49 protein-coding genes, 1 tRNA gene and 1 pseudogene (1 of these 51 running past the window's edge) are annotated in these 57158 nt (G+C 72.0%); 29 read left to right on the top strand and 22 right to left on the bottom strand.

What is annotated here, in order from left to right:
* Window positions 1–690: the 5' end (the start) of a caspase family protein gene (locus tag ACZ6C1_RS17850; protein WP_469242037.1), read on the bottom strand. The gene continues 1257 nt to the left of window position 1, outside the view; only the first 690 of its 1947 coding nucleotides appear in the window; it begins with the start codon at window positions 688–690; its stop codon lies beyond the left edge, outside the window.
* Window positions 691–864: 174 nt separating this feature from the next.
* On the opposite strand from ACZ6C1_RS17850, the gene ACZ6C1_RS17845 reads away from it, so the two are divergent.
* The 5 genes from ACZ6C1_RS17845 (at window position 865) to ACZ6C1_RS17825 (ending at window position 5751) form a co-directional block, all read left to right on the top strand.
* Complete coding sequence (locus ACZ6C1_RS17845; protein ID WP_469242035.1) at window positions 865–1392, top strand: hypothetical protein; 528 nt, start codon at window positions 865–867, stop codon at window positions 1390–1392.
* 51 nt (window positions 1393–1443) lie between these two features.
* Complete coding sequence (locus ACZ6C1_RS17840) at window positions 1444–3213, top strand: hypothetical protein (RefSeq protein ID WP_469242033.1); 1770 nt, start codon at window positions 1444–1446, stop codon at window positions 3211–3213.
* Window positions 3214–3215: 2 nt separating this feature from the next.
* Entirely contained in the window at window positions 3216–3512 is a 297-nt protein-coding gene (locus ACZ6C1_RS17835; protein ID WP_469242308.1) for a hypothetical protein, read from the top strand.
* Window positions 3509–4099, top strand: a complete 591-nt coding sequence (locus ACZ6C1_RS17830) for a hypothetical protein (RefSeq protein ID WP_469242031.1) — start codon at window positions 3509–3511, stop codon at window positions 4097–4099. Before ACZ6C1_RS17835 ends, ACZ6C1_RS17830 begins: the two co-directional genes overlap by 4 nt.
* An 86-nt stretch (window positions 4100–4185) precedes the next feature.
* Window positions 4186–5751, top strand: a complete 1566-nt coding sequence (locus ACZ6C1_RS17825; protein WP_469242307.1) for an AAA family ATPase — start codon at window positions 4186–4188, stop codon at window positions 5749–5751.
* Between the two features lie 79 nt (window positions 5752–5830).
* Here ACZ6C1_RS17825 and ACZ6C1_RS17820 read toward each other — a convergent pair whose 3' ends face one another.
* Both ACZ6C1_RS17820 and ACZ6C1_RS17815 read right to left on the bottom strand, forming a co-directional pair.
* Complete coding sequence (locus tag ACZ6C1_RS17820) at window positions 5831–6214, bottom strand: hypothetical protein (protein WP_469242029.1); 384 nt, start codon at window positions 6212–6214, stop codon at window positions 5831–5833.
* A 109-nt stretch (window positions 6215–6323) separates the two neighbouring features.
* A complete protein-coding gene (locus ACZ6C1_RS17815; protein WP_469242027.1) occupies window positions 6324–7592 on the bottom strand; it encodes an FAD-dependent monooxygenase in 1269 nt (422 codons plus the stop codon).
* A 143-nt stretch (window positions 7593–7735) separates the two neighbouring features.
* Between ACZ6C1_RS17815 and ACZ6C1_RS17810 the strand changes: the two genes are divergently transcribed.
* Complete coding sequence (locus ACZ6C1_RS17810) at window positions 7736–7891, top strand: DUF6131 family protein (protein ID WP_469242025.1); 156 nt, start codon at window positions 7736–7738, stop codon at window positions 7889–7891.
* Between the two features lie 519 nt (window positions 7892–8410).
* Here the strand turns inward: ACZ6C1_RS17810 and ACZ6C1_RS17805 are convergent.
* From ACZ6C1_RS17805 to ACZ6C1_RS17795, 3 genes are all read right to left on the bottom strand, one after another.
* Window positions 8411–8950, bottom strand: a complete 540-nt coding sequence (locus ACZ6C1_RS17805; RefSeq protein ID WP_469242023.1) for a DoxX family protein — start codon at window positions 8948–8950, stop codon at window positions 8411–8413.
* Between the two features lie 116 nt (window positions 8951–9066).
* A complete protein-coding gene (locus tag ACZ6C1_RS17800) occupies window positions 9067–9552 on the bottom strand; it encodes a hypothetical protein (RefSeq protein ID WP_469242022.1) in 486 nt (161 codons plus the stop codon).
* Window positions 9549–10991, bottom strand: coding sequence for a WGR domain-containing protein (locus ACZ6C1_RS17795; protein ID WP_469242020.1), 1443 nt, complete (start codon window positions 10989–10991; stop codon window positions 9549–9551). The genes ACZ6C1_RS17800 and ACZ6C1_RS17795 overlap by 4 nt, the downstream gene beginning before the upstream one ends.
* A gap of 237 nt (window positions 10992–11228) precedes the next feature.
* On the opposite strand from ACZ6C1_RS17795, the gene ACZ6C1_RS17790 reads away from it, so the two are divergent.
* Together ACZ6C1_RS17790 and ACZ6C1_RS17785 are read left to right on the top strand one after the other, a co-directional pair.
* Window positions 11229–11771 carry a class I SAM-dependent DNA methyltransferase gene (locus ACZ6C1_RS17790; protein ID WP_469242018.1) on the top strand — a complete coding sequence of 181 codons (543 nt, stop codon included), beginning with the start codon at window positions 11229–11231 and terminating at the stop codon, window positions 11769–11771.
* Between the two features lie 144 nt (window positions 11772–11915).
* Window positions 11916–12674, top strand: coding sequence for a peptidoglycan recognition protein family protein (locus tag ACZ6C1_RS17785; protein WP_469242016.1), 759 nt, complete (start codon window positions 11916–11918; stop codon window positions 12672–12674).
* A 2-nt stretch (window positions 12675–12676) separates the two neighbouring features.
* Here the strand turns inward: ACZ6C1_RS17785 and ACZ6C1_RS17780 are convergent, their stop codons facing one another.
* The gene (locus tag ACZ6C1_RS17780; RefSeq protein ID WP_469242015.1) at window positions 12677–13399 is read right to left on the bottom strand and encodes a CAP domain-containing protein; all 723 of its coding nucleotides are present in this window, start codon (window positions 13397–13399) and stop codon (window positions 12677–12679) included.
* A 303-nt stretch (window positions 13400–13702) separates the two neighbouring features.
* Here ACZ6C1_RS17780 and ACZ6C1_RS17775 point away from each other — a divergent pair, with 303 nt between their 5' ends.
* The 4 genes from ACZ6C1_RS17775 to ACZ6C1_RS17760 are packed head-to-tail and all read left to right on the top strand — an operon-like array spanning window position 13703 to window position 22764.
* A complete protein-coding gene (locus tag ACZ6C1_RS17775) occupies window positions 13703–13960 on the top strand; it encodes a phosphopantetheine-binding protein (RefSeq protein ID WP_469242013.1) in 258 nt (85 codons plus the stop codon).
* The gene (locus tag ACZ6C1_RS17770) at window positions 13957–15906 is read left to right on the top strand and encodes an AMP-binding protein (RefSeq protein WP_469242011.1); all 1950 of its coding nucleotides are present in this window, start codon (window positions 13957–13959) and stop codon (window positions 15904–15906) included. The genes ACZ6C1_RS17775 and ACZ6C1_RS17770 overlap by 4 nt, the downstream gene beginning before the upstream one ends.
* Window positions 15903–20507 carry a non-ribosomal peptide synthetase gene (locus ACZ6C1_RS17765; protein WP_469242009.1) on the top strand — a complete coding sequence of 1535 codons (4605 nt, stop codon included), beginning with the start codon at window positions 15903–15905 and terminating at the stop codon, window positions 20505–20507. Before ACZ6C1_RS17770 ends, ACZ6C1_RS17765 begins: the two co-directional genes overlap by 4 nt.
* 37 nt (window positions 20508–20544) lie before the next feature.
* Window positions 20545–22764, top strand: a complete 2220-nt coding sequence (locus ACZ6C1_RS17760) for an NADP-dependent isocitrate dehydrogenase (protein ID WP_469242007.1) — start codon at window positions 20545–20547, stop codon at window positions 22762–22764.
* Window positions 22765–23042: 278 nt separating this feature from the next.
* On the opposite strand, the gene ACZ6C1_RS17755 is transcribed toward ACZ6C1_RS17760, so the two are convergent.
* Window positions 23043–23744: a bleomycin resistance protein gene (locus tag ACZ6C1_RS17755; protein ID WP_469242005.1), complete on the bottom strand. Its 702-nt coding sequence runs from the start codon at window positions 23742–23744 to the stop codon at window positions 23043–23045.
* Between the two features lie 165 nt (window positions 23745–23909).
* Between ACZ6C1_RS17755 and ACZ6C1_RS17750 the strand changes: the two genes are divergently transcribed.
* From ACZ6C1_RS17750 to ACZ6C1_RS17735, 4 genes are all read left to right on the top strand, one after another.
* Window positions 23910–24584 (top strand): HEAT repeat domain-containing protein, encoded by a 675-nt coding sequence (locus tag ACZ6C1_RS17750; protein WP_469242003.1) that lies wholly within the window; start codon window positions 23910–23912, stop codon window positions 24582–24584.
* Between the two features lie 3 nt (window positions 24585–24587).
* Window positions 24588–25592 carry a MerR family transcriptional regulator gene (locus ACZ6C1_RS17745; protein WP_469242001.1) on the top strand — a complete coding sequence of 335 codons (1005 nt, stop codon included), beginning with the start codon at window positions 24588–24590 and terminating at the stop codon, window positions 25590–25592.
* 445 nt (window positions 25593–26037) lie between these two features.
* Window positions 26038–27204, top strand: coding sequence for a globin domain-containing protein (locus tag ACZ6C1_RS17740; protein ID WP_469241999.1), 1167 nt, complete (start codon window positions 26038–26040; stop codon window positions 27202–27204).
* Window positions 27205–27239: 35 nt separating this feature from the next.
* Window positions 27240–27902, top strand: a complete 663-nt coding sequence (locus ACZ6C1_RS17735) for a pyridoxamine 5'-phosphate oxidase family protein (RefSeq protein ID WP_469241997.1) — start codon at window positions 27240–27242, stop codon at window positions 27900–27902.
* A 295-nt stretch (window positions 27903–28197) separates the two neighbouring features.
* On the opposite strand, the gene ACZ6C1_RS17730 is transcribed toward ACZ6C1_RS17735, so the two are convergent.
* Together ACZ6C1_RS17730 and ACZ6C1_RS17725 are read right to left on the bottom strand one after the other, a co-directional pair.
* The gene (locus ACZ6C1_RS17730) at window positions 28198–28962 is read right to left on the bottom strand and encodes a GNAT family N-acetyltransferase (RefSeq protein WP_469241995.1); all 765 of its coding nucleotides are present in this window, start codon (window positions 28960–28962) and stop codon (window positions 28198–28200) included.
* A gap of 551 nt (window positions 28963–29513) precedes the next feature.
* A complete protein-coding gene (locus ACZ6C1_RS17725) occupies window positions 29514–29906 on the bottom strand; it encodes a nuclear transport factor 2 family protein (RefSeq protein WP_469241993.1) in 393 nt (130 codons plus the stop codon).
* Window positions 29907–30078: 172 nt separating this feature from the next.
* On the opposite strand from ACZ6C1_RS17725, the gene ACZ6C1_RS17720 reads away from it, so the two are divergent.
* Window positions 30079–30321 carry a hypothetical protein gene (locus tag ACZ6C1_RS17720; RefSeq protein WP_469241991.1) on the top strand — a complete coding sequence of 81 codons (243 nt, stop codon included), beginning with the start codon at window positions 30079–30081 and terminating at the stop codon, window positions 30319–30321.
* Between the two features lie 237 nt (window positions 30322–30558).
* Here ACZ6C1_RS17720 and ACZ6C1_RS17715 read toward each other — a convergent pair whose 3' ends face one another.
* Window positions 30559–30966 (bottom strand): RidA family protein, encoded by a 408-nt coding sequence (locus tag ACZ6C1_RS17715; protein WP_469241989.1) that lies wholly within the window; start codon window positions 30964–30966, stop codon window positions 30559–30561.
* A gap of 120 nt (window positions 30967–31086) precedes the next feature.
* Here ACZ6C1_RS17715 and ACZ6C1_RS17710 point away from each other — a divergent pair, with 120 nt between their 5' ends.
* A complete protein-coding gene (locus ACZ6C1_RS17710) occupies window positions 31087–31467 on the top strand; it encodes a winged helix-turn-helix transcriptional regulator (protein ID WP_469241987.1) in 381 nt (126 codons plus the stop codon).
* 227 nt (window positions 31468–31694) lie between these two features.
* Here the strand turns inward: ACZ6C1_RS17710 and ACZ6C1_RS17705 are convergent, their stop codons facing one another.
* The 6 genes from ACZ6C1_RS17705 to ACZ6C1_RS17680 all read right to left on the bottom strand — a co-directional run bounded on the left by ACZ6C1_RS17705 (window position 31695) and on the right by ACZ6C1_RS17680 (window position 39373).
* Window positions 31695–32882, bottom strand: coding sequence for an ABC transporter ATP-binding protein (locus tag ACZ6C1_RS17705; RefSeq protein WP_469241985.1), 1188 nt, complete (start codon window positions 32880–32882; stop codon window positions 31695–31697).
* Between the two features lie 90 nt (window positions 32883–32972).
* Window positions 32973–33806 (bottom strand): carbohydrate ABC transporter permease, encoded by an 834-nt coding sequence (locus ACZ6C1_RS17700; RefSeq protein ID WP_469241982.1) that lies wholly within the window; start codon window positions 33804–33806, stop codon window positions 32973–32975.
* Complete coding sequence (locus ACZ6C1_RS17695) at window positions 33806–34765, bottom strand: carbohydrate ABC transporter permease (RefSeq protein WP_469241980.1); 960 nt, start codon at window positions 34763–34765, stop codon at window positions 33806–33808. The genes ACZ6C1_RS17700 and ACZ6C1_RS17695 overlap by 1 nt, the downstream gene beginning before the upstream one ends.
* A gap of 70 nt (window positions 34766–34835) precedes the next feature.
* A complete protein-coding gene (locus ACZ6C1_RS17690; protein WP_469241978.1) occupies window positions 34836–36056 on the bottom strand; it encodes an ABC transporter substrate-binding protein in 1221 nt (406 codons plus the stop codon).
* Window positions 36057–36579: 523 nt separating this feature from the next.
* Window positions 36580–36653: transfer RNA gene (locus ACZ6C1_RS17685), tRNA-Pro, on the bottom strand.
* Window positions 36654–36706: 53 nt separating this feature from the next.
* The gene (locus ACZ6C1_RS17680; RefSeq protein ID WP_469241976.1) at window positions 36707–39373 is read right to left on the bottom strand and encodes an ATP-binding protein; all 2667 of its coding nucleotides are present in this window, start codon (window positions 39371–39373) and stop codon (window positions 36707–36709) included.
* A gap of 124 nt (window positions 39374–39497) precedes the next feature.
* Between ACZ6C1_RS17680 and ACZ6C1_RS17675 the strand changes: the two genes are divergently transcribed.
* On the top strand, window positions 39498–39977 hold the full coding sequence (locus tag ACZ6C1_RS17675) for a DUF309 domain-containing protein (protein WP_469241974.1): 480 nt from the start codon (window positions 39498–39500) through the stop codon (window positions 39975–39977).
* A 27-nt stretch (window positions 39978–40004) separates the two neighbouring features.
* On the opposite strand, the gene ACZ6C1_RS17670 is transcribed toward ACZ6C1_RS17675, so the two are convergent.
* Together ACZ6C1_RS17670 and ACZ6C1_RS17665 are read right to left on the bottom strand one after the other, a co-directional pair.
* On the bottom strand, window positions 40005–41465 hold the full coding sequence (locus ACZ6C1_RS17670; protein ID WP_469241972.1) for a cytochrome P450: 1461 nt from the start codon (window positions 41463–41465) through the stop codon (window positions 40005–40007).
* An 87-nt stretch (window positions 41466–41552) separates the two neighbouring features.
* On the bottom strand, window positions 41553–42170 hold the full coding sequence (locus ACZ6C1_RS17665) for a TetR/AcrR family transcriptional regulator (RefSeq protein WP_469241970.1): 618 nt from the start codon (window positions 42168–42170) through the stop codon (window positions 41553–41555).
* Window positions 42171–42323: 153 nt separating this feature from the next.
* Here ACZ6C1_RS17665 and ACZ6C1_RS17660 point away from each other — a divergent pair, with 153 nt between their 5' ends.
* Both ACZ6C1_RS17660 and ACZ6C1_RS17655 read left to right on the top strand, forming a co-directional pair.
* Window positions 42324–43082, top strand: coding sequence for a phosphatase PAP2 family protein (locus tag ACZ6C1_RS17660; protein ID WP_469241968.1), 759 nt, complete (start codon window positions 42324–42326; stop codon window positions 43080–43082).
* Window positions 43079–43948 carry a DMT family transporter gene (locus tag ACZ6C1_RS17655; protein ID WP_469241966.1) on the top strand — a complete coding sequence of 290 codons (870 nt, stop codon included), beginning with the start codon at window positions 43079–43081 and terminating at the stop codon, window positions 43946–43948. The genes ACZ6C1_RS17660 and ACZ6C1_RS17655 overlap by 4 nt, the downstream gene beginning before the upstream one ends.
* On the opposite strand, the gene ACZ6C1_RS17650 is transcribed toward ACZ6C1_RS17655, so the two are convergent.
* From ACZ6C1_RS17650 to ACZ6C1_RS17640, 3 genes are read right to left on the bottom strand one after another with little or no spacing between them, the layout of a single operon-like run.
* Entirely contained in the window at window positions 43938–44306 is a 369-nt protein-coding gene (locus tag ACZ6C1_RS17650) for a DUF488 domain-containing protein (protein ID WP_469241964.1), read from the bottom strand. The genes ACZ6C1_RS17655 and ACZ6C1_RS17650 overlap by 11 nt on opposite strands.
* Window positions 44307–44345: 39 nt before the next feature.
* Window positions 44346–45563 carry an NAD(P)/FAD-dependent oxidoreductase gene (locus tag ACZ6C1_RS17645; RefSeq protein ID WP_469241962.1) on the bottom strand — a complete coding sequence of 406 codons (1218 nt, stop codon included), beginning with the start codon at window positions 45561–45563 and terminating at the stop codon, window positions 44346–44348.
* Entirely contained in the window at window positions 45560–45880 is a 321-nt protein-coding gene (locus tag ACZ6C1_RS17640; protein WP_469241960.1) for a bifunctional 3-phenylpropionate/cinnamic acid dioxygenase ferredoxin subunit, read from the bottom strand. The genes ACZ6C1_RS17645 and ACZ6C1_RS17640 overlap by 4 nt, the downstream gene beginning before the upstream one ends.
* Window positions 45881–46134: 254 nt before the next feature.
* Between ACZ6C1_RS17640 and ACZ6C1_RS17635 the strand changes: the two genes are divergently transcribed.
* The 8 genes and pseudogenes from ACZ6C1_RS17635 (at window position 46135) to ACZ6C1_RS17600 (ending at window position 56968) form a co-directional block, all read left to right on the top strand.
* Complete coding sequence (locus tag ACZ6C1_RS17635; RefSeq protein ID WP_469242306.1) at window positions 46135–46878, top strand: IclR family transcriptional regulator; 744 nt, start codon at window positions 46135–46137, stop codon at window positions 46876–46878.
* Window positions 46879–47189: 311 nt separating this feature from the next.
* Window positions 47190–47381: pseudogene (locus ACZ6C1_RS17630) on the top strand (MBL fold metallo-hydrolase); the annotation flags it as partial.
* Between the two features lie 206 nt (window positions 47382–47587).
* The gene (locus tag ACZ6C1_RS17625; protein ID WP_469241958.1) at window positions 47588–50059 is read left to right on the top strand and encodes a GcvT family protein; all 2472 of its coding nucleotides are present in this window, start codon (window positions 47588–47590) and stop codon (window positions 50057–50059) included.
* Window positions 50060–50072: 13 nt separating this feature from the next.
* Entirely contained in the window at window positions 50073–51227 is a 1155-nt protein-coding gene (gene solA, locus ACZ6C1_RS17620; protein WP_469241957.1) for an N-methyl-L-tryptophan oxidase, read from the top strand.
* Between the two features lie 9 nt (window positions 51228–51236).
* The gene (locus ACZ6C1_RS17615) at window positions 51237–52370 is read left to right on the top strand and encodes an aromatic ring-hydroxylating oxygenase subunit alpha (RefSeq protein ID WP_469241955.1); all 1134 of its coding nucleotides are present in this window, start codon (window positions 51237–51239) and stop codon (window positions 52368–52370) included.
* Window positions 52363–53835: an aldehyde dehydrogenase family protein gene (locus ACZ6C1_RS17610; RefSeq protein WP_469241953.1), complete on the top strand. Its 1473-nt coding sequence runs from the start codon at window positions 52363–52365 to the stop codon at window positions 53833–53835. The genes ACZ6C1_RS17615 and ACZ6C1_RS17610 overlap by 8 nt, the downstream gene beginning before the upstream one ends.
* A gap of 32 nt (window positions 53836–53867) precedes the next feature.
* Entirely contained in the window at window positions 53868–55424 is a 1557-nt protein-coding gene (locus ACZ6C1_RS17605) for an APC family permease (protein ID WP_469241951.1), read from the top strand.
* A complete protein-coding gene (locus ACZ6C1_RS17600; protein ID WP_469241949.1) occupies window positions 55421–56968 on the top strand; it encodes a GMC family oxidoreductase in 1548 nt (515 codons plus the stop codon). The genes ACZ6C1_RS17605 and ACZ6C1_RS17600 overlap by 4 nt, the downstream gene beginning before the upstream one ends.
* Window positions 56969–57158: the final 190 nt, after the last annotated feature.

The raw sequence follows: 57158 nt of genomic DNA, 5'->3' as shown, positions 1-57158 counted from the left end.
GCGGTAGGTGGCGTCCGGGCCCGCGTCACGGGCCGCGCCGATCAGGGCGTGGGAGAAGGCGCCGTGGCGGCGGCCGCCGTAATCGCCCTCGTACGACAGCTGGTCGAGGCGGCTCGCGGCCATCAGGACGTGACGCCCGGGCGGCGGTCCGCCGTCGGCCGCGGCGCTCCGGCCGGTGCCGTCGAGTTTCCAGTGCGCGGCGGGGGGTGCGTAACGCGGGGTGAGCCCGGGGTCGCGGGTGGCGCCGCCGGAGAAGCAGCAGTCGAGGACCGCAGCGACATGCGCGCCGCGTGCCGCGACGGCGTCGAGGAGCGCGCCCAGCCGTTTGTCGAGCAGCGGCCCGTCGACGCAGACCAGGGCCTGGTTTCGTCCCGTTGCCTCGATGAGGAGATGGGCCTCCTCCTCCGCCCGGGACTGTGTGCCGTGCCCGGAGAACCAGAACAGGGCGGTGTCGCCGGGCCCGGCCTGTCCGAGGTGGTTCCGGATGCCGTCCTCGACGGCCGCGGCCGTCGCCGCCCCGTTGAGGAGCGTACGGATGCCGTCCTCGCCGCCCGGTGCGCGGCCGCCGCCCAGGCGGTCGCGGATCAGCCGGCTCGCTTCGGCGATGTCGTTGAGGCAGCCGGAGAGCGGAGTGGCGACGGCCGGCGGGTAGTCGTCGATCCCGGCCATGAGTGCGTAGAACGAGCCCATGGCGGAGAGTCTGTCAGCCGGGCGTGCGGCGCCGGATGGCGGGCCGGTCCGGAAACAGGGCGTGTTCTGGGCGTCGTTGGGTTCCGATGGCGACAATCCGCTGTTCCGGAACCATCATTGATGACGCGTCACTAGTCTTTTCGCGTCACACACGAGAACTGTTGGGTCACACCCATGACATTCGGGGGACACATGGGGCACATCGAGCGTCCCCGGCGCGTCGTGCCGTCCGGCGGCACGGAATCGCCCGGCCGGGCACCACGGACGACCCGCCGGCTCACGACGGACGCGACACGCGAACAGAGCACCGCGACCGGCGGGACGGGGATCGGCCCCTTGCGGCGAGGGCTCTACGACCGGCGGTCGGAGCGGCTGCGCCGGGCTGTCGGCCGGCTCGACGCCGGGCTCGACGAGACCGCGTGCCGGCAGCTCGCCGACTGGGCCCGCGAGGAGTACGCCTCGGCCCACGGCGACGTACCGCTCGGATTCGTGGCGCGGTGCTACCTCGGCCCGCCCTTCGTCGACCACCAGCTGAACCTCCTCAATGTCATCGTCCAGCACTTCGCTCCCGCCGACCCGATGCCCGAGCCCTTCTCCAAGGCGCGGATGCTGGCGCGGTCCGGCGGTTACGCCTACATCGAGGTCTACAGCAGCGGGCTGGTCCTCCCCGTGCTCGACGACGGCACCGTCGTACGCCCCTGAAAACCCGTCGCTCCCAGCCCTTGGCAAGCACCGCCCTGAACGGAGATCCGAATGGTCGAGCTGGATTACGCGCTGCACCAGAAGGTGCGTGAGGTCGGCAACCTCGTGGCCCGGCTCAGCGAGCAGGTCGGATCCGTGTCCGGCCAGGTCTCGTCCGTCGAGGCCAAGCAGCAGCAAACCGCCACCGAACTCCAGCAGCTGCGCAACGACTTCCTCGCCTTCATGCGGCAGGCCCAGCTCATCGCCAACGTGCAGCGCGCCGAGACCCGCATCGGCGTGATCCAGGACCAGGTCGACCATGAGTTCGGCCACCACAAGACGGTCCGGCGCACGGCGGTGGGCATGCTCCAGGCCTTCGACGTGGGCCTGGTGTCCGAGGAGAACATCCGGATGGTCAGCGAGCAGCTGATGCTCCAGACACCGCGCTACTGGCTGGCGCCCGCACTGGTGGCGCTCGCGTCCTGGTCCGCCGACGACCGTGGACTGTGCGAGCGGGCCGTGGACGAGGCGTTCCGCCGCTCCCCCGACCGGACCTCGCTCTTCTTCGCCCTCGTCCTGCGGCGCCAGGACCGCCGGCAGGGCGCGGTGCGCTGGCTCCGGCACTACCTCCTCGCCCAGGACCCGGCCAAGCTGGGCCGCGAGTTCGCGGTCATCCTGGAGTCGATCGCGCAGGGCGCCTTCGGTCTGGAAGGGCGGGAGCTGCTGAACAAGACGCTGCACGACTGGCGCGAACGGCTGATGGACAGCGCGGAGGCGCAGGCGCGGCAGGTCGCACGCTGGCGTGCCGAGATCGACACGCTGCGCGCCCCGTCCGCCAAGGCGGAGTTCCCGAGGCTGGCGGGGGTCTCACCGCAGTGGCCCGAGCTGGACGCCGTACTGTCGGCGGCCCGTGCGCAACAGGCGCTGCTCGACACGTACACGGCCCTGATGGCGCAGGAGTTCACTCCGTCGGGCCGGCTGGAGGACGCCGTCGACGACATCCTGGACCGGCTGGTGTCCGAGTACGACAACGAGGAGCTGCCGCTGCGCCGGGACCTCGCCTTCAACAAGGCGGTCGTCGACCACGACGGTGACCTCGACGCGGCCCGCACGGCGGCGGACGCGGACTCCGCCTCGTACGAGGAGACGCTCGACTACCTGACGGTGCAGACCGCCGCCGCGCTCAACCCGGAGGCCATCGGCACGTCGGCGGCGACGCAGCGGCTGGCGGTCGCGGCCTGTCACGAGTGGTTCTTCCAGGCGCACGCGGGCTTCACCCGTGACTACCGGGCGGGGGTGCCGCAGGACGTTCAGGCCCGGTTCGGTTCCGCGCACAGTGTGGGCGCGCAGGTGTTCCAGCTGCCGCCCTGGCAGGGGTCCTTCACCCAGCCGCTCGCCACGCTGGAGGGGTCGCTGGCCCAGCACTGGGACCAGCACATGGCGCCGTTCGTCGGCGGGCTGGCGTACCCCATGGTGAAGAAGGTGCTGCCGCTCGCGGCCGTGGTGGTCGGCATCCTCGTGATCATCGGCCAGATCAACCTCGGCTTCGCGCTCATCGCCGCACTGATCACCGGCGGAGTCTGGGGTGCGTTCGTCTTCAACGGTGCCCGCGCGGCGCAGAAGCACCAGGAGAACGCCCGCCGCCTGCTGGAGCAGGCCAAGGTGGAGTCGCTGCACCAACTGCGGGCCGCCTCGGCCGAACTCACCGATTGGTACGAGAAGTTCCGGGCCGCCGACGCGGTCGAGGCCCGGTGCCGCGAGCTGATCACCTCGCTGAGCACCGCCACCGAGGGCGGCTCGCCGTTCGACGGCCGCACCGTACGCAAGGAGGACGACCGGTGAGCATGCCGCATGTGCCGCCGCAGCCGCACGAACCGCCGCACAACCCGCCGCCCGGGGCTCCCCCGCGGCCCTGGTCGCCGGCGCAGGTGCCGCAGCAGCCCCCACCGCCCGCCGCCTCCACGGCGCCCCCGCCGCCCGTCCGCAGGCCCGTCACCGACTCGCCGTGGGCGGTCACCCGCCCGGCCGCGCAGACCGACCGGGCGACCAACCGCATGCGGCGCGTGGTGGAGGGGCTCCCGGACTGGGAGCCGCTGCCACCGGGCGAGACCTTCGTTCGCCGCCCGGGCAGCGAACGGTGAGCGGGCTGTGGGGGCACGGCGGCGCGTACCAGGAGTGGGTCGTATTCCTGCGCCGCTGGGCGGCCTTCGAGCCCGTCGACGCCGGCGCGCTGCCGCCGGTCCACGAGGGCGCGTACGACGGCGACACCATGGCGCGGCTGACCAGGCACCTCACGGAGGCGCTCGGCACGCGGCTGCAGGCCTGGGCGGACACCCTGGTACGGGCGATGGAGGCGGCCACCGACGAGTTCTCCGCGGGGCGTGAACTGGCGCAGGCGAGGATCGGGCTCCAGAGCATCCGGCTGCTGGCGCGCCACCAGGGACTGCCGGAGCGGCTGCGTGAACAGCTCACCGAGCTCGTCGACCGCCAGGTCCCCGAACTCCAGGCGCAGCTGGAGCGGAGCCTGGAGGAGGTGGCACGGGCGGACGGCGCCGACGCGTACTGGGTGGAGCAGCGCCGCCGTACCCTGCGGGACAACGCGCTCACCGTCGTCCTCGGTCAGGACCCGGCCGCGGCACCGGCATCGTCCCCGGCACGCCCTCCGGCGGACGCCTGGGCGGCGTACGACCCGGCGGCGGCACCCCGGCGGCGGGTCGTCACCGACTGACGCACCCGGCCCTCCGTCCCGTGCCCCCGCCGTCCTCAACCTGACCGCCGGCGCCCCAACAACCGCCCTTGAACGCGAAGGTCCGCATGTCGAACTACGCCGAGAGCCTGTACCACCTCGACAGCTACATTTCCGCCCGCGTACCGGTCATCGGTATGCGCACCATCGAGCAGCAGCGCGCACAGCGTCTGCTGCGGGAGGCCGTGGCCCAGCCGCGGCGCAGCAGCATGCCGTTCTGGATCTACACCAGGGCGACGGGGCTGCGCGACCTGCGGACGAACGCCACGGTGATGGACGACCGTTCGCTGACCGGCGCCCTGGACTTCACGGCCACCCAGTTCGCCAGCCGGGCCAACGCCACCGTCGTCTTCGTCGACCCTGCCGATCTCGAAGGCGACAGCCCCATCACCCGGCACATGGCCGAGCTGGCCCGCATGGCCGACAACAACATGGGCAGCATCATCATCATCACGGACACGCCCATCTGGAGCGGACTGCAGCGCCTCGGCATGAGCCTCCACCTGGACCTGCCGAACTCGGAGGAGATGTACGGAACGCTCAGCGCGTTCCTCCACGACCATCAGGGGCACCTTCCGGTGGAGTGGGACGAGGCCGACGCGCGGCGGGCCGCCGAGTTCCTGGCCGGGGTCACCGAGGCCGAGGCGATCAATCTGATGGCCACGGTCGCCGCGAAGGGTTCCATCACCAAGCCGGACGTGCTGGGGCTCGCCCAGGCCAAGGACCGGATCTTCAGCGATCTGACCGGGCTGGAGCGCGTACAGCTCCAGGAGAACGACTACACCGTCGGTGGCCTGTTCAGTCTCCGGACGTGGCTGAAGCGCAAGCACGAGTTGATGCACGCCGATCTGCGCGGCACCGCGCTGCGGCCGCCGCGCGGGGTACTGCTGGTGGGCGTGCCGGGCTGTGGCAAGTCGCTGTCCGCCAAGGCCATCGCCCACGAGTGGCAACTTCCGCTGTACCGGCTGGACATGGGCAGCATCCACGGCAAGTACCTGGGCGAGTCGGAGGGGCGCTTCCGTGAGGCGCTGGCGATGGCGGACCGGGTCGCCCCGTGCATCCTGTGGATCGACGAGATCGAGAAGGGGCTGGCCGGCCGGGACGACGGTTCGGGCGTGCCGCAGCGCATCATCGGGCAGTTCCTGTTCTGGCTCCAGGAGTCGCAGTCCCGTGCTTTCGTGGTCGCCACCGCGAACGACGTCCGCAGCCTCCCGCCGGAGCTGCTGCGCAAGGGCCGCTTCGACGAGCTGTTCTTCGTCGACCTGCCGGACGCCCAGGACCGCAAGGAGATCATCGAGCTGTACTTCCGCCGCTATCTGAAGGTGGAGCCCGACGCCGAGCAATTGGACCGGCTCGTCGATCTGTCCGAGGGCTTCGCGGGCTCCGACATCGCTTCCGCCCTGCACGACGTGGGTGCGGAGGCCCATCTGTGCGGTGGCGTCGGCAACCTGAAGCCCTCGCTCATCCTGGACACCTTCGCGAACACGGTGCCGCTGAGCCGGGTGAATCCGGAGCAGATCGAGGAGATCCGGGCGTGGGGCCGGGAGCGGGCCGTTCCCGCCGGCCGGACCACGATCGCCGCGGCGACCCCCGGTGGCACGGGCCCGCGCCGGATCGTCTTCCGCGAGGACTGAGGGCGGCGCGGAGCGCCGGGCCGGCCGGGCCGGGTGGGTCCGGCGCCCTCGCCGTCGAGGGTGCGGGGGACCGAGGTGGTCAACGTCCCCGTGGATCGGGGCGGTCGACGGGGTCGAGGCGGTCGAGGGGGTCGGGGCGGTCACGGCGGTCGCGGTGCGCCCTGACATGGGCGACCGCGAGCGAGGCCTTGTTCAGCAGCCAGATCGCGCTGAGGGAGAAGAGGGCGAACGCGGCGAGAAACACCACGACCGCCGTGATGACGAGCAACGGACCGCCGGCGGACGTGGTGCCCCGGAACAACGGGCCCGCCGCGCCCCCGGCCGCCCCCACGACCGGGACCAGAACCGCCATGAGCACGACGCGGCCCCTGCGGGGTGAGTCGTCGTCATACGCGGGGCCGTGGTCCTGCTCATGGTGGTGGTCATGGTCGTCGTCGTGGTGGTCGCTGCTTCCCTCGTTCACAAGAACCAAGTGTGCGGTGTGCGCCTTCGTCACGAGAACTCCGGTTCACGCTCCGAGCTCGCTCGAGCGGTGCCGGCGACCGCCGGCGGCCGGACCGAGGGCTGCCGTTTCACCTGCCGCTCGGGCCACCGGGTGTACGGGGAGGAGCCGGGCGCGGACTTCTTCCTCGGTCCGGACCACGGCTGACGCCCGAGACCGTGCGGGCGAGCCGGGGGCCCAGCCAGCGCTTGAGCTTGCGCAGCGCCTCGAGCTGTCCGGCGGCCCGGTCGATCCGGTAGTACAGCTGGGGCGGGATGTGCGGCAGCAGGGGGGAGTGCCGCTGGCCGAGGAGGGCGAACATCTCGGGCGGTGCCAGGTCCATGTAGCGGGGCAGGTTCTCGTACCACCGGGCGCTGTAGCGGGCCGCGCTCTGGGTGGGGACGAGAGCGGTCCGGCGCTGGCGCTCGTAGCGGGCGAGGGCGGACTGGAGACGGGGGCTCTCGTGCAGGGCGGCGGCCAGGGCGATGGCGTCCTCAAGGGCGAGCGTGGTGCCGGCGCCGATCGAATAGTGGGTGGTGTGCGCGGCGTCGCCGAGCAGGACGAGATTCTCCCGGTACCAGTTCCGGTTGGTCACGGTGCGGAAGTTCAGCCACCGCGCGCTGCCGTCGGTGTGTGCCCGGCCGATCAGCGGGTGGCCGTCCAGTGGCCCGGCGAAGAGACCCTGGAGCAGGGTGAGGCTGTCGGCGTGACTCCCCCGGTCGAGGCCGAGGCCGGTCCAGGTGGCGGGCGCACACTCGACGACGCAGGTGCTGTGGTTCTCGCCGTACCGGTAGCCGTAGCACCAGATCCAGCCGTGCGCCGTCTCGACGAACGCGAAGGTGAAGGCGTCGAAGACCTTGGTGGTGCCGAGCCAGACGTACTTGTTGTGCCCCATCGTGACGTCGGTGCCGAAGTGGTCCGCGTGACGGGCGCGCAGCCCGCTGTGGGCCCCGTCGCCGGCGACGACCAGGTCGGCGCCGAACCGATCGGCCGTGTCGGTGACCGGGTGCTGGAACTCGAGGCGTACGCCCAGGGATTCGGCCCGCCTCGCGAGGATGTCCAGCAAGGTGTGGCGGCCGATGCCGAAGCCCTGGTCCCCGTGGTGCACGGTCGAGCGGTCGCGGACGTACGCCACGCCGTCGCTCCACCGCACCGAGTGCTCGGCGACGGCACGCGCGGACACCGGGTCGTGACGACGCAGCTGGTCGAGCAGGCCCGCCCAGTAAGTGACTCCCCAGCCGTACGTCGAGCCGGCCGGGTTGCGCTCGTACACGGTGATGTCGTGGGACGGGTCTCGTAGCTTCATCAGGATCGAGAAGTACAGACCGGCGGGCCCGCCGCCGACGCAGGCGACCTTCACGCAGACTCCCCTGGATGACACCCCATGGTCAATTGACCACGAAACGTAGCAGGCGCTCGGACAGTCTGGTGGCATTTGGTCGGTTTGCTCCCGCTCTGACTGGGGACGTCATCTTTAGTGGGACTCTCCTGATCGGAGGCGTCATGATCATCTTGGGTCTTGTCCTGCTTGTCATCGGTCTCATCGCGGGCATCGGCATTCTGTGGACCATCGGCATCATCCTGCTGGTGATCGGCGTCATTCTGTGGATTCTGGGCGCCGTGGGACATGCGGTCGGTGGACGGCGTCACTACTACTGACCCATCGGCACCTCCGCACCGGGCCGGCCCGCTCCGTCCCACCCGCCGGGTGACCGGGCAGGGACGCGGGCCGGCCTCACGCTGCCCGGGACCGCCGCCGGGCATGGGCGGGGGTGGGGCGGGGAGCACCGCGGGACGAGGCAGCCGGGGCGGACGGGATGCGGGCCGGGGCGGGCGGTGGGGATGCGGACGGTCGGGTCCGGGAGCGGAACAGGCCGGGCGGCGATGCGGGCCGGAGCGCGGGGCAGCCGGGCGGCGATGCGGGCCGGGCACGGAACAGGCCGGGGCGGGGGCGCGGGACAGGGCCGGTGGGGATACGGACGAGCCGGAGCCAGGGAGATTCGGGGCTGAAGCCTGCTGCCCGGATACCGCGCCGGGCGAGGCGTCGCGCAGGGCCCTCATCGTGCCGGGCGCCCCATACAGCGCGGACCCTCGCAGGTGACGCTCCGGGCTGTCGCCGAGCCCGCCGGGCGTGACGGCCCGCCGAGTGCCCGCCGAGTGCCCGCCGGGCGTGACGGGCTACGCGCCGCCGTTGCCGTCGTCGGTGGCTTCGGCGAGTTGGTCCTTGGCGCGCTTGCCGACCACGGCCGCCGCCGCCAGGGCGCTGCCGACGAACGCCGCCGCCAGCGTCCAGGGCTGGTCGAAGCGGTGGCCGGTGGCGTGGTCCAGGGAGTACCGGCCGGCGCCCGTGACGCCGATCGCCGCTGCGGTGAAGCCGAGGAAGGCCGGGTACTCGAAGCCACCGGACTGGTTGAAGAACCCGGCCGGAGCGTGCACCGCCACCGCCCCGGCCATCGCGCCCGCCGCGGCCGCCCCCGCCGCGGGGGTGGCGAGCCCGAGCATCAGGAGCGTTCCGCCGCCCGCCTCTCCGAGCCCGGCCGCGACGGCGCTCTGGCGGCCGGGCCGGAAACCCATGGCCTCCATCGCCTTGGACGTGCCCTCCAGGCCGCCGCCGCCGAACCAGCCCAACAGCTTCTGCGCCCCGTGCGCGGCGAGCACCGCACCGGTACCGACGCGCAGGACGAACAGGCCGAAGTCGCGTCGGTTGAAGGCGCTCATGGGGGACTCCCGGGCATGACGGCATCGGATGCGTACCGTTCCACTGTCACGCCGGGCAGCCCACGGGGGCGGTGTTGGTGCGCCGTACGGGTGAGCGGCCGCCCCGGGCCCCGGTGTCAACCGCCCGGTCCGCCGCCGGGCACCGGCTCCACCTCCAGGAACCGGCGCTTGCGCGGGCCCCGGTAGAGCAGAGCCTCCCAGCCCAGGCGGCCCAGCACCCGGGCGCACTCGGCGAGGGCGCTCTCCTCCTCCTGGGCGGCCCCGCCGCCCGGCGGGCCGAGCCACTCGACCCTTACCGTCCCCGGCCCCTCCCCCGGTGTCACGCGATATCCCGTGGCCACGCGGCGCCCCTCCGCGTCGACGGCCGAGGGCGCGATCCCGGCCGCCTCCAGCGCCAGAGCGACCGCCCTGACCGGCCGGTTGCGCTCCCAGGCGGCGGGCACCGCCCCCGGGTCACCGCCCGCCGTGTTGGTCAGGCGCCGGATCTGCAACAGCCCCTCGAACGCCACCCGCACCTCGGCGGACCTGCGATCCGCCGCCCCGGCCGTCGCCGGCGGGGCCGGGCCCTCCCCCGTCGCCGCCTCGAAGCCCTCGTCCGTCACAGCAGCCTCCTGATGTCACCCCGCACGCGGTAGAAGCCTCCTGACGCCGGGTGCAACGAATCCACCACGTACCGCGCGCCCGGCTCCCTTATCGCGCGCGGGAACTGAACGTTCCACGACCGCTCGTAACCGTCCGACACCACGTGCACACGCATCCTGCCGCCCTCCTGGACGCACTCCACGACCACCGCGCCGGCAGGCGCGGCCGTCACCGTGGTCACCGAGGCGGCGGCCGTGGCCGGCGCGTACGTGGGCAGCGCGGCGGCCAGCTTCACGTCCCGGGCGACCGGAACCGTGCCCTGCTGGGCGGCCGTGATCGCCGCCTCGCTCGCGTCCACACACAGCAGGGAGCCGTCCGTGGTGACCAGGTACAGCCGCTCCTCGTGGTACTGCATCGACAGCGCCGAACCGCCCCCCGTGCCGAGCTTCCACAGGCGCGTACCGTCCCGGTCGAAGCAGTACACGGACGACGCGGCGTCACCGGCGAAGACGAACCGGCCGCCGGGCGAGGTGGCGCACGAATACACCGCGCTGTCACAGCCGTACGTCGCCTCCAGCGCGCCGTCCGCCTTCGACAGCCGCTGGACCACCCGGTGCCCCGTGCCCGCGTACACCGCGTCGGCCTCCTGCCAGCCGAACAGCACCGCGCCCTTGGTGGGCGTGTGCCACAACTCGCCGCCGCCGTCCGGCGCGTACGCCGTCACGCCCCGGTGGTGACCGTGGTAGACGGCCCGGTCGTCGGCGCGGACCATCCACGCGTGCTCCCCGCGACCGCCGCGCGACCACTGGTGCTCGTCCTCGTGGTCGATCACGGTGAGGCGCCCGCCCCGGTCCGCGACGTTCAGCACGCCCTCATGGATGTCCAGCCAGAAGATGTCCACGTCGGCGGCGATGTCGTACGCGGCGAACGGCAGCTTCGACGACAGGTCGTACACCCGGCCGTCGTCACAGCCCGCGTAGATCCAGAAGTCGTCGGCGACCAGGCACTTGACGCCGTCGGGCAGGCTGTACCGGGCGAGCACCTCGCCGCCGTGGTCCAGCGTGTAGACGTCCCCCGCCTGGTTGCCGACCCAGCAGCGCTCGTCGTCGACGTGGATACCGAACGCCGCCGAGCCCGTACGGAACCGCCACAGCACCGGTGCGACCGCCCGCGCGGTGGACGGCGCCGAGGACACCTGACGCCGTGTGACGGCTCGGGGCGCGCGCTGCCCCGGCACAGCCGGCGCGTACCCCTTGCGCACCTTCTCGCCCACCTTCTTCGCCGCGGCGGCCTGCGCCTTCTGCGGCGTCGGGAACGTCGACGTCTGGGTCTGCCCGGCGGCGCCGATCCGCCCGTACCGCACCGAAACCACCTGCCCCTGGACCGTCACCTCGTAGAACTTGTGCGCACCGCCGCCGTCCTGTGACAGCTCCAGATACGTCGTCGACACCGTCGACATGGCAGACCCCTCCCCAGGACGGAGCCCGCGGCCTGTTCCGCGAGTCCCACTTCCAGAACCGTAGAAGGCACCACTGACAATCGGCCCGCCACGACGGCCCGTTCGCGGACGCTAGGGTCGAGGGCCAAGACCGAAGCACCCTCCGTACGAACCACCCGGCGGTCCTACGACACCATCGCCGCCCACTACCACGCGTTCGCCCGCGGCGACCTCGACGCCAAACCCCTGGACAGCGCCATGCTCGCCGCCTTCGCCGCGACCGTGCGGAGCGCCGGAGGCGGTCGGGTCGCCGACATCGGCTGCGGCACCGGCCGCATCGCCGCGCATCTCAGCTCCCTCGGGCTGGACGTCTTCGGCGTCGACCTCTCTCCCGGGATGCTGGACGTCGCCAGGGGCGTGTATCCGGACCTGCGGTTCGAGGAGGGTTCGATGACGGACCTGCACCTCGGGGACGGCACGCTCGGCGGCGTCGTCGCCTGGTACTCGCTCATCCACGTCGACCCCGAGCGGGTGCCGGATGTGCTGGCCGGGTTCCACCGGGTGCTGGCCCCCGGCGGCCACCTGCTGCTGGCCTGCCAGGTCGGCGACGAGCCACTGCGCCTGACGGAGGCGTTCGGCCACACCGTCGAGCTCGACTTCCACCGCTGGCAACCGGACCGGCTGGCCGAGCTGCTGGCGGCGGCCGGGTTCAGCGTCGACGCGCGGTTGGTGCGCGAGGCGCACGCGACGGAGAGGACCCCCCAGGCCTTCCTGCTGGCCCGCAAGCCCCCGCGGGCATAGCCACCGGTCCGGTACGCGGACAGCCACTCGGAGCAGTCCGGCGGGCGCGAGGGGCGGGGCCCGGGGACGATGGCGGTGACGGCCCTTGGCGCCGGTGTGGTGCGGCACCACCGCGGCCGCGAGCCTACGAGCGGAGCGTGGAGCATGCAGCTGATGCGGAGGCGCCGGTACCGCAGCGCCGCCGCGCTGGCGGTGCTCGCACTCCTCGGTGCGACCTCGGTGTGGCTCAACCCCTTCGGGGCGTCGCCGGGCAGTGCCTCCTCGTCGCCGGAGCGGGCGCACCGGGCCCTCTACCAGGGCCCACGGCCCGCGATCGTCCCGCGCCGGGCCTGGCACGCCGAGAGCGTGGACACCGCTCCGGGCGCCCGCTACGCGCCGAGAGTGAAGGCCGCCGTCATCCACCACACCAGCACTCCCAACGGTTACGACTGCGCGACCGTGCCGCGCACGCTCCGGGACGTGTACGCGGGGCACGCCTACGGCAGGGACTGGGACGACATCGGCTACAACTTCCTCGTCGACGCGTGCGGCACCATCTACGAGGGCCGGGCCGGCGGGGTCGACCGGCCGGTGATCGGGGCGCACACCAAGGGGTTCAACGAGGGGACGGTCGGCATCGCCGCGATCGGGACGTTCACGCAGGGGGAGACCGTCCCGGAGCCCATGCTCGACGCGATCGCGCGGCTGATCGCCTGGAAGCTCGGGCCTCGGGGCCCCGATCCGCGCGGCAGCGTCGCGCTGGTGTCCACGCACGACGAGGCCCGCTACCCGAAGGGGACGAAGGCGGTCCTGCCCGTGGTCGGCGGCCACGCGGACGGCTACCCCACCCGCTGTCCGGGCGCGGCCCTGTACGCGAAGCTGCCCGACATCGGCGCGCGGGCCGCCCGTATCCAGCGCCGATAGGGTCAGCCCGCGGCGCCGAAGTTCTGGACCCACCAGGGGCCGTCGGAACGGAGGTTCACGCCCACGCCGATGTCCCTGAACTCGCAGTTCACGACGTTCTTGCGGTGCTCCGCGCTGCCCATCCAGTCCCGCATCGCGCTGGCGGGGTTCTTGGGCCCGCGGTGGATGTTCTCCCCCCACGTACGCCAGTTGTAGCCCGCGGCCTCCATCCGGTCGCCCGCGTCGCGTCCCTCGGGGCTGTCGTGCGCGTAGTAGTGGCGCGCGGCCATGTCGTCGGCGTGGCCCTGGGCGCTGCTCCTCAGGCGGCTGTCGAGGCGCAGCGGAGGGCAACCGGCCCTCGCGCGCGCCGCGTTGACCAGGGCGACGACGCGCTCGGCGTACTCGGCCGCGATCCCCGCCGCCTGGGCGCCGCCGACGCGGGGCGTGCTGTCGCCGCCACCCGGCTCGGGTGCGGCTTCCGCCGACATGGGGATGGGCGTCGGGAGGGACGTTCCGGCCCGGAGGGCACGACGGTCACCTCGGTCACCGCGGTCACTGCCGTCACCGGGGCCCCCGGAGTCACCCCTCATGTCCCCGGTGATGAAGATCGCGGTGACCACGGCGGCGGCCGCCGCCGTACCGGCGATCAGGGTTCCGGCGCCCCGGTGGACCGTACGGACGAGGCGGTCACGGCCCACATGCGCGGCGTCGTCTCGGGGGTCGTCCTGGTGGGGGTGCGGCTGCACGGGGACTCCGCTTTCTTTCTGAGAACGGGCGAGGCGCCGGGCGGTGTTCAGGGAAGACTTCCGTACGCGTCTCGGCCGGAAACCGCTGGTCCACGGAAACGACCACATGGGGCGACCGCCGGCGTCGACAGGGGGATCGCCGGAGGGATCCAGGGGGTGACCGCCCCGCTCCTATCGAGCCAGTGATGGGGCAGGATGTGCGAAGGCTCGCCGGACTTGTTCGATAAAACCCGTCCGGCAGTGGTCGATTCAGGCCGAGAGCAGACGAGACCAGAAGGGACTTCCAGGGTGTCAGCCCCGCACGTGAGCACTGAGAGCGCCTCACCCACCGAGCACGTCGTGGACGTCGTGCTGTCCGTCGTGGCCGAGGTGACGGGCGCCGGGCCGCACCGGCTGACGGACAATTTCTACGACTTCGGCGGCACGTCCCTGGACGCGATACGCATATGCCTGCGCGTCGGCCGCGAGCTCGACGTGGACGTGCCCCCGGAGACCCTGCTCGACAGCGAGGACCTCGCCGAGTTCGCCGCGGCCGTGGCAACCGCCCGGGACGCCCGGTGACCGGCTCCGCCGTGGCCCCCGGCGCGGCCGCTGCCGCCGTGACGGACACGATCAGCCCGTCGCCGACCCCGGACGCCGGACCCGCCCCGCTCCCGGAGGCCGATCCGTCCCCGATCCCCGAACCTGGGGTGCACCCGGTCCCGAAGACCGAACCCGCCCCGGTCCGCGACACCGGAACATCCCCCGTCCCAAAGACCGGATCCGCCCCGGTGCACGAGGCCACAACCTCGCCCGTCCCGGAGACCGAACCCGCCCCGGTTCGCGACACCAGAACATCCCCCGTCCCGAAGGCCGGAACCACCCTCGCCCACGAGGCCACAACGGCGCCCGTCCCGGTCCGCGGCTCTCGGTCGGCCGCCGTACACGAGTCCCGGCCGGTGCTGATCCATGAGGCCGTCGAGCGGCACGCCGCGCACCAGCCGCATGCCGTCGCCCTCGTTCACGGCACCCGGCGCGTCACCTACGCCGAGCTGAACGCGGCGGCCGAGGCGTGGGCGGCCGAGCTACGGGACCGGGGCGCCGGACCGGGCACGTTCGTCCCGGTCGTCCTGGCGCGTTCGGCGACGCTGGTGGCTGCCCTCCTGGGCGTACTGAAGACCGGTGCGGCGTACGCGGCCCTGGATCCTGCCTGGCCCGTCGAGCGGCTGCGCTCGTTGGCCGGCATGCTCGCACCCCGCGTGACGGTGGCGCCGGAGGGGTGGGACGCCTGGCGGGAGGGCTCGCTGTGTCCCCCCGCGGCGGACGGCATGCTTCCCCGGGACGCGGCGGAGGTGTCGCCCCGCTCACCCCTGGGAGAGGGGCGCCACCGGGTGCGCCCGCCGGTGGACGGAGCCAGCGCCGCCACGGTGTTCTTCACCTCCGGCACCACCGGCCGCCCCAAGGCGGTGGTGTCCGCCCACAGCGCCACGCTCAGCCTGTTCGGCGGCGACTTCGCACCGTTCGCCTCCGGGGGCCCGACGCCGCCGGTGATGCCCCAGGCGGCGCCGGTCTCCTGGGACGGCTTCACGCTGGAGACCTGGGGGCCGCTTATCAACGGCGGGACCAGTGTGGTCCTCGACGCCGCCTACCTGTTGCCCGGGTCGCTGCGCGGTCTGATCGCACGCGAAGGGGTGGACACGGTCTGGCTCACCGCGTCGCTGTTCCACCTGTTCGTCGACGAGGACCCCGGCTGCTTCGAGGGACTCCGCCACGTCCTGACGGGCGGGGAACGACTTTCCGTGCCACGCGTGCGTGCCTTCCTCGACCGCCACCCGTCCGTCGCGCTGACCAACGGTTACGGGCCCGTCGAAGCGTGCGTCTTCACCACCGCCCGCCGGGTAGGCCGCGCCGACTGTGACGTCCCGTCCGGGATCCCGGTGGGCGCATCGGTGCCGGGCCGTCGGGTGCACATCCGCAAGGACGGCCTGCCGGCCGCACCGGGCACCACGGGTGAGATCTGCGTCTCGGGTGACGGCATCGCCCTGGGCTATCTCGGCGACGCGGAGCTGACCACCCGGATGTTCCCGACCGTCACCGTCGACGGCGTGCCCACCCGGATCTACCGGACCGGGGACCTCGGGTTCCAGGACGCCGACGGGGTCGTGCACTTCGCCGGACGCGCCGACCGGCAGGTCAAGGTATGCGGTCACCGCGTCGAGCCGGAGGAGGTGGAGGCCCTGGTACGGACCGTGCCCGGCGTGGCGGAGTGCGCGGTCGTCCCCGTACCCGGCGCGAACGGGGGGTACGACCGCCTGGCGCTCTTCTACACGGACGCCGCCCCCTCCGTCACGCCCCTGCGGCCGTCGGAACTCCGCCGCGAGCTGGCCGCGCGGTTGCCCCGCCACCTGGTGCCGGGCCTGGTGCGCCGGCTGTCGGAGCCGCCGCTCACCGCCAACGGAAAGCTGGACCGTACCGCACTGTTGCGCACGCTCCGGCCGGGCGGCCACGGCACGGAGGCCGGCGCGTGAGCACGTACGAGGCCGACGGTGCCCGCGCCACCCATCCGATGTCGTACGAGCAGGAGTCGATCTGGCTCAACGACCAGTTCCAGGCCGGGGCGGGCCGCTATGTCGAGTCCTGGATCCACCACCTGCGCGGTGACATCGACGTCCCGGCCGTCCGGGCGGCGCTCACGGGCGTCGTCGCACGTCACGAACCGCTGCGCACCGCCCTGGTCATGGAGGACGGCCGGACGGTGCAGCGCGTGTTCCCGCCCGCGCCGGTTCCGCTCGCGGTCCGGGAGCCCGGCCCCGGCGCGATGGCCGAGGCGGTCCGGGAAGCCGTCTCCGGGCCCCTGCCCGCGGACCGGCCGCCGCTGGTGCGGGCGACGCTGCTGCGCGGCGGCGAACGGGACGCCGTGCTGGCGGTCGCGGTGCACCACGCGGTCGTCGACGGATGGTCGTTCCGCCTGCTCGACGAGGAGTTCAGCGAGCTGTACCGGGCCGCCGTCGAGAACCGCCGCCCGGAACTCCCGGTCCTGGCCATGCCGTTCGGTGCGTACGCACGCGCCCAGCGCGCACAGGCGGAAGAGGCCCTGGAGTACTGGCGCCGGACGCTGGACGGCGCACCCGCCGAGTCGACGTTTCCGCTGGACCGGCCCCGTCCGACGGTGCCGGACCACCGGGGTGAGCTGATCGAGTTCTCCATCGGCCCCGGCCTCGCCGACGCCGTACGCGCCGCCTGCCGCCATGTGCGTACGACACCGTTCGTGCTGTTCACCGCCGCCCTGACCGCTCTGGTGACGCGGCTCGGCGGACAGGACGACGTCGTGCTGGGCACCCCGGTCACGCGGCGGGACCGGCTGGAACTGGAACCGCTGATCGCCTGCCTGAGCGACGTCCTGCCGCTGCGTCAGCGCGTCCGGCCCGGGCAGACGTTCCGGGAGCTGGTCAGGCAGAGCACCGCGCTCGTGCGCGGGGCCATGGCGCACCGCCACGTCCCGCACAGCCGGCTGGTCGCGGAGCTGGCGGGTGAGCGGGTACCGGGCCGGTTCCCGCTGTTCCAGGTGGTGTTCACGGTGGACGACGCCGACGCGCCCGGGCTGCGGCTGCCGGGGGTGACCGCCGAGCGTCTCTACGCCCACAACGGCACCGCGAAGTTCGACGTGTTCATCGAATTCGTCCCGCGCGCGGGTGACGGCGGCTACCGGGTCCTGATGGAGTACGCGACCGGCGTCCTCGAACCGTCCACCGCGCGGCGCCTCTCCGAGCGCTTCCTGGCCCTCCTGTCCGACGCCACCCGGAACCCCGACGCGGCCGTGGACGACCTGGCCGTCATGCCGGAGGCGGAGCGGCGGCTGGTGACCGGGACGCTGCCATGGGGCCCGGAACGGGCGGAGTCCGCGCCGCTGCCGCACGCCCACGAGCTCGTCGCCCGCGCGGCGCGGTCGGCACCGGACGCGGCTGCCGTGGTGGACGCCGGGCGGACCCTCACGTACGCCGGGCTTTCGGCCGCCTCCCACTCCCTCGCACAGTGGCTGGTGTCCCAAGGGCTGGCCCGAGAGCGGATTGGGATCCGGATCGGGCGGTCCGTCGACGCCCTTGTCGCCGTTCTGGGTGTTCTTCGGGCGGGCGGCGCCTGTGTGCCGCTGGACCCGTCCCTGCCGGCGGAGCGCACGGCGTTCATCGTCCGTGACAGCGGCATGGCGGCCCTGCTGACCACCCGCACGACACCGGTCGCGCCGGACACCGACGTACCCGTCGTGTTCCTGGACGACGTCCTGGATCATGTCCTGGACGACACCGTGGAGGGCACGCCCGAGGGCCGGTCGGACGACACTCTGGCGGGCACGCCCGCGGGCCGGTCGGACGAGCCCCTTCCCGGAACGTCCCCGGAGGACGCGGCCTACGTCGTGTACACGTCCGGGTCGACCGGCCGGCCCAAGGGCGTGGCCCTCCCCCATCGGTCACTGGCGGCGCTGCTGGACTGGCAGTGCCGCGGCTCGGCCGCGGGCCCCGGCTCCCGCACGCTCCAGTTCGCACCGCTCGGCTTCGACGTGGCGTTCCAGGAGGTCTTCGCGACGTGGGCGTGCGGCGGGACACTCGTCCTGGCCGACGACGGGACGCGCGGTGATCCGCACCGCCTGCTCGACCTCATCGAGCGGCACTCGGTCGACCGTCTCTTCCTCCCCTACGTCGCCCTGCAGCAGCTCGCCGAGTACGCCATGGCCACCGGCCGCTCCGCCGCGAGCCTGCGCGAAGTGATCACGGCCGGGGAGCAGCTGTATGTCACGCCGGCGATCCGGGGGTTCTTCACCGTCGCCTGTCCCGGGGCGCGGCTGGAGAACCAGTACGGCCCCTCCGAGACCCATGTGGTCACGGCTCACGCGCTCACCGGCGCGCCAGCGACGTGGCCGGACCGTCCGCCGATCGGGCGGCCGGTGCCCGGGAGCAGGGTGTACGTCCTGGACGGCCGGCTCCGGCCGTGTCCGGTCGGCACGATCGGGGAGATCTGCGTCGCCGGTGACGCCGTGGCCCTCGGTTACCTCTCCGCCGAGGCTCCGCAAGGCCACCGTTTCGTGCCGGACCCGTTCGTTCCGGATCGTTCCGGTGGCCTCCTGTATCGCACGGGTGACCTGGGGTGTTTCCTGCCGGACGGGACGATCCGGTTCGTCGGCCGCAATGACGACCAGGTCAAGATCCGTGGCTACCGGGTGGAGCCGGGCGAGGTCGAGGCCGCCGTGAAGGCGGTGCCGGGCGTGACCGACGCCGTGGTGCACGTGGACGGGGCAGGGGCGGACGGGAAGCGGCTCGTGGCGTACTACACCGGGACGGCCCCGGTGGCTCCCGAACCGGAATGGGTACGCGGGGCGCTCCTGGAACGGCTTCCGCACTACCTGGTCCCGGCCTCCGTGATCCGCATCCCGGGCCTCCCCCTCACCGCGAGCGGCAAGACGGACCGGGCGGCGGTGCACCGGCTGTACGCGCCCCCGGCGCCCCCGGCACGCCCGGCGTCCCCGGCCCCACCGGCAGCCGCCCCCGCGGGACCGACCCCCGGGCCCGCCCCCGCAGGACCGACCCCCGGGCCCATACCCGCCGGACCGACCCCCGCCGGTTCGGCCGCCCCCGGGACCGCCCCTCCCGGGTCCCCCGCCGGACCCACCCCCCACGACCTCACCGACGCCCGCCTGCCGGAGGGTCTGGCCGTGGTCTGGGCGGACGTCCTGCGTACCGGCACCCCGCATCCGGACCAGTCGTTCTTCTCGCTCGGCGGCGACTCCTTGCTCGCCGTACGGCTGTCCGTCCGTCTCCGTACCGAGCTGGGCCTGGACATCCGGCCCGCGGACGTCGTCGCGGCACCCACTCTCCGTGCGCTGACCGCGCTCGTCGGCACGCGCGGGCGGGCGGTCCCCGCCATCGGCCGGGAGTCCCTGGCCCCGGACATCGCGCCCGCGCGGGAGCTGGTGCCCGTCGCCGACGACCCGCGCCACGTACTGCTGACCGGCGCCACCGGCTTCCTCGGCGCGTTCCTGCTGCGGGACCTGCTGGAGCGGACCGGTGCCGTCGTGCACTGCCTGGTACGGGCCGAAGAGCCGGCCTCCGCGGAGAAGCGGATCCGCGCCGCGCTGGAGCGGTACGGGCTGTGGGACGAGTCACGGGCGCACCGCGTCCGGGCGGTGCCCGGCGATCTGGCACTGCCCCGGCTGGGCCTGGGGCGCGAGCGGTTCGACGAGCTGGCCCGCACGGTCGACGTGGTGTTCCACGCGGGTGCCGAGGTGAACCTGGCGTACGGCTACGAACAGCTCAGGGCGGCCAACGTCGACGGGACGGCGGAGGTCCTGCGCCTGGCCGCCGCCCACCGAACGGTGCCCGTGCACCACGTGTCCACCGTCGGGGTCTTCCCCCCGGCCGGTCCGCCGACGGGCCGCGTCCTGCCGGACCACCCGCCGGCTGACGTCAGGCTGCTGCGCAACGGGTACGCCGAGTCGAAGTGGGTGGCCGAGACGCTCGTCGCCCAGGCCCGGGAGCGCGGCCTGCCGGTCTCGGTGTACCGCCCCACGAGGATCGCCGGGTCCAGCCGGACCGGGGTGTGCCAGACGTCCGACTTCCTCTGGCTGCTCGTGAAGGGCTGCGTCGAGGCGGGCCTCGCCCCGGGCGACTACGTCTCCGACTTCGACCTGGTGCCGGTGGACCACGTGAGCGGGGCGATCGTGGCGCTGGCCGCCGACCCGTCGGCCGCCGGGCGGACGTTCCACGTCTCCAGTGAGCGGCTCCGCCCGTTCACGGAGATCGTGGACCGCCTGCGGTCGCTGGGCCACCGGCTGGCCGAGGTGCCGCTGGAGGACTGGCACCGCCATGTGGAGCGGCAGCCCGACAACGCCGCGTTCCCGCTCCTCGGCCTGCTCCCGCGGACCGGCACGCCCGCCGCGCGACCGGGCGACTCGCCGCTGTTCGACTCCTCGGCCGCCCGGCACGCGCTGTGTGGTTCCGCAGTGGTGTCGCCGATGGTGGACGACACACTGTTCACCCGTTATGTCCGCTTCTTCTCGCGAGAAGGGTTCCTGCCGGTACCGACCCCGGGAAAGGAGCCGGACCCCTGTCGAGAAGACGTCGATCACGAGATATCTTGATGTCGAGCAATGTTGCAGACGTGGAGCGGAGCACCCGGTGACTGACTCGACCATCATCTACACACACACTGACGAGGCCCCGGCCCTGGCCACGCACTCGTTCCTGCCTGTGGTCCAGGCGTACGCCTCGACGGCCGGGGTCAGCGTGGAGACCCGGGACATCTCCCTGGCGGGGCGGATCATCGCCGGCTTCCCGGAGTACCTCCAGGAGGGCCAGCGCATCGACGACGCGCTCGCCGAGCTGGGTGAGCTCGCCAAGACGGCCGAGGCCAACATCATCAAGCTGCCGAACATCTCGGCGTCGATCCCGCAGCTGAAGGCCGCTGTCGCCGAGCTGCAGGAGCAGGGCTACGCGCTGCCGGACTACCCGGACGACCCGAAGACCGACGAGGAGCGGGACATCCGCGCCCGTTACGACAAGGTCAAGGGCAGCGCCGTGAACCCGGTCCTGCGTGAGGGCAACTCCGACCGGCGCGCCCCCGCGTCGGTCAAGAACTACGCCAAGACCCACCCGCACCGCATGGGCGCGTGGACCCCCGAGTCGAAGACGAACGTCGCGACCATGGGCGAGAACGACTTCCGCTCCACCGAGAAGTCCGTGGTGATCTCCGAGGCCGGCACGCTCCGTATCGAGCTGGCCGGCGACGACGGCTCCACGACCGTCCTGCGCGAGTCCGTACCCGTCCTCGCGGGCGAGGTCGTCGACGCCTCCGTGATGCGCGTCGCCGCGCTGCGCGAGTTCCTCTCGGCGCAGGTCGCCCGCGCCAAGGCCGAGGGCGTGCTGTTCTCCGTGCACCTCAAGGCGACGATGATGAAGGTCTCCGACCCGATCGTCTTCGGCCACGTCGTGCGTGCCTTCTTCCCGAAGACGTTCGCGAAGTACGGCGAGACGCTCGCCGCGGCCGGCCTGACGCCGAACGACGGTCTCGGTGGCATCTACAAGGGCCTTGAGGCCCTGCCCGAGGGTGCCGAGATCAAGGCCTCCTTCGACGCCGAGCTCGCCGAGGGGCCGGAGCTCGCCATGGTGGACTCGGACAAGGGCATCACCAACCTGCACGTCCCGTCCGACGTCATCGTCGACGCCTCCATGCCGGCCATGATCCGCACCTCCGGCCACATGTGGGGCCCGGACGGCCAGGAGGCCGACACGCTCGCCGTCCTGCCGGACAGCAGCTACTCCGGCGTCTACCAGGTCGTCATCGACGACTGCCGGGCCAATGGCGCGTACGACCCGTCGACGATGGGCTCGGTCCCCAACGTCGGTCTGATGGCGCAGAAGGCCGAGGAGTACGGCAGCCACGACAAGACCTTCGAGATCCCCGTCACGGGCACCGTCCGTCTCGTCGACGAGGCCGGCAACGTCGTCCTCGAGCAGGCCGTCTCGGCCGGTGACATCTTCCGCGCCTGCCAGACCAAGGACGCGCCGATCAAGGACTGGGTGAAGCTCGCCGTCACCCGCGCCCGCGCGACCGGCGACCCGGCGGTGTTCTGGCTGGACGAGACCCGCGCGCACGACGCCGTGCTCATCGAGAAGGTCAAGCGGTACCTGCCGGAGTACGACACCGAGGGCCTGGACATTCGCATCATGTCCCCGGTCGAGGCGACCAAGCTGTCGGTGGAGCGCATCCGCCGCGGCGAGAACACCATCTCGGTCACCGGCAACGTGCTGCGCGACTACCTGACCGACCTGTTCCCGATCCTCGAGCTGGGCACCAGCGCGAAGATGCTCTCGGTCGTCCCGCTGATGAACGGCGGCGGTCTGTTCGAGACGGGCGCCGGTGGCTCCGCGCCCAAGCACGTCCAGCAGCTGGTCAAGGAGAACTACCTGCGCTGGGACAGCCTGGGCGAGTTCCTCGCGCTCGCGGTCAGCTTCGAGCACCTCGCGCAGACCACGGGCAACGCCCGCGCCCAGGTCCTCGCCGACACCCTGGACCGCGCGACCGCGACGTTCCTCAACGAGGACAAGTCGCCGAGCCGTCGCCTGGGTGGCATCGACAACCGCGGCAGCCACTTCTACCTGGCGATGTACTGGGCCCAGGAGCTGGCGCGGCAGACCGACGACGCGGACCTCGCCAAGGCGTTCGGCCCGCTCGCGCAGACGCTCACCGACAATGAGCAGAAGATCGTCGACGAGCTGATCGCGGTCCAGGGCAAGCCGGCCGACATCGGTGGCTACTACCACCCGGACCCGGCCAAGGCCTCGGCGGTCATGCGCCCCTCGGCGACCCTCAACCAGGCGCTCTCCACCCTGGCCTGACGCCACGGCAGCCTGTTGCGGCAGTACGACGGGAACGCCCCGGCCGGAATCTCCGGCCGGGGCGTTCCCGTACGCCGTCATACGCTGTCGTACGCCGCTGTCCGCGGCCAGTCCGACCGTCGACCGTCGACCGTCGATCGTCGGGCAGAACCCGGTAGGGAGCGGATCCAGCAGGCCTACGCCGCTGAGCCGGTCACGCGGGTCGCAGGCGTCGATGCCCTGCGACCGCGCTGGTCACCGTCCGACCAGTGGCTGTGACCAGCACGTTCACAGCAGCCTCAGGCCCCCAGCTCCTCCAGGCGTTCGAGGTCGTCGGAGACCGACGCCCGCTCCTGGGCGGTGAGGTGTACCGCGGCGGCCCGGGTGAGCGCGGACCTGGCGGTCTCTTCGTCGCCGAGGCTCCTGGCGGCATCCGCACGCAGCACGAGGAGACGAAGCAACTGCACGGGCGTGGGCCGCTCGTCCTCGATGCGCAGCACCCGGTCGATGATCTTCGCGGCGCCCGCGGGGTCCTCCTTCGAGTCCGCGAGCAGGGATGCGTGATGGATGGCTCGGGAAAAGGTCTCCTTGGGCGCGGGCCGGTGATGCTGGTCCTGGCTCGTCCGCTGTCCGATGCGGAGGCAGTTGCCGCCCGGATCGGTCACGAGGAACTGCCGCACGCCGTGCGAGGTGTCCTTCAGCGGCCCGATGCGCGGCAGTCCGCGGGTCGGGATTCTGCCGTACGCCGCCTTGAGTCCGGCACGGAAGACCTCGTGCAGCCCATCGACGTCGTCGGTACGGATGAGGCACGTGCTGTAGGACTCGGCCGGCTCGTACTCCTTCATCCCGAAGAAGTGGAGCTGGATGCCGCCGCGCTGCACGACCGCGTACGGGTTGGGGCTCTTCTGCTGGAAGGTCACCTTGAACCCGAGGACGGTGTAAAAGTCGAGAACGGGCTGGATGGTCCGGCAGGGCAGGATCGGGATCGTCTTTTCTTCCACACCTGCAGTCTAGTCAAACTTGAGTAGTGGTGGATGGTTATTCCGGCATCGCTCGTGCTTCTCGGCGCTGTCCACCGGCCAGGAGCAGCGGGCGCACACCCCGCCCCCCGCTTGACCTTGACACAGTGACAGGGCCTTCACTGCTCGCTGAAGGAGGTGGTCTCGATGACGGTCACGAGGCAGGACACGGATGCGATACGAGCAGCGCTCAAGGGGTTGGAGGACGGCCGTTCGTCCGTGCGGCTGAGGGCCGCTCTGGCAGTCGGCACGGCGCCTGACGTGCGCTTCGTCGACAAGCTCGTGGAACGATGCGCGGTCGAGCCCGAGTTCTTCGTCCGCGACTTGCTGACATGGGCGCTCACCCGCCACCCGGTGTCCATGACGCTTCCCGAGCTCCTCCGTGAGGTCCGCTCGGAGCGTGCGCAGGCACGGAGCCAGGCGCTGCATACGCTGTCCAAGATCGCGGACCGCCGGGCGTGGCCGGCGATCACACGGAGGCTGTTGTCCGACCCGGACGACGAGGTGGCGCGGAGCGCTTGGCGGGCCGCGGTCGTGCTCGTACCGGAAGGCGAGGAGTCCGCGTTGGCCAGGGCCCTGGTCACACAGCTCGGGCGCGGGGGGCGGGAGACGCAGCTGAGTCTCAGCCGGGCGCTGGTGGCGCTCGGTGACGTTGCCCTGCCGGCTCTGCGTGCGGCGACGGCGGCCCCTGACCGGCGTGTGCGCGCGCACGCGCTCGCCACGGAGCGGCTTGCGCGCGACCCGGACGCCGGGTTCGACTTCGCGGTCGAGGAGGCGAAGCGCGTCGTGGCGCTCGGCAGGTTCGGCCCGGAGGAACGATAGGAAGTGTTGATCGGTGAGGTGGCGCGGCGGTCGGGCGTCAGTGCCCGCATGCTCAGGCATTACGAGTCGCTCGGCCTGGTGCGGCCTTCGGCCCGTACCGGCTCAGGCTATCGGGAGTACACCGGCGAGGACATCCAGCGGATCTTCCACATCGAGAGCCTGCGGTCGCTCGGGCTGTCGCTGCGTGAGATCCGACGAGCGTTCGACGACCCCGGCTTCACCCCCTCGGCGCTCGTCGACGACCTCGTCCGGCGGACGCGCGAACGCATCGCGGCCGAGACGGAGTTGCTCACACGGCTGCGACGGATCGATGCCGCCGACCCCTCCGGCTGGGAGGACGTCCTCCAGGTCGTCGCGCTGCTGCAGGCGCTGGAGTCGAAGAGCGCCAACGCACGCCAGCGTGCGGCCCTCTTCTCGGGCGACGAGGTTCCGGTGCCGGCGGAGGCGCTGGTCGAGGCGGCGCTGAGCGAGACGGAGCCGAATGTCGCCGGGGCCCTTCGATGGGCGCTGGCGCGGTCGGGTGACGGCGGATCGGCGTTGCTGGCGGAGGGGCTGGGCTCACCGGTGGCTGAAGTGCGGGAACGCGCTGCTCAGTCCCTCACCGAGATGCCGGGTGAGGAGGCCACCGCGCACCTGCGGGATGCCCTCGCGAACCCCGATGCCGTGGTCCGCGGGTATGCGGCTGTGGCACTCGCGACACGTGAGGTGGCCGATGCGGTCCCGACGCTCGTCGACATGATCGCGGAGGGAAGGAGGGACACCGACGCGGCGGATGCGCTGAGTGTGCTGGCGAGCGACACCGCGACGGCGGATCGGATCGCGACGAGGCTCGTCGACCGCCTCGCCCACGACACCACTGACGCGCCCGCACGCGGCCGGCTGACCCAGGCGCTGGCGGGCATCCCGGGGGCGCGGGCGACACGTGCCCTCATGGAGCTGTCGCAAGACGAGGACCGCGCCGTTGCGCTGACGGCGGCGCATCTTCTTCAGCTACGCGGCACACGGTGACGACGTCGCCAGACCCATCGGATCGCGCCGGTCGCGCCGCGCGCACCAGGGCCGGTCGGTCACGAAGCGTCGCTTCATGGATATACCTACCCAATCGGAACGAGTCGGTCGGGGCCCTCCGCCGTAGCTACTTCTGAGTCACCCGCACGGTCATGTAGCGTCCGGAACCGCTTGATCCGTTTCAGTGCTCCGGCCCAGCATGAGGACTCATGACCGACTCCTTCGACGCCCCGATCACCACGCTCCTGATATCCGGACGCGGTGATGCCATCCATGGCATGCTCCGGGGACCCGTCCCCATGGACGGTGGCGCGCCACGGCCCGCCGGTGAGAGACCCGCTCGAGCAGCACACGGAGGAGCGCTGGTCCGTTGAGATTCCGGATCAGACGCCCGAGCGGTGCGTCCGCGCCCTCCTTCCCGGCCGACCCGGTGCCCGCCCCGGTCGTGAGCGCCGCTGAACCGGCGGTCGCCGAGGCTCCTTTGTCGGCCCGCGAGACAGACCTCATACGCGCCTCCCTCCAGGTGGTCGAGCCGCTCGCCGCGGAGATGACGGTCTACTTCTACGCGATCCTCTTCACCCGCCACCCCGAGGTCCGTCCGCTGTTCCCGCCGGGGATGGACGCCCAGCGCGACCGCCTGCTGCGGGCACTGCTCCGTATCGTGGACCTGGTGGACGACCCCGAGAACCTGGTCCGATTCTGCGGACACCTCGGGCGCGATCACCGCAAGTTCGGCACACTCGCCGCCCACTTCCCGGCCGTGGGCGAGTGCCTCCTCGCCTCGCTGGCCCGCTACGCCGGCGCCGCGTGGACCGGGGACATCGCCGCCGCCTGGGCGAAGGCGTACGGCGCGGTCGCCGACCTCATGATCGCGGCCGCCGAGCAGGACGAGGCGGTACGGCCCGCCGTGTGGCCGGCCACGGTGGTGCGCCACGTTCCGCGGGCACCCGGCATCGCCGAGATCACCGTGCGCCCCCACGCGCCCTACGCCTTTGCCGCCGGTCAGTACGTCAGTGTCGAGACCCCCTGGTGGCCCAAGCAGTGGCGCTACTACTCCCCCGCCAACGCACCCCGTGAGGACGGCTCCCTCACCCTTCATGTGCGCGCCGTGGCCGGCGGCTCGGTCAGCGACGCGCTGGTGCGCCGCTGCGCGGTGGGCGACGTGCTGCGACTGGGGCCCGCGATGGGGGACATGGTGCTGGACGCCGCCGTCTCCAGCGACCTGCTCTGCGTGGCCGGCGGCACCGGCCTCGCTCCGATCCGCGCGCTCGTCGAGGAAGTCGCCCGTCGCGGCGGGCGCCACCAGGTGGACCTCTTCCTGGGCGCCCGCACCGGCGCCGAGTTGTACGGGGTCGACGACATGCTCCGCATGGCCCAGCGGCACCACTGGCTGACCATCAGGGGCGCAGTCTCCCACGAGGACATCCCCGGAATCCGGGGATCCCTCCCAGAGGTGCTGGCCGAGTACGGACCGTGGTACCAACACGACGTCTACCTCAGCGGCCCGGCCCCGATGGTCGTCGCCGCCAAGGAGACGCTCACCCTCAACGGCACCCCGTCCGACCGCATCCATCACGACCCGTTCGAGACTCCCGTCCTGTCCATGCCCTGAGCCACGCGCTTGCCCGTCCTGCCAGGAGAACGCCCGTGACCTTGTCCCCGCCTCCCTTCGGATCAGCAGGTGAACACCGGCTGCAGCAGCAGGTGGGCACCAGTGAGCGTGCCGCCCGGTTCTACGATCAGCAGGTGCGGTCCCACCTCACACGCGAGATGCGGGACTTCATCGGCCGCCAGACCATGGTGTTCCTGGCGACCGCCGACTCGGGCGGCGCATGTGACGCCAGTTTCCGCGCCGGGCCGCCCGGATTCGTCCACGTGCTGGACGACCGCACGCTCGTCTATCCCGAGTTCCGTGGGAACGGTGTACTCGCCAGTGCCGGCAACATGACGGAGAACCCCCATCTCGGCATGCTGTTCGTGGACTTCACCCACCACCACGTGGGTCTGCACGTCAACGGCGTGGCCCGGCTCCACGGCGACACCGACCTACGCCGCCTCCATCCCGCTCTCCCCACCGACGTCGCGCCGGGGCGCGGCCCCGAGATGTGGGTCCATGTGAGCGTGGAAGAGGCGTACATACACTGCTCCAAGTACATACCGCACCTGGTACCGGCTCCGCGCCCCACCACCCATGACGCCGCCCGCCCCAAGGACGCGCACTACTTCACCGGACCCGGTACGGCCGCACCCGCCGAGCCCTCCGCGAACCGGGAACAGCACGCAACGGTCCAGGCGACACACCGACGATGAGCCCTGCCCCTCGCCCGGCGGCCCCGCCGCCGAGCGAGCACCGGCACGACGCTCCGCACGCGGAGGTTTTCCGGCCCGGAGTCGATCGCTGCGACGCGTCAACGGGTGACAGGGACCGTCGGGTGACCTGGCAGGCGAGGGTGTCCACGAGCGTGCCGAACGCCAGACCCCTTGAGCCCTCACCGCGGCCGAGCCCCGGTGGGCGCTGTGCCATACCGACTTCCTGCTGGGGAGGAGACTCAGGCCTTCCACGACAAGGCTCAGGTGCTAGGCCGTGTATCGGCAGTGGATCTCATCAGGAGTCGAGCGGCAGCTCCAACAGTTCTGCCGGGGACTGGAAACCGGATCGTTGCCAGAGGGGGCTGCTCCGCTCTGAGGGCCAGACGATCAGAGTGTCGAAGCCGGAGCTGCGTGAGTGCTGTTTCAGCGCTTCCAGGAGGGCAGAGCCGGCTCCCTTGTTGCGTTGCGACGGCGCGACGTAGAAGTTCGTGACGTAGCCGACCGGGGTGCTGTCGGTGTACGGATCCGGCATCCTCTCCACCAGGCAGAGGAAGACGTGGCCGCAGATTTCGCCCCCGGTTTCCGCGACCCAGGCCAGCCACTGACCATCGCTGAGCCGGTCACGCATCCAGTGTTCGGCCTCTTCCAGGGCCCGGGCCGGTACTGGCGGCTCCCCTTCGTGATCCTCTTGCTTGAACGTCCAGCGCATTTCGGCCAGAGGCCGGGCATCGGTGGGTCGGGCCGGGCGCACGGTGAAGTCCGGGGTCATGAGGTGAGTTTCGCCTCCGTACCCAGGTGAGGTGAATCGATTTTCGTACTGGTCACAGCCATTCGTTGATGGCCGCGACGAGGACAGTGGCTCCGTAGCGATGACCACCGCTCGGTTTCTTTTGAGGCGGTTGATGCCGCACTCCACCGCATGGCGCTCGCGGTAGTCGACGTCGTCGGACTCCGGTGGGCGGCCACCGCAGGCACGGGGCTTCTCCCTGTGGCGGATTTGGTCAGCCTGTTCCGGGATTGCGCAGCGGATCCCGCGCTTGTGCAGGTAAGCGTGGTTCATGCGGGAGAAGTACGCGTTGTCGGCTCGAACCCGGTCGGGGCGGGTGCGGGGCCTGCCAAGCCGCAGACGGGAACCTGGATCTGCTTCAGCAAGGGTTCGAACTGTGGGGAGTCCCGACGCCGCCCGACTGTGATCACGATCGAGATCGGCATCTGGACCTGCTCGACGGCAAAGTGCAGCTGGTGGTCGGTCCGTCAGGCCGTCAGGCCGCCGCGCGAGCGTCCAAGCCCATGGTCGACCGGCTCGGTGTCGACACCGCCGGGCGGCTCGACCCGCGCAATCCACTTTTCCGCAGCCCGATGGCGTACTGGTGGGCCCGGCACACCGTGGAGTCGATGTCCGCTGTGGTGTCCTACCAGCGCAACATGCCTCGACACCCGCCGTATCCGAGTGACCTGTCCGATGCCCGTTGGGAACTGCTGGACCCACTAGGCCCTGTCCGGTGGATCTTGGCGGGGTCTACGACGCCTGGCGCGGGTACCGGACTTCCGCGAACGCCGGGCCGCCGCCGTGCCGGGGGCGGTCCTGCGCGTGGCAAACGGGCGGCGTCTCTACGACCAGAACGCGTCGTACGCCTTCTGGTCGGACCACAGCCCCCAGGCTTCGGTGATCCGGCCCTCCCGGATGTGGAAGATGATCGTCTCGTTCATGTCCAGCTCTTTGCCCTCGCGTGACGCCGTGACGTGCAGCAGGGCGACCGTGTGCTCGTCGTTGGCGAGCACATCGTGGAGCTGGGGGCGGTAGGTGCCGCCTGTCAGCTCGAATTCCCGTTGGAACAGGGCGAAGGCGGCGTCGCGCCCCTGGTAGTCGCCGGCCAGCGGACCGTGGCCGCCGAGATGCCACACCACATCCGGGTGGAACACCTCCGCGAGCGCCTCCATATCGCCAGCCGAAAACGCCTCCAAAGCCCGGTGAAACACCCCGATACTCGGGTGATCGGCCATGGCAGCCTCCTTTGATCTCCCTACCAACCTAGGTCGGATCCGGCTGGCGGGACTCAGGCACACCGGCTTCGCCGGCCCCGCCACCTGATCGGACCCTGGCCTCCAGAAGCTGACCGGTCGGTCATGTCTACTTCATGTCGGCGTCGTTGATGTGGACATGAGGCGGGGTGACGTGACGGATGCCGAGTGGGAGCGGCTGCGGCCGTTCCTGCCGGACGCCATCCTCTCGTCTGGCCCCTGGCCGTCCGGGTCACCGCCGCCGGCGTCTCCGACAACGCCGACGGTGAACGAACCGGATGCAGTGGACCTGATCCTCCTGGAAGATGCGGACGGCAGCCGCTGCATCGTCCGAGTGACCAGCCGCTACCATCCGGGAGTGATGACCGGCCACGACATCCGTCGACGCCCGGCTTGAACTCTTGCTGTTCCAACAGGCCTCGAGGCCCGGCAGCGCGACCTGGCCCGGCTCGCGCCGGGCCCGGACGGAGCATCGGTGACGACCGCGGACCGAGCCTCACCTTCCACATACACGAGGACCGCTCCTTGGCCGTTGACTGTTAATGACGCGACCGCCTCACCGCGGCGCTCTCGCTCCGGCCGCAGAGGACCTGGATCCCGGAGCGTCACCAGCGACTTGAGCACGGGCGCTCTTTCAGTCGATGACCGCCGTGGCTTCGATCTCGACCAAGTGCTCGGGTACGTCCAGCGCCGCGACGCCCAGCAGGGTGGCCGGGGGCGCAGGGGTGGGCCCCAGTTGCGTGACCGCCCGGGTGATCCCTTCCATGAGCAGGGGCATCTTGTCAGGGGTCCAGTCGACGACGTAGACAGTCAGTTTCGCCACGTTGTCGAAGGAGGCGCCGACTTCGGCGAGCGCGGTGCCGATGTTGAGGTAGCACTGTTCGGCCTGAGCGGCGAGGTCGCCCTCGCCGACCGTGACACCGTCGGCGTCCCAGGCGACCTGGCCTGCGATGAAGACCAGCTTGGAGCCGGTCGCGATCGACACCTGCTGGTAGGCATCGATCTTCGGCAGTCCGCCGGGGTTCACCAGGGTGATGGGCATGTTGCTTCCTCCTCGTCGACGATGCGCCGTGACGCGTTCGCTCTCTTGTGGTTACTTCAGAACCGTAAGAGAGTGTTCGCTGACGTGGAAGAACGCACTTTTCAGTGACTGAGGAACCTTATGGTGACCAAGCAGTTCACAGGCTCGCCCGACGAAGCAGACGTGAGGCGCGCCGACTCGCTGGCACGGGAGATTTTCTCGGACCTCGCCAACAAATGGGCCCTCCTGATCATCGAGGCCCTGGGGGAAGGCACCCTGCGTTTCGGTGAGCTGCGGGACGAGGTCGAGGGCATCAGCCACAAGATGCTCACCCAGAACCTGCGCATGCTGGAGCACAACGGCCTGATCGAGCGGACGGTGCACCCGGTGGTACCGCCGCGGGTCGAGTACACCCTCACGGAGCCGGGTCAGGCCCTGCGAGTGACGATCGACGGGTTGTGCGACTGGACCCACCGGTACCTGGGGCAAATCGAGGCCTCCCGCCACCGATTCAACGACTGACGGGTTGACCACTCGCCGGCCGCCCTCTCGGGAAACGACGCGTGCCTCGCGGACCCTTGCTGCGCAGCCGCTGCTGATCAGTGGTGGCTCCGCCGTTGCCCACTCTCCCGAACGGCGTCGCCGGCATCATGTCGTCATCGTCTTGGTCCCCTCCCGGGCTCGACGAAGACCAGCAGACTTTTGAGTTGCCGGTTCATGGCGCGGATCGTGCCCTGTGTGGTGCATCGTCAGTCCGCCCTCACCGGATGCGTGAGGTTCGCTCCGGTCGCCGGGTCGAAAACGTGGGCCTTGGCCATGTCGACCCGCAGCTCTACCGGTTCGCCCTCGCGGGCACGCGTGGCGGCGTCCAGTCGGGCCACGATGTGATGGGTGTCGGCGCCGGTGTCTCGCAGGCCGGAGTCCTTGGCGAGCTCCTCCAGTTCGGTGGTCGTCGCGGGCCCGCCCTCCGCGGTGAAGTAGACATACACATCGGAGCCCAGCGACTCCAGTACCTCCACGGTGGCGGTGAAGACCGGGCCCGTCCGGTCCAGGCCGTGTGACAGGGCCACGTCCTCGAACGCCTCCGGTCGCAGCCCCACGATGACCTCGCGGGGGGCGTTCCGCCGTTCCAGCGCCTGCCTCGTACGATCGTCGAGGGGCAGGTCGCCGAGGGACGAGCGCAGGGCACCGTCCGCCAGGGTGGCGTTCAGGAAGTTCATCGCCGGGGAGCCGATGAAGCCCGCGACGAAGATGTTGCGCGGCAAGTCGTACAGCTCGGCAGGCGTGCCGATCTGCTGGACCAGGCCCTGTCTCATGACCACGACCCGGTCGCCGAGCGTCATCGCCTCGGTCTGGTCGTGGGTGACGTACACGGTGGTCGTGCCGAGACGACGCTGCAGCCGGGAGATCTGAGTGCGCATCTGTACCCGGAGTTTGGCGTCCAGGTTGGACAGCGGCTCGTCCATCAGGAACGCCTTGGGATCACGGACGATCGCCCGCCCCATGGCCACCCGCTGGCGCTGACCGCCCGAGAGGTTGGCGGGCTTGCGGTCCAGGTGCTCGGTCAGGTCAAGGATCCGGGCGGCTTCCGTCACCTTGGCGTTGATCGTGTCCTTGTCCACCTTGGCCAGGCGCAGCGGGAAGCCCATGTTCTCCCGGACGTTCATGTGCGGGTACAGGGCATAGCTCTGGAACACCATGGCGACGTCGCGTTCCTTGGGAGCCAGGTCATTGACGACTCGGTCTCCGATGCGCAGGGTGCCCTCGGTGATGTCCTCAAGTCCGGCGATCATGTTCAGGGTGGTGGACTTGCCGCATCCCGACGGGCCGACCAGGATCACGAACTCGCCGTCCGCGATCTCGAGGTCCACGTCCTTCACGGCGAGGGCCCCGTCGGGAAAGCGCTTGGTGACTCCCTCAAGGATGATCTCGGCCATGGATGGTGCCTCCTTGCCTTCATGCCTTCCGGGTCCGGGTACCGCGGTCGGTGTCTCGAACCGGTGGCCTGTCTGCCGCGGCCGGCCCGTTCACCCCTTGACTGCCCCGGAGGTCAGTCCGGCGACGATCCGCCTCTGGAAGAACAGGACGAACACGATGATCGGAATGGTGATGACCACAGCAGCGGCGGCGATCGACCCTGTGGGCTGCTGGAACTGGGAGCTGCCGGTGAAGAACGCGATCGCGGCGGGCACGGTGCGCGCGGACTCGGTGGAAGTCAGCGAGATCGCGAACAGGAAGTCGTTCCAGCAGAAGATGAACACGAGAATGGCCGTGGTGAACACGCCCGGCGCGGCCAGCGGCACGATGACCATCCGGAAGGCCTGCGCGGGCGTCGCCCCGTCGACCTTGGCCGCCTTCTCCAGATCCCAGGGGATCTCCCGGAAGAACGCCGACAGAGTGTAGATCGCCAGGGGCAGGGAGAAGGTCATGTACGGGATGATCAGCCCGACCCAGGTGTCGAAGATCCCGATGATCCGCTCGATGTCGAACAGCGGTGACACCAGGGAGATCGGCGGGAACATGGCGATCAACAGCGACATACCGATGAGCACCCGCTTGCCGGGGAAGCGCAGCCTGGCCACCGCATAGGCGGCCATGGTGCCCAGCGCCACCGCGATCACCGTGGCGATCAGGGCGATACCGATCGAGTTGATCAGCGCACGGGTGAACTCGGCGGTCTCGAAGATGCCCTGGTAGTTCTCCCAGGTCCAGTCCGTGGGGATGTAGTTGCCGTCCGTCAGGGTGGCGGGGTCCTTGAACGACAGCGCGGCGATCCACCACACAGGGAACAGGGCGTACAGCACCACCACGACGTTCATGACACCCCATCGGGCGGCGTGCCTCTTTCCCACCGCGGCCATCAGCGCTTCACCTCCGCGCCGGGTGCGGCGGTGCCGAACAGCTTGACGAAGGTGAAGGCGATGATCCCGACACAGATGAAGATCAGGACCGAGATCGCCGACCCGATGCCCAGGTTCAGCGCGGTGAACAGGTTGTCGTACCCGAGGATCGACAGAGAGCCGGTCCCCTGGGCGCCCGCGGTCAGGACGTAGATGTTGTCGAAGATCCGGAACGCGTCCAGCGTGCGGAAGAGCAGTGCCACCAGGATGGCCGGTTTCATCAGCGGCACCATGATCTTGGTGAAGCGCTGCCAGGCGGTGGCACCGTCCACCATGGCCGCCTTGAGGGTCTCCTCGGGGACCAGCGCCAGGCCCGCGAGCAGCAGCAGGGCCATGAACGGAGTCGTCTTCCACACCTCGGCGAGGATGATCAGCCAGAGGGCGGGCCACTGCTCGGTCAGCGGGGCCTCCCCGCTGGGCAACAACTCGGCGAGGTATCCGAGCTCCGGGGTCCAGGCGTACTGCCAGGAGAAGGCGGCGACCACGGTGACGATCCCGTACGGAATGAGGACCGACGTACGGACGACGCCGCGCCAGAAGATCGTGCGGTGCATGACCAGGGCGAGCCCCATTCCGAGGACCAGTTCGATCGTCACGGACACGGCGGTGATGAACAGCGTGACCCAGAAGGCGTCCCACCAGAACGGGGAGGACAGCACCGCCCCGTAGTTGCTCAGGCCCACGAACTCCGCCTGTCCGGGAAAGCGCAGGTCGTACCGCTGGAGGGACAGATAAACGGCGTACCCGATGGGGTAGGCGGTCACGGCGATCATGACGACGACCGCGGGCGAGCAGAGCAGCCAGCCGAGCCGCCGCTCCTGCCTGGCACCCGCCGAGAGTGCCGCCCGGTCCGGCCCCGCCTGCTCCGTCGCCGCCTCGGGGGGCGGCGGGGTTCCGGCCGGTCGCGCCCGCGTGCTCATCTCGGGCCGTCCGAGGACGAGGCCCGCGCGTTGCGGCGCCGGCTGACGGAGTGGTGCGGGAGGAGGTGGTTCACGGGATCACACCCTCGGATCGCAGGGCATCGTCGATCTGTTCCCCGATGGTGTCGACGGAGCTCCCCGGTTTGATCCCGGACGGCGGAGACAGCGTGTGGGAGACCGCGATCGACACATTCTGGTAGGCCGGAGTGAGCGGGCGCACGCTCGCCGATTCCAGGGCGGCCAGCACCTCCCTGGAGAAGGGGTACTCCTTCATGAACGCGGGCTCGTCGTACAGGGCGCGGAGGGTGGGCGGCAGACCGCCCTCCAGCGCGGCGATGAGCTGGTTCTCCCGGTTGCGCAGGCACAGCGCCGCCTCGAAGGCCAGATCGGGGTGGCGCGAGTAGGCGCTCACAGCCAGGTCGATGCCGCCGATGGTGGGCCGTGCGGGGCGGTTCGCGTCGACCCGAGGGTATGGCGCCCAGCGGAAGTTCTTGAACAACTCGGCGTTGTTCGCCTTCATCGAGGGATAGACGAACGGGTAGTTGAGCTCGAACGCCGCAACCCCCGACTCCATGGCGAGGCGGTTCTGGTCCTCCATCTGGTTGGGCAGGGAGGGGTCCGCGGCCGGGGACTTCGCCAGATCACGCATGATCGCAGCGGCCCGAACGGCAGGGGGACCGAGGGAAGGCTCGGTCGCGCTCGCGTTGAGGATGGAGCCGCCCGCACTGCTGATCAGCGTGTTGAACCAGACGGTCAGGCCCTCGTACTGGGCACCCTGGATCTCCACGAAGTGCGGTTTGCCCTGCCGGGCGAGGGCGTCGGCCATGTCCAGCATCTCGGCCCAGGTCCTGGGTGGGGTGGGCACCAGGTCCTTGCGGTACCACAGGAGCTGGGTGTTGGTGTTGTACGGGACGGCGTACAGCTTGCCCTTCCAGGTCGAGGTCTGCAGCGGTACGCGCAGGGTGCCCTCGACGGCCTGTCGCTTCGCCGTCCCCGTCCACTCCCGGATCCAGCGTGCCTCTGCGAACTCCGCCGCCCAGGTGACGTCCAGGCCCAGGATGTCGAGCGAGTCGTCCTCGGCGGCGAGCCTGCGGACAAGCTGCTGGCGCTGCCCGTCCGCGGCACGCGGGAGCTTGTTGTAGCTGATCCTGTAGCGGCCGCCCGACGCCTGGCTGCACCGGTCGGCCGCCTTCTGGAGCGCACCGGAGTCGTCGGGGAAGTTGTACCAGTTGAGGGTGGGCCTACCGGAGCCCTCGTCACTGCCACAAGCGGCGAGCAGCGACGCCAGCAACGGCAGTACGGCGAACGCCCGCAGCCATCGCGCCCTTCCGGGACGTCCTTTCCGATCCGGAACCGGCCGGCAGCCGCACCTCGCGTGCACGCGCTCCACACCTCGCTTCCGGACGGTGGCACGGGACTCGGACCTCGCAGCGTTTCCCTCCCGGCGAACACTAAAGACCGCATAAAGCAACATCAAGCACATATCGCATCGAATCGCTCACCGGCCCGCAAGGACGGACTCGGCGAACCTGCGGGCACGGAAGGGGGACGGCTACCTTCGGCTGTTGCCTGCGCTGGGCGCGGTCGGCCAGGGCGTCGGCGCCGCAGGCGGTGGCGAGGGTGGGGCCGGCCGCGCGGTGAGTTGGGCCGGGGAGCAGAACGTTTGACCATCGCCCCGGTAACGCACCTTGACCGAGTCGAGGTGCGTTACATGACCCCGCCCCATGGCGCTCGGTCCCCATCTGGTCCCCGAGAACGGCAAAGAGGCCATTTCCGATCAAACGGAAATGACCTCCGACCTGCTACTCCGCAAGTCGGGACGACAGGATTTGAACCTGCGACCCCTTGACCCCCAGTCAAGTGCGCTACCAAGCTGCGCCACGTCCCGATGCGCGTGTCCCTCGGCTTTCGCCGACGGTGGGCGCGCAAGAGAAGATTACCTCACTCCGGGGCGGGGTCGGTGTCACGGGTCAGGTGGGCGTGGTCGGCGAGGGCGCGGGCGGCCAGGGTGTCGGCGCCGCAGGCGGTGGCGAGGGTGGCCGCGCGGGTGAGTTCGGCCGGGGAGCGGAGGGCCAGGGCGTATTCGTGGCGGGCCAGTGCGTGTTCGTACGCGGACGGGGACGCCTCCAGGTGGTGGACCGCCTGGGCGAGGAGCTGGACGGCTTCGTCGGGGCGGGCGAACAGGGCGGCGCAGCGGAGCGCTTCGCCGATGGCGGTGTCGGTGCCGAACCGTTCGGCCTGGACGCGGGCGCGGGTGGCGAGTCGGGCGGCGCGGCCGGGGTCGTCGGTGGCCAGCGCGCGGGCGAGGGCGCAGGCCCAGGGCGCCCAGAGGCCGTTGTGCCGGTCGCGGGCCTCGAAGGCGCGCCCGGCGGCCTCCAGTTCGGTGACGGCTTCCTTCGTACGGCCTTCGGCGAGGAGCAGGCGGCCGTGGACGCAGGGGCCGTCCGGCATGATCATGGCGTTGGGCCAGGGCGGGCCGAAGCGGTGGCGGGTGGCGACGTCGCGTGCTTCGGTGACCCGGCCGCGGGCGAGCAGGGTGTCGATGAGCAGGCAGGCGGCGTCCCACTGGACGGGCAGTCCGCTGCCGACCCGGTCGGCGAGGCGGAGGCCCTCGCGGAGGAAGCTCTCGGCCAGGGCGAGGGCGCCGCGACGGCGGTGGGCGAGGCCGAGGAGGGTGTGCGCGAAGGCGAGGTGGGCGCCGCTCCAGCCGGAGATCTCGTAGGCGCGTACGGCCTCCTCGAACAGGGTCAGGGCGAGGTCCGGCCGGTCGGTGAAGGCGTAGGTGACGCCGACGACGGCCGGTGTCTCGAACCCCCACTCGGTGTCGGTCCAGCCCAGGCCGCGCGCCGGGCGGCCGTCGACGAGGGCGCGGTCGCACAGGTCCAGGATGTGGTCGGCGTCCTCGCCGCGCAGCATGGCGTCGAAGGCGCGCAGGGAGAGCAGGGCGCGCTCGGCGTTGTCGGCGCCGGGGAGGTGGTCGGCGAGGTCGGCGAGCCGGCGGGAGCGGCCGGGCCCGTCGTCCTCGGTGGCCCGGAACGCCTCGTACATGAAGTGGGCCGCCTGGAGCCGCATGCGGGCGGTGCCGGCCGGGGTGCGGGCGGCTTCGGTGGCGACGGAGTGGGCGGCCTCGCGGAGCTGGTCGTTGTGCGCGAGGGCCTGGGCGAGGCGGCAGGTGGCGTCGGTGCGCAGGTCGCCGTCGAGGCCCGGCAGGGCGAGGGCGGAGCGGAGGTGGCGCACGGTGGCCGAGGGCGAGGTGAGGAGGGCGGCGCAGCCGAGTTCGTAGAGGACCTGGGCGTACGCGTGGGGCGGCGGGGGTTCCTGGAGGGCGCGTTCCAGGCAGCGGCGGGCGGCTTCGGGGGCGCCGACGGCGAGGTGTTCGCGGGCGGCTTCGCGCAGTTGGGTGACGACGTCCTCGTCGTCGTCCGGGTGGATCTCCAGCAGGTGCCGGGAGGCGGCGGCGGCGCCGAGCCCCGCGCGGGCGACGGCCCAGGCGGCGCGGCCGTGCATGGCGGTGCGGGTGGCGGGGGGAATGGAGCGGTATATGGCGGTGGCGATGAGCGGGTGGGCGAACTCGAGCGGGTCGGAGCCGGTGACGATACGGGCCTCCCGGAGCCGGTCGGCGCAGCCGGCCGCCTCGGCGGGGGTCATGCCGGCCAGGGAGGCGGCGAGACCCCGCGGGATGTCGGTGCCGAGGACGGCTGCGGCCCAGGCGAGCCGGGTGGGGCCGGTGCCGAGCCGTTCCAGCCGGTCGACCAGTCCGCTGCCGCGGGCCGAGGCGCCGAGGTCGCGCAGGCGGCCGACGGACCGCTCGACGGGGTCGAGCACCCGGTCCTGGACCTTGGCGAGGAGTTCGACCGTTTCGTAGGGGTTGCCGCCGGTCACGGCCCACACCTCGCGGCAGAACGGGTCGTCCGCCCGGTCGCCGAGGGTGGCCCGGGTCAGCTCGGCGGTGGCGCCGGGGCTGAAGGGGTGCAGGGTGACGCGCAGCCGGGCGGCGTCACGGAGACGGTCGAGCAGGGCGCCGGAAGCGGGCGGCAGGTCGGCGCGGTGGGCGAGGACGACGAGCAGGGGCAGGCTGGGGAGGCTCACCGCGAGAGAGGCGAGCCAGGTCAGCGATTCGCTGTCCGCCCAGTGCGCGTCGTCGACGAGCAGGACGAGGGGCCGGGCGCGGTGGCGCTCGGCGAGCCGGGCGACGAACCAGTCGAGGCCGTCCCGTACGCCCTGGGGGTCGGCGGCCGGCGCGCTGGGGGCGGCGACGCCGAGGGCGGGGGCGGCGATGTCGTACCAGTCGCCGAAGAGGCGTGTCACCTGGCCGTCGCCGAGGCCGGCGAGCGCCGGGCGCAGTAGCTGCCGTACGACGTGGAAGGGCACGGAGGTGAGGGTTTCGCCGCCGCGCGCGCCGCGGACGGTGCACCGGTGCTCGGCGAGCCGGCGGACCGCGGCGAGCAGGGCGGTCTTGCCGATCCCGGCCTCCCCCCGGTAGATCAGCAGGCCGCCCGAGGCGGCGGGGGCGCAGAGCGCCTCCACGGCGCGCGTGGCGGCGGCGAGCTCGGGCTCGCGCTCCAACAGCGGTACGGCAAGCCGGTGTTCCGGCCGGGACGGCAGCATCGCCTTCCCTCCCCCACGAGTACCCGACGAGTCCCCACACATCGTGGCAAGCCGAGCGTAGCCCCGTGCCCCGGCCGGCGGACATGGTTGGGACGGTACCCGCCGGACGGGTGACAATTGAGGCGTGAACAGGACGCGAAGGGACCGGGACGAAGAGGGGCGCGCGCGCAACGCGCGTCCCCGGGACGGGCTGGGGCGGCCCCTGCCGTACGGCGAGGCGGGGGTGGAGCGACAGCCCGAGGGGGTGGTGCGTACGCCTGGGGAGACGGTGCGGGAGGCGCAGCGGCTGCTGGACGCCGGGATGCCGTTCCACGCCCACGAGGTCTTGGAGGACGCCTGGAAGTCGGGTCCGCAGGAGGAGCGGGAGCTGTGGCGGGGGCTGGCGCAGCTGGCGGTCGGTCTGACCCACGCGGCCCGCGGCAACACGGCCGGCGGGGCGCGGCTGCTGCTGCGGGGCGCGGACCGGATCGAGGCGTTCACGCATCGTCCGTACGGGATCGATGTGGGGGGTCTGGTGGGGTGGGCGCGGACCCTGGCGGGGCGGCTGGACCGGGCGGTGGGGGTCGTGGACGCGGCGGCGGAGGCACCGAGGCTCCGGGGGTGACCGGTGGGCGGCCGCGCATGAGGGTGCTCATGGCCGTGCGCGGTGTGTCCAGGTGAGATAGAGGGCCTCGGGCGAGCGGTGGATGAGGGTGGGCCGCATCATGACGGGCCGGCCCGGGGTGAGCCGCAGGCCGGGCAGTCGGCGCGTGAACAGCTCGATGGTGGAACGTAGTTGGACGCGGGCGAGCTGGGAGCCGGGGCAGCCGTGCACGCCGTGCCCGAAGGCGACGTGACGGGTGTGCGGGTGGGTGAGGGACCGGGTGACGTCGAACGTGTCGGGGCGCTCGTGGCGCGTCTCGTCACGGTTGGCGGAGCCGTACGCGACGAACAGCGCGGCTCCGGAGGGCAGTCGGGTGCCGGCGAGGGTGACGGGGCGGGTGGTGGTGCGGCGGAAGCCCTGGACGGGGGTGTCGTAGCGGGCGGCTTCCTCGACGGCGGCGGGTATCAGCTCCGGCCTCGCCCGGACGAGGTCCCACTGGTCGGGGTGGCCGAGCAGGTGGAGCAGGGTGGTGCCGATGAGCGCGGTGGTGGTCAGGTGTCCCGCGATGAGGAAGTTCTGGAGGGTGGAGACCAGTTCATGGCGCTGGTCGAGGGTGAGTTCACCGGTGCCGGGGGCGAGCGCGGAGACGAGTGAGGAGCACAGGTCGTCGCGGGGGCGGGCACGCCGGTCGCGGACGTAGCCGTCGAGGAGGTGCTGGAGAGCGACGACGTCCTCGGCGGCGGCGACCTGTTCGTCCTCGCTCAGGGGCCGGAACAGCAGCTCCTCGGCGCGGTGTCCGCCGCGCACGGCGGCAGGGACGTCGGCGGGGTCGAGGCCGAGCAGCCGCCCGACGACCGCGCCGGGGAGCCTTTTCGCGTACGAGGCCATCAGCTCGGTGCGGCCGTCGGCGGCGAAGCCGTCGACCAGCTCTTCGGCGACCTGGGCCGCGTACGGGAGCAGTGCGGCGATCCGGGTGGCGGACAGGCCTCTGCTGAGGGGGGCGCGGTGGCGCCGGTGGGCGGCGCCGTCGGTGGTGACGACGGTGGGGCGGTTGCCGAGGCCCCGGGCGAGAACGGCGAGCGCGGCGGGTGCGGGGGTGATGTCGGGGCGCAGCGACTGGGAGGAGGAGAAGTCCTCGGGCCGCAGCAGCACCTCGCGGACGTCCGCGTCCCGGGCCACGAGCCAGGCGTCCAGTTCCAGTACGTGGGTGAGTCCCGCGGTGCGCCGGGCCCGTGCGTACAGCGGGTACGGGTCCCGCTGGAGGGCGTCGAGGGCCTCGTGGGAGCGGTCGGGCGGGGCCTGGCCGTCGGGCGGGGCCAGGCGGTCGGGTGGGGCCAGGCGGTCGGGTGGGGCATGGGGGTCCGGTGGGGCCAGGCGGTCGGGCGGGGCCTGGCCGTCGGGCGGGACATGGGGGTCGGTCGGGGCATGGGGGTCCGGATGGGCCAGGCGGTCGGGTGGGGCGAGAGCGTCGGGTAAGGCCGGATTGTCGGGCGGGTTCGCCGGGGTCATGCGACGCCTCCAGGAAGGGTGCGGCCACGGTGCGGTCCGGCCATGGTGCCCGGAGGCCCGGGGCTCCGGAAAGACGGCGGGCGGCCGTCAGGCCTCGGAGGCGGCGAGGCCGAGGGCCGGGAGGATCACCGCTTCGACGTACGCCGGGAGCGCGTCCTCCTCGCCGAACCGGTCCTCGAAGAGCCGCTCGATCCGCAGGACGCCGAGAAAGCCGGGGGCTACGAAGGCGATGGCCGGGTTGTCGGCGGCGATCTCGCCCCGTTCGACACCGCGCCGCAGCATCGCGTCGAGCGCGGCGACCTCGGGATTGATGACTGTTTCGCGCAGTGCCCGGCGAAGGTCGGGGTGCTGGAGGTAGGCCTGGCCGACGGCTTCCATGAGTTCGGTGTCCCGGCCGCGGCGCCCCGCGGCGGCGACCGCGGCCGCGCGGAGGTCGCCCGCCACCGAGCCCGTGTCGATTCCGGTGAACAGGCTGCACCGGCTCTTGTCGAGCGCGGCCGTGACCAACTGGGACTTGGTCCTCCACTGGCGGTAGAGGGTGGCCTTGCCGCACTTGGTCCGGGCGGCCACGCCCTCCATGGTCACGGCGTCGTAGCCACCCTCCCGCAGCAGGTCGAGGACCGCCTCGTACAGCTCGAGCTCGCGCTCCGGGGTGATCTTGCTACGGCGCGCGGCGGCGGTGGCGGTGGCGGCCTGCGTGGACATCGTTTCTCCCGGCACTCGGGGGCCTGGCTGCACGTACGAGAGTAGGCGGCGCTCAATCGAGACGCAAACGTATCGAGACGTTTGCGTCTCGATGAAATCGGATCTACGCTTCCTCCGTTTTGTTTCTGATGTGAACCTTCAAAGGGGCCGAGCATGGCTGCCGGGATACCACCGGAGACGACCGCCGCCCCGCGGCCGCCCCTGGTACGCGAACTGCTGCTGGTGGCGGCGCTGTTCCTCGCCTACAAGTGCGGTCGGCTGGTCGCGAACGGCCACGAGGCCCGCGCGTTCGGCAACGCGGACCGCGTCTGGGACCTGGAGCGGGCCGTTCACCTGCCGGGCGAGGGCTGGGTGCAGGAGCTGATCCTGGGCGGCGGGACGGCCGTGCACGCCGCCAACGCCTACTACGCCTGGGTCCACTTCCCGGCCACGGTCGCCTTCCTGGCCTGGCTGTACTGGCGCCGCCCGGCTCACTACGTCTGGGCGCGCCGCGTCCTGGCGCTGCTGACCGCCGCCGCGCTGGCACTGCACCTGCTCGTGCCGCTCGCGCCGCCGCGCATGCTGGCCGAGGCGGGACTCGTGGACACCGCGCGGGTCTACGGCCCCTCCGTGTACGGCGCGACACCCGCGACGGACTCGCTGGCCAACCAGTTCGCGGCGATGCCGTCACTGCACTTCGGCTGGGCGCTGATGGTCGCCATCGGGCTGATGACCGCCACCCGGAGCCGCTGGCGGGCACTGTGGCTGCTGCACCCGCTGATCACCCTGCTGGTGGTGGTCGGCACGGCCAACCACTACTGGCTGGACGCGCTGGTGGCCACGGTGCTGCTGGGCGCCACTCTCGCGCTCGTACGGGCGCCGGGGGCCGCGTGGCGGGTGCCGGTCCTCGGAGCCGGGGTGGGCTTGCGGTGAGGGCCACGCTGTTCGCCGTGCTGCTGTCGCTGGCCTCGGCGGCCGGCTACGCCCTGGCGGCGGTCGGCCAGGCGCGGCTGGCCACGGGTTCCGGGGGCACCAGGGCGCTGCTGTCCCGGCCGCTGTGGTGGTGGGCCGTCGGGCTGAACGCGGCGGGCGCGCTCACCCATGTCGCCGCCCTCCACTACGGGCCGCTCACCCTGGTCCAGCCGCTCGGCGCCCTCACGCTGGTCGCCGCGCTGCCGGTCGGGGCGTACTACGAGCGGCGGCGGGTGACCCGGGTGGAGTGGCGCGGCGCACTGTGGACGCTGGGCGGGCTGCTCGGCCTCGTGGCGGTGGTGGGACCGGCCGCACCGGGCGACGCGCTGTCGCTGCCGGAGGCGCTGGCGGTGGCCGCGGTGACGGCGGCGGGCATCGCCGCACTGGTACGGCGCGGGGGCCGCGCCCTGGGGCTGGCGACGGCGGCGGGGATGTCGTCGGGCGTGGCGTCGGCGCTGACGCAGACGGTCACCGCGTCGCTGGCGCGGGACCTGCCCGGCGGGCCGATGACCTGGTGGCAGACGGTGCTGCTGTCGGTGCTGGTGTCGGTGTTCGCCATGGGCGGGCTGCTGCTTTCGCAGGCGGCGTTCCGGGGCGGGCTGGCGGCGCCGCTCGCGGTGGTGAACCTGGCGAACCCGGCCGCGGCGGCCGTCATCGGTGTCGCGCTGCTCGGGGAGACGTTCCGGTCGGGCCCGGTGGGCTGGCTGGTCGCGGCGGCGTCGGGGGCGGTGGCGGCGCGCGGGGTGGTCCTGCTGACGGCCGGTCACCCGGTGCCCGTGCCCGCGCCCCGGGCCGCGGAGGCCGATCCCCGCGCGGTCACCCCTTGAGCAGGTCCACGAGCACGGCCGCGTGACTGCGGTCCGGATCCTTGGCGGCGGTCAGCAGCGTGAGCGGCCCCTTCCGGGCGAGCTCGCGCAGCCGGTCGAGCGCCTCGGCCGCTTCCGGATCGGCGAGCTCGGCCTCGTAACGCCGCCGGAACTCCTCGTACGCGTCGTCCTGCGCCGCGTGGTACCAGCGGCGCAGCTCGGTCGACGGGGTGAGGGACTTGGGCCATTCGTCGACGTGCGCGTCCGCCTTGGACAGGCCGCGCGGCCAGAGCCGGTCGACCAGGACCCGCACCCCGTCGTGGGGGTCGGCGGGGTCGTAGATGCGGCGGACCTTGGGGCGGCGGGCGGCTCGCGTCATGGTTCCAGGTTAAGACCGCGGGCCTGGAGACGCGGCTGATCACCCGGCCGTCGGGGTCCGGGCCGTATCGGTGGCCGAGTCCGCGTTCCGACGGCGGGCGGGGGCGGGGCGGGCCGCTCGGGCGAGGGTGCGGCGGGCCTTCATGAAGGGGCGGGGGCGGTCCACGGCGAGGACGGCCGTGGTGGTGCCGTCGCGCTCGTACAGGGCCAGGAAGCCGCCGCCGTCGGTGGTGCCTTCGGTGATACGGACGGTGTCGCCGTCCCGCCGTCGGCCGGCGAACTGGATGCGCGACCCGTACTGGTCGGACCAGAAGTAGGGCAGCGGCCGCGTGGTGGCCACGGTGCGGCCGGCGAGCAGGTTGCGTACGGCGACGGCGGGCTGTTCCGTGGCACTGGTCCAGTGCTCGGCGCGGACCCCGCCGACGCGGGCGACGTCGCCGACGGCGACGACCTGCGGCAGGGAGGTGACACAGCCGTCGTCGCAGAGGACGCCGTCACCGAGGGCCAGCGTGGACCCGGCGAGCCAGGCGGTGTGGGGTACGGCGCCGATGCCGACGACGACCACGTCGGCGGGGAGCACGCGGCCGTCGGTCAACTCGACGGCGGAGACCCGGCGGCCGCCGTGGAGGGTCGCGACGGACGCGCCGGTGAGGAGCCGTGTACCGCCCTTGGTGTGGAGGGCGGCGCACACCGCGGCCATGTCGGGGCCGAGTTGGGGGACGAGGGGAAGCCCGGCGGCTTCGACGACGGTGACGTCATGGCCGAGGGCGGCGCACGAGGAGGCCGTCTCGGCACCGATGAAGCCACCACCGATGACGACGACCCGGCGCGGTCCGCCGCTCAGGTCGGTCCGCAGGGCGCGGGCGTCGTCGAGGGTGCGGAGGGTGTGGACGCCCGGAATTCCGGTGGCTACGGGCAGGCGGCGGGCAGAGGCGCCGGTCGCGATGACGACCCCGTCGGTGGGGACGGTACGGCCGCCGTCCAGGAGCAGGGTCCGGTCGCGCGGGTCGAGGCCCAGGGCCCGGGTGCCGAGCAGCCACTCGGCGGCCAGGTCGTCCTCCTCGTCGCGGTCGGTCAGGCGCAGCCGGTCCTCGCCGAGGGTGCCGGTGAGGAAGTCCTTCGACAGGGGCGGGCGGTCGTAGGGGCGGTGCGGCTCCTCGCCGACGATGACGAGGCGACCGTCGAACCCCTGGGCACGCAGGGCGCGGGCCGCGTACAGGCCGGCGAGCGAGGCGCCGACCACGGTCACGGTCCTCATGCCGCTGTGTCCTCCTGGGCCGCCGGCCGGACGTGGATGACACCGTCGGTGACGACGACCTCGTGGGTGCGGACCGGGCGGCGGGCGGGCAGGCAGGTCGGCTGTCCGGTGCGGAGGTCGAAGGAGGCGGCGTGCAGCGGGCATTCGACCAGACAGCCTTCCAGCCACCCCTCGGACAGGGAGGCGTCCTGGTGGCTGCACGTGTCGTCGATCGCGTACAACTCGCCGTCGGCGTTGAACACCGCGATGGGCGGGGTGGTGTCGACACGGATGGACTCACCCGTGGGGAGGTCTTCGAGGCGGCAGACGGGAATCACGGGCCCCCCTCTTGGTCCAGGATCCCAGGACCCTTGGGTAACATGACGTTTCAACATGATGTTTCGTATGGCGCATGAGGGCGCGCTGTGCGCAACAGAATCCGGTCGGGGTGCCTGCCGCGTCAAGGGCTTCCCGAAGATGCGGCCCGAACCGGCCGCAAGGTGGTGAGAGTTGAACTATGACCCGCAACCAGACAGCGGCTGACCAGATCGAGGCCACGCGGGACCGGGCGCCCAAGGGGGCGGCGGGCGCGATCCAGTCGGTGGACCGGGCGGTGAGCGTGCTGGAGATCCTCGCGCGGCACGGCGAGGCGGGCGTCACCGACATCGCCGACGAGCTCGACGTCCACAAGTCGACGGCCTTCCGGCTGCTCGGCGTGCTGGAGAACCGGGGTCTGGTCAGCCAGGCGCAGGACCGCGGCAAGTACTTCCTGGGGGCCGGTGTACTGCGCCTGGCGGGGGCGGCGGCAGTGCGGCTGGACATCTCCCAGGAGGGCGCACCGGTCTGCCGGGAGCTCGCCGACGAGCTGGGCGAGACGGTCAACATCGCGGTGCTGGACGACGACGCAGCCGTCAACATCATGCAGGCGCGCGGCCCCGCGTCCGTCACGGCGCAGAACTGGCTGGGCAGGCGCACTCCGCTGCACGCCACCTCCAGCGGCAAGGTCCTGCTCGCGCACCTGCCGGTCACCCTGCGGGAAGGGCTGCTGGCGCGGGCGCTGCCGAGGTTCACCGAGCACACGGTCACCAGCGCCGGGATGCTGCGCGGCGAGCTGGAGTCGGTGGTCGCGCAGGGGTTCGCCCTCGCGGCGGAGGAGCTGGAGCTGGGGCTGAACGCGGTCGCCGCGCCGGTGCGGGCCCACGACGGCAAGGTCATCGGCGCGCTGAGCGTGTCGGGGCCCGCGTACCGCCTGGAGCGCGACCGGCTGCCGGAGTGGGCGCGGCGTACGGTCACGGCCGCGGACGAGCTCTCGCGGCGGATGGGGTACGGCATCTGACGCCTTATCAGCGACGTCCGGGCGGTGCGGCGCAGGTGGCGGGCCGTCAGGTGCCGTTCGGGCGGCGCGGGTCGGCGGCGTACGCCGGCGGCGATCGGGCGCACGGATACGGGACACGGCGGTTCACCGGCCCGGTGGTCCGAAGCGGGGTCAGGGGGAACCTGGCCCCGCTTCGTCGTGCGGCACCCCTTGACGGCAACTTGTCAGGCTTCCCAGTATGTTCCCCGTCGCGCAACCCATAGCGCAGTGCGCAACAGCGGAGGAGTCTGTCGTGCTCCATGAGGTTCGTGCCGTCGTCGCTGTGAAGAAGGGTGCACGTGGCGATCGGCGCGGTCGGGCGGCCCGCACGGTGGGACACCGTCCACCCCGGCCGGGCGCCGGACGGCGAACTGCGCGACGGGCAGCGGCTGCTGGTGGCCGGGGTCACGACGCGGGTGCTGCACACCCCCGGTCACACCTGCGGCGGCTGTGTGGTCCACGTGCCGTTCCTGGACGCGGTGTTCACGGGCGACACCCTCTTCCACGGCGGCCCGGTGCGACCGGCCGCTCGTACCCCGACCGGCACACCCGCGTGTCCTCGGTACGACGGCGGTCGCTGCCCCTGCCGGGCGCCACCGTCGTGCACACCGGGCACGGCCGGGACACGACGATCGCCGCCGAGCGGTCCCACGTACCGGCCGACCTCTGAACCCCCGACTCTAGGAGGGGCATGTCCCGCACGTCCGCACGCAGCAATCCCCGTGTCGTGGTCATCGGCGCCGGGATCGTCGGCTGCTCCCTCGCCGACGAACTGACCGCCCGCGGCTGGACCGACGTCACCGTCCTCGAACAGGGCCCGCTGCCCGCCCCCGGCGGCTCCACCTCCCACGCGCCGGGCCTGGTGTTCCAGACCAACCCGTCCAAGACGCTCACCGAGTTCGCCGCCCGCACCGTCGAGAAGTTCAGCGCCCTGGAGGTGGACGGGCGGCCCTGCTTCGACCGGGTCGGCGGGCTGGAGCTGGCCACCACCGAGGAGCGCCTCGCCGAACTGCACCGCCGGGCCGGGTTCGCCGCCTCCTGGGGCGTGCGCGGAGAGGTGGTCCCGGCGTCCCGATGCAAGGAACTCTGGCCGCTCCTCGACGAGGGCAAGGTCCTCGGCGGCTTCCACACCCCCGACGACGGGCTGGCCCGAGCCGTCCCCGCCTGCCGGGCCCAGAGGGTCCGCGCCGAAGCGCGCGGCGCCCGCTTCCTGGAACGGCACACCGTCACCGGCATCGAGCGGGAGCACGGCCGGGTGACCGGTGTCATCACCGACCGGGGCACCTTCCCGGCCGACCACGTCGTCTCGGCCGCCGGTTTCTGGGGCCCGGTCATCGGCCGCATGGCCGGCGTGGACGTCCCGCTGCTCCCCCTCGCCCACCAGTACGCCGTGACCGGGCCGCTGCCGGAACTGGCGGGCGCGACCGCCGAGGCGTCCCGGCCCATCCTCCGCTTCCAGGACCGCGACCTGTACTTCCGCGAGCACACCGACCGGATCGGCATCGGCAGCTATGCCCACCGGCCGCTGCCCGTCGACCCGTTCACCGTCCCGGCGTACGACGAGGCACCCGTGATGCCGTCCTCGTACCCCTTCACGCCGGAGGACTTCGCGCCGAGCTGGAAGGACTGCGCCTGGCTGCTTCCCGCGCTCGCGAAGGCGGACCTGCGGGAAGGGTTCAACGGGGTCTTCTCGTTCACACCCGACGGGATGCCCGTGCTCGGCGAGTCCCGGACCCTGCGCGGCTTCTGGCTCGCCGAAGCGGTCTGGGTGACGCATTCGGCGGGGGTCGCGAAAGCGGTCGCGGAGTGGATGGTCGACGGCCGCGCGTCGATCGACCTGCACGAGTGCGACCTCTCCCGCTTCGAGGACGCCCAGCGCTCCCCGGCGTACGTCCGTGAACGCGCCTCACAGCAGTTCGTCGAGGTGTACGACGTCATCCACCCGCTCCAGCCCCTGGAGCGGCCGCGCCCGTTGCGGGTCAGCCCCTTCTACGCCCGGCAGTGCGAGCTGGGCGCCCACTTCCTGGAGGGCGGCGGCTGGGAACGGCCGCACTGGTACGAGGCGAACGCGCCGCTCGCCGAGGACCTGGACCTGCCGGAGCGGGACGCCTGGTCGGCCCGGCACTGGTCGCCCATCGCCGTGGCCGAGGCCAGGGCGACCCGCGAGAAGGTCGCGCTGTACGACATGACCCCGCTGCGCCGGCTGGAGGTCACGGGCCCCGGCGCTCTCGCCTTCCTCCAGCGCATGACGAGCAACAACCTCGCCAGGAAGCCGGGAGCGGTGACCTACACGCTCCTGCTGGACGAGCACGGCGGCATCCGCTCCGACCTCACGGTGGCCCGGCTCGCGGAGGACCGGTTCCAGATCGGCGCCAACAGCCGCGCCGACGAGGAATGGCTGCTGCGGCACGCCCCGGGCGGGGGCACCTCCCACTCGGACGACGCCGAGAGCGGGGGAGTCCACATCCGCGACATCACGTCCGGGACGTGCTGCGTCGGCGTGTGGGGGCCGCTCGCCCGCGCGCTCGTCCAGCCGCTGACCCGTGACGACTTCTCGCACGAGGGCTTCGGCTACTTCCGGGCCCGGCGGACCTGCCTCGGCGACGTACCGGTGACGGCCATGCGGCTGAGTTACGTGGGTGAGCTGGGCTGGGAGCTCTACACCAGCGCCGACCTGGGGCTGCGGCTCTGGGACACGCTGTGGGAGGCGGGCCGGGAGCACGGTGTGATCGCCGCCGGGCGGTCCGCGTTCAACAGCCTGCGCCTGGAGAAGGGTTACCGGTCGTGGGGTCACGACATGACCGACGAACACACCCCGTACGAGGCGGGTCTCGGCTTCGCCGTCCGCATGGACAAGGACTTCGTGGGCCGTGCCGCGCTGGAGGCGGCCGATGAGCCCCGTCGGAAGCTCACCGCGCTGCTGCTGGACGACCCCGCGGCCGTCGTGCTCGGCAAGGAGCCGGTGTACGTCGACGGCAGCCCCGGCGGCTACGTGACGAGCGCCGCGTACGGCCCCGCACTGGGCCGCTGCGTCGCGTACGCGTGGCTTCCGCCGCTGGCCACGGGCACCGCGGTGCAGGTGGAGTACTTCGGGCGGAAAGTACCGGCCACGGTCGCCGACGAGCCGTTGTTCGACCCGGGGATGAGCCGTATCCGCCGCTAGGAGGCCGGAACAGATGTCACCCACCTACGACGTGATCGTGGTCGGCCTCGGCGGTATGGGCAGCGCCGCCGCTCACCACCTCTCCGCGCGCGGCGCCCGTGTGCTGGGGCTGGACAGGTTCGGCCCGGTCCACAACAAGGGCTCCAGCCACGGAGGTTCGCGGATCACCCGCCAGTCGTACTTCGAGGACCCCGCCTACGTACCCCTGCTGCTGCGCGCCTACGAGCTGTACGAGCGGCTGGAGCGGGACACGGGCCGGGACATCGCCACCCTGTGCGGCGGGCTGATGCTCGGCCGGCCCGGGTCCCGTACCGTCGCCGGTTCGCTGCTGTCGGCCGAGCGGTGGGGCCTGCCGCACGAGGTGCTGGACGCCGAGGAGATCCGGCGCCGCTTCCCGACCCTGACGCCCGCCGACGACGAGGTGGCGCTGTACGAGGAGCGGGCCGGACTGCTGCGGCCCGAGAACACGGTCGCGGCGCACCTCCAGCTCGCCACCCGGGCGGGCGCCGCCCTGCACTTCGAGGAACCGCTGCTGCGCTGGGAGACGTACCGCGACGGCGTACGCGTCCACACCGCCGAGAACAGCTACACGGCGGGCCAGCTGGTGATCTGCCCCGGGGCGTGGGCGCCGGAGCTCCTCACCGACCTGGGCGTGCCGTTCACCATCGAACGGCAGGTCATGTACTGGTTCCAGCCGGAGGGCGGCACCGGGCCGTTCGCCGCGGCACGCCACCCCGTCTACATCTGGGAGGACGCGGGCGGCGTCCAGATCTACGGATTCCCGGCGATCGACGGGCCGGAGCTGGGCGCGAAGGTGGCGTTCTTCCGCAAAGGCACCGTGTGCACCCCGCAGACCATCGAGCGGACCGTGCACGACCACGAGGTGGCGGCCATGGCGGAGCAGGTGGCCCACCTGCTGCCCGGCCTGCCCGGCCGGTTCCTGAAGGCCGCGACCTGCATGTACTCCAACACACCCGACGAGCACTTCGTGATCGCCCGCCACCCGAGGCACCCCGAGTCGGTCACCGTGGCCTGCGGGTTCTCCGGGCACGGCTTCAAGTTCGTGCCGGTCGTCGGCGAGATCGTCGCCGACCTGGCGCTGACCGGCGCCACCAGGCACCCGATCGAGCTGTTCGACCCCAGCCGCCTCACCGTCGCGCCCGCCTAGGAGCCCGCAGTGACGACCACACCCCCGCCCCCCAGCCTCATCGCCACGCTCCCCGGCCACTACTACACCGACCCGGACATCTTCCGGCGGGAACAGGAACGGCTCTTCGAGTCGATGTGGTTCTGCGCCGTGCGCGGCGCGGACCTCGAGCGGCCCGGCGCCTTCCGGACCGTCCAGGTCGGCCGCGAGAGCGTGATCGTCACCCGCGACCGGGCCGGCGGGCTGCGCGCGTTCCTCAACGTGTGCCGGCACCGGGGCGCCCGCCTCTGCCTGGAGGACTCCGGTCAGGTGCGGCGGAACCTCCAGTGCCCGTACCACGCCTGGACCTACGACCTGGACGGCCATCTGGTCGCCGCGCCGAACCTGACGAGGATGCCGGACGTCGACCGCGCCGCGTACGGCCTGATCGGGGTGCACCTGCGCGAGTGGCTCGGCTACGCCTGGGTGTGCCTGGCCGACGAGCCGCCGTCGTTCGAGGAGACGGTGGTGGGCGCGGCGGTGGAGCGCCTCGGGGACGCCTCCTCCATCGAGCGCTACCGCACCGGGGACCTCGCGCTCGGCCGCCGGATCACCTATGACGTGAGCGCGAACTGGAAGCTGATCGTAGAGAACTTCATGGAGTGCTATCACTGCGCGACGATCCACCCGGAACTGACCGATGTGCTGCCGGAGTTCGCCGAGGGTTACGCGGCGCAGTACTACGTGGGTCACGGCGCCGCGTTCGGGGACGGTGTCAAGGGGTTCACGGTCGACGGCAGCGAGGGTTTCCCCAGGCTGCCCGGGGTCACGGCCGAGCAGGACCGGCGCTACTACGCGATCACGGTGAAGCCGACGGTGTTCATCAACCTGGTGCCCGACCATGTGATCCTGCACCGGATGTTCCCGCTCGCCGAGGACCGCACGGTCGTCGAGTGCGACTGGCTGTACGCGCCCGAAGTCGTCGCCTCCGGCGCGGACGTGTCCGCGTCGGTGGAGCTGTTCCACCGGGTCAACGTCCAGGACTTCGACGCCTGCGAGCGCACCCAGCCGGCGATGGCCTCGCGCGCCTACCGGCACGGTGGCGTCCTCGTCCCGAGCGAGCACCACATCGGGATCTTCCACACCTGGCTGACCGCGCACCTGGGAGGCACCGCCCATGCCTGACCTCTTCATCGGCGGGTCGTGGAGGAGCTCCCGTGACGAGAGGACCCGCGAGATCCGCTGCCCGGCCGACGGCACCCTCGTGGGGGTGGTCGACGAGGCGGGCGGCAAGGACACGGCGGACGCCGTCGCGGCGGCCCGGCGTGCCTTCGACGAGGGCCCGTGGCCGCACACGCCGGACGCCGAGCGCGGCGACCTGCTGCTGCGGGTCGCGGACCTCCTCGTGCGGGACAGGGAGGCGCTGGCGCGGGCGGAGTCGCTGGACACGGGTAAACGGCTGCTGGAGAGCCGGTACGACGTCGACGACGTGGTGGCGTGCTTCCGCTACTTCGGGCGGCTGGCGGCGACGGAGACGGGCCGGGTCGTGGACACCGGTGCGGTGCCGGCCGACAGCCGGGTGGTGTACGAGCCGGCCGGGGTGTGCGCCCTGATCACGCCGTGGAACTATCCGCTGCTCCAGACGGCCTGGAAGGTGGCCCCGGCGCTGGCGGCCGGCAACACCTTCGTGCTCAAGCCCAGTGAACTGACGCCGCACACGGCGATCCACCTGATGCGGCTGCTGGCGGAGGCCGGGCTGCCGGACGGCGTGGCGAACCTGGTCCTCGGGGCCGGGCCGGAGGCGGGCGCCCCGCTCGCCGATCACCCGGATGTGGACCTGTTGTCGTTCACGGGCGGCCTGGCGACCGGGCGGCGGCTGATGGCGGCGGCGGCCGGGACGGTGAAGAAGGTCGCGCTGGAGCTGGGCGGCAAGAACCCGAACATCGTGTTCGCCGACGCCGATTTCGACGCGGCGGTGGACATGGCGCTGACGGCGGTGTTCCTGCACTCGGGTCAGGTGTGCTCGGCGGGGGCGCGGCTGCTGGTGGAGGACTCCCTGCACGACCGGTTCGTCGACGAGGTGGTACGCCGGGCCCGGGTGATCCGGCTGGGCGGGCCGTTCGACGAGCGGGCCCGGACGGGACCGCTGATCTCGGCCGCGCACCGGGCGAAGGTCGAAGCCTATGTGGCGGCCGGACTTGCCGAGGGCGCGGTGCTGCGCTGCGGCGGGGCGCGGCCCGAAGGCCCGGGGTTCGACGAGGGGTTCTTCTACCTGCCGACGGTGCTGGACGAGTGCCGCGCCGGGATGTCGGTGGTCCGGGAGGAGTCGTTCGGCCCGGTCCTGACGGTGGAACGTTTCCGCGACGGTGACGAGGACGAGGCCGTACGGCTCGCCAACGACACGGTCTACGGGCTCGCCGGCGCGGTGTGGACCTCGGACGAGGGCAGGGCGGCGCGGATGGCGGCCCGGCTGCGCCTGGGCACCGTGTGGATCAACGACTACCACCCCTATCTGCCGCAGGCCGAGTGGGGCGGGTTCAAGCAGTCCGGTACGGGGCGTGAGCTCGGTCCGGCGGGCCTTGCCGAGTACCGCGAGGCGAAGCACATCTGGCGCAACACCGCCCCAGGACCGCAGGGTTGGTTCGCCTGACTCGACGACCTCTCCCCCATCAGGAGTTGCTCATGACGTCCGCACCACCGAGACACGACAACGACGACGACGCCGAACTGGCCGAGTTCGGCTACCGGCCGGAGCTCAAGCGCACGCTCGGGAACTTCCACACCTTCGCCGCCGGGATCTCGTACATCTCCATCCTCACCGGCACCTTCCAGCTCTTCTACTTCGGTTACGCCAGTGGCGGTCCCGCCTACTGGTGGTCCTGGCCCATGGTGTTCGCCGGGCAGTTCATGGTCGCGCTGTGCTTCGCGGAGCTGGCTGCCCGCCACCCGGTGGCGGGCAGCATCTACAACTGGTCCAAGCGGCTCGGCAATCCGCACGTCGGGTGGCTGGCGGGCTGGATGATGCTGATCGCCTCGATCGTGTCGATCGCGGCGGTCGCCCTCGCCTACCAGCTCACGCTCCCGCAGATATCGTCGGCGTTCCAGTTCGTCGGGGACGGCACGGGGACGTACGACGTGGCGACCAACGCGGTGGTACTGGCGGCCGGTCTGATCCTGTTCACCACGCTGGTCAACGCCTTCGGGGTGAAGCTGATGGCCCGGATCAACACCGCCGGGGTCTTCATCGAGCTGATCGCCACGGTCGTGCTGATCGTGCTGCTCGCGGTCAATGTCGTACGCGGCCCGCAGGTCGTCACGGACACGGCGGGCACCGGCTCCGGCCAGACGTTCGGCTACCTGGGCGCGTTCCTGATCGCGTCGCTGGCCTCGGCGTACGTCATGTACGGCTTCGACACGGCCGCCTCGCTGGGCGAGGAGTCGCTGGACCCGTCGCGCAACGCGCCACGCGCCATCATCCGGGCGATCGTCGCCTCGTTCGTCCTGGGCGGGCTCATCCTGCTGCTCGCGCTGATGAGCGTGTCGAGTCTGCGGGGCGAACGGCTGTCGACGGAGGGGCTGCAGTTCGTCGTCCTGGACGTGCTGGGGCCGACGGCGGGCAAGGCGATGCTGTGGTGCGTGCTGATCGCCGTCACGGTGTGCGCGCTGGCCGTCCACACGGCGGCGGTCCGGCTGGCGTTCGCGATGGCCCGGGACAACAACCTGCCGGCGTCGTCGCGGCTGGCGAAGGTGAGCCCGCGGTTCAGTACGCCGGTCCTGCCGACCGTGATCATCGGGGTGCTGGCGCTGGCGATCCTGGTGGTCAACATCCGTCAGCCGCAGATCTTCACCGTGGTCACCAGCATCGGCATCATCATGATCTACGTGGCCTATCTGCTGGTCACCGGGCCGATGCTGGTGGCGCGGCTGCGCGGGAGGTGGCAGCCCGCCGAGGGGCGGTTCTCGCTGGGCCGCTGGGGCCTGCCGGTGAACGTCCTCGCCGTGCTGTGGGGCGCCGTGATGACCCTGAACCTCATCTGGCCGCGCGCCGCGGTCTACAACGCCGCCGCGCCCTACCACTGGTACCTCCGCTGGGGCGCCGTCCTGTTCGTCGGAGCGATCGCCGTGGGCGGCTTCGCCTACTACTGGTTCGTGCAGCGGCACCGTACGGGCGTGCTGGCCGAACACGCCGCCGCGTCCGCCACCGGGCCCGTCGCGGTGGAGGAGGTCACCCCCTCATGAGCGAGGAGTTCGATTACGTCGTCGTGGGTGGCGGTACGGCCGGGAACGTCGTGGCCGCGCGGCTGAGCGAGGACCCGTCCGTCACGGTGTGCGTCCTGGAGGCGGGCCCGAGTGATGTCGGGGACGACCACATCCTGCGGCTGGAGCGCTGGATGGGCCTGCTGGAGTCGGGCTACGACTGGGACTACCCGGTCGAACCGCAGGAGCGCGGCAACAGCCACCTGCGGCACGCGCGCGCCAAGGTGCTGGGCGGCTGCTCGTCGCACAACTCGTGCATCGCCTTCTGGGCGCCGGCGGAGGACCTCGACGACTGGGCGGCGGCGGGCTGTACGGGCTGGGGCGCGGCCGATCTGTTCCCGCTGTACCGACGGCTGGAGAACAACGACGCGCCGGGCGACCACCACGGCCGGACCGGGCCGGTGAGGCTGCGCACCCTCAAGGGCGGCGACCCGTGCGGTGCGGCGCTGCTGGAGGCCTGTGCCCAGGCGGGCATCCCCACCACACCGTTCAACACGGGGACGACGGTGGTGCGGGGCGCGGGCTGGTTCCAGATCAACGCGGACGAGAACAACGTGCGCCAGTCGTCGTCGGTGGCGTACCTCCACCCGGTCATGGGCAAGCGGCCGAACCTGGAGATACGCACCGGGGTGCGGGCCAAGCGGCTGGTGTTCGACGGCCGCCGCTGCACCGGGGCCGAGTACGTGGACCCGGACCTGATCCACAGCCGGGTGGTACGCGCCCGGCGTGAGGTGGTCGTGTCGTGCGGCTCCATCGACACGCCGAAGCTGCTGATGCTGTCGGGCATCGGCCCGGCGGAGCACCTGCGCGAGGTGGGCGTGGACGTGCTCGTCGACTCCCGGGGGGTCGGCGAGAACCTCCAGGACCACCCCGAGGGGGTGATCATGTGGGAGGCGAGGCAGCCGATGACCACCACGTCGAGCCAGTGGTGGGAGGCGGGCGTCTTCTACGACACCGAGCCGGGCCTGGACCGGCCGGACCTGATGTTCCACTACGGATCGGTGCCGTTCGACATGAACACCGTCCGGCACGGCTACCCGACGTCCGAGAACGCCTTCTGCCTCACGCCCAATGTGACGCGAGCCAGGTCGCGCGGCACCGTGCGGCTGCGGACCCGTGACCACCGGGACAAGCCGAGGGTCGACCCGCGGTACTTCACCCACGAGCACGACGTGCGGGTGATGACGTACGGCCTGAAGCTGGCGCGCCGGATCGCCGCGCAGCCCGCCCTCGCGGGGTGGGCGGGTGCGGAACTGGCGCCGGGGCCCGGTGTCCGCGGCGACGACGAACTGCTGGAGTACATCCGCACGACGCACAACACCGTCTACCACCCGGCCTGCACCGTGCGGATGGGGGCCGACGGTGATCCGCTGGCGCCGCTGGACGCCCGGCTGCGGGTCAAGGGCGTCGAAGGGCTGCGGGTGGCGGACGGTTCGGTGATGCCGGACCTCGTCACCGTGAACCCGTGCATCACGACGATGGTGATCGGGGAGAAGTGCGCGGACCTGCTGGTGGAGGACCGCTGAGCCGGTTCCGGGAGGCGGGGGGGGGGGGGGGGGGGGGGGGGGGGGGGGGGGGGGGGGGGGGGGGGGGGGGGGGGGGGGGGGGGGGGGGGGGGGGGGGGGGGGGGCGGGGGAGGGGGGGGGGGGGGGGGGGGGGGGGGGGGGGGGGGGGGGGGGGCGCCCCCCCGGAGGTGTCCCCCCCTCACCCGTACCT

The organism is Streptomyces sp. NPDC041796, from assembly GCF_055590785.1.
Note: the sequence above shows the minus strand (reverse complement) of the source record. Positions and strands in the feature narration are given on the sequence as shown.

Bases quoted from the DNA above. Each gene is read 5' to 3' on its own strand.
- ACZ6C1_RS17845 (WP_469242035.1), top strand. From the start codon at position 865: ATGACATTCGGGGGACACATGGGGCACATCGAGCGTCCCCGGCGCGTC.
- ACZ6C1_RS17840 (WP_469242033.1), top strand. From the start codon at position 1,444: ATGGTCGAGCTGGATTACGCGCTGCACCAGAAGGTGCGTGAGGTCGGC.
- ACZ6C1_RS17835 (WP_469242308.1), top strand. From the start codon at position 3,216: ATGCCGCATGTGCCGCCGCAGCCGCACGAACCGCCGCACAACCCGCCG.
- ACZ6C1_RS17825 (WP_469242307.1), top strand. From the start codon at position 4,186: ATGTCGAACTACGCCGAGAGCCTGTACCACCTCGACAGCTACATTTCC.
- ACZ6C1_RS17810 (WP_469242025.1), top strand. From the start codon at position 7,736: ATGATCATCTTGGGTCTTGTCCTGCTTGTCATCGGTCTCATCGCGGGC.
- ACZ6C1_RS17805 (WP_469242023.1), bottom strand. From the start codon at position 8,950: ATGAGCGCCTTCAACCGACGCGACTTCGGCCTGTTCGTCCTGCGCGTC.
- ACZ6C1_RS17795 (WP_469242020.1), bottom strand. From the start codon at position 10,991: ATGTCGACGGTGTCGACGACGTATCTGGAGCTGTCACAGGACGGCGGC.
- ACZ6C1_RS17790 (WP_469242018.1), top strand. From the start codon at position 11,229: ATGCTCGCCGCCTTCGCCGCGACCGTGCGGAGCGCCGGAGGCGGTCGG.
- ACZ6C1_RS17785 (WP_469242016.1), top strand. From the start codon at position 11,916: ATGCAGCTGATGCGGAGGCGCCGGTACCGCAGCGCCGCCGCGCTGGCG.
- ACZ6C1_RS17750 (WP_469242003.1), top strand. From the start codon at position 23,910: ATGACGGTCACGAGGCAGGACACGGATGCGATACGAGCAGCGCTCAAG.
- ACZ6C1_RS17730 (WP_469241995.1), bottom strand. From the start codon at position 28,962: ATGAACCACGCTTACCTGCACAAGCGCGGGATCCGCTGCGCAATCCCG.
- ACZ6C1_RS17725 (WP_469241993.1), bottom strand. From the start codon at position 29,906: ATGGCCGATCACCCGAGTATCGGGGTGTTTCACCGGGCTTTGGAGGCG.
- ACZ6C1_RS17715 (WP_469241989.1), bottom strand. From the start codon at position 30,966: ATGCCCATCACCCTGGTGAACCCCGGCGGACTGCCGAAGATCGATGCC.
- ACZ6C1_RS17710 (WP_469241987.1), top strand. From the start codon at position 31,087: ATGGTGACCAAGCAGTTCACAGGCTCGCCCGACGAAGCAGACGTGAGG.
- ACZ6C1_RS17705 (WP_469241985.1), bottom strand. From the start codon at position 32,882: ATGGCCGAGATCATCCTTGAGGGAGTCACCAAGCGCTTTCCCGACGGG.
- ACZ6C1_RS17700 (WP_469241982.1), bottom strand. From the start codon at position 33,806: ATGGCCGCGGTGGGAAAGAGGCACGCCGCCCGATGGGGTGTCATGAAC.
- ACZ6C1_RS17695 (WP_469241980.1), bottom strand. From the start codon at position 34,765: ATGAGCACGCGGGCGCGACCGGCCGGAACCCCGCCGCCCCCCGAGGCG.
- ACZ6C1_RS17680 (WP_469241976.1), bottom strand. From the start codon at position 39,373: ATGCTGCCGTCCCGGCCGGAACACCGGCTTGCCGTACCGCTGTTGGAG.
- ACZ6C1_RS17670 (WP_469241972.1), bottom strand. From the start codon at position 41,465: ATGACCCCGGCGAACCCGCCCGACAATCCGGCCTTACCCGACGCTCTC.
- ACZ6C1_RS17665 (WP_469241970.1), bottom strand. From the start codon at position 42,170: ATGTCCACGCAGGCCGCCACCGCCACCGCCGCCGCGCGCCGTAGCAAG.
- ACZ6C1_RS17660 (WP_469241968.1), top strand. From the start codon at position 42,324: ATGGCTGCCGGGATACCACCGGAGACGACCGCCGCCCCGCGGCCGCCC.
- ACZ6C1_RS17650 (WP_469241964.1), bottom strand. From the start codon at position 44,306: ATGACGCGAGCCGCCCGCCGCCCCAAGGTCCGCCGCATCTACGACCCC.
- ACZ6C1_RS17645 (WP_469241962.1), bottom strand. From the start codon at position 45,563: ATGAGGACCGTGACCGTGGTCGGCGCCTCGCTCGCCGGCCTGTACGCG.
- ACZ6C1_RS17625 (WP_469241958.1), top strand. From the start codon at position 47,588: ATGTCCCGCACGTCCGCACGCAGCAATCCCCGTGTCGTGGTCATCGGC.
- solA (WP_469241957.1), top strand. From the start codon at position 50,073: ATGTCACCCACCTACGACGTGATCGTGGTCGGCCTCGGCGGTATGGGC.
- ACZ6C1_RS17610 (WP_469241953.1), top strand. From the start codon at position 52,363: ATGCCTGACCTCTTCATCGGCGGGTCGTGGAGGAGCTCCCGTGACGAG.
- ACZ6C1_RS17605 (WP_469241951.1), top strand. From the start codon at position 53,868: ATGACGTCCGCACCACCGAGACACGACAACGACGACGACGCCGAACTG.
- ACZ6C1_RS17600 (WP_469241949.1), top strand. From the start codon at position 55,421: ATGAGCGAGGAGTTCGATTACGTCGTCGTGGGTGGCGGTACGGCCGGG.